The sequence below is a fragment of the Mesorhizobium sp. WSM4983 genome (genome assembly GCF_029625765.1).
Classification (GTDB): Bacteria; Pseudomonadota; Alphaproteobacteria; order Rhizobiales; family Rhizobiaceae; genus Mesorhizobium.
In genome coordinates, this window is the sequence record NZ_JARTVM010000007.1 from 1 (window position 1) to 56,822 (window position 56,822).

The 56,822-nt window shown below is 64.2% G+C and carries 52 protein-coding genes and 1 pseudogene (1 of these 53 running past the window's edge); 23 read left to right on the top strand and 30 right to left on the bottom strand.

Annotated elements, in window-relative coordinates:
* Positions 1–102 precede the first annotated feature (102 nt).
* The gene (locus tag P9254_RS19205; protein WP_095828078.1) at positions 103–1,857 is read right to left on the bottom strand and encodes an ABC transporter ATP-binding protein; all 1,755 of its coding nucleotides are present in this window, start codon (positions 1,855–1,857) and stop codon (positions 103–105) included.
* Between the two features lie 167 nt (positions 1,858–2,024).
* On the opposite strand from P9254_RS19205, the gene P9254_RS19210 reads away from it, so the two are divergent.
* Positions 2,025–3,305, top strand: coding sequence for an amidohydrolase family protein (locus P9254_RS19210; protein ID WP_127323940.1), 1,281 nt, complete (start codon positions 2,025–2,027; stop codon positions 3,303–3,305).
* 83 nt (positions 3,306–3,388) lie between these two features.
* A complete protein-coding gene (locus tag P9254_RS19215) occupies positions 3,389–4,312 on the top strand; it encodes a DMT family transporter (RefSeq protein ID WP_067003583.1) in 924 nt (307 codons plus the stop codon).
* Positions 4,313–4,327: 15 nt separating this feature from the next.
* On the opposite strand, the gene P9254_RS19220 is transcribed toward P9254_RS19215, so the two are convergent.
* Complete coding sequence (locus P9254_RS19220; protein WP_278057299.1) at positions 4,328–5,230, bottom strand: phosphotransferase family protein; 903 nt, start codon at positions 5,228–5,230, stop codon at positions 4,328–4,330.
* A gap of 95 nt (positions 5,231–5,325) precedes the next feature.
* On the opposite strand from P9254_RS19220, the gene P9254_RS19225 reads away from it, so the two are divergent.
* Positions 5,326–5,958 carry a class I SAM-dependent DNA methyltransferase gene (locus P9254_RS19225; RefSeq protein ID WP_278057231.1) on the top strand — a complete coding sequence of 211 codons (633 nt, stop codon included), beginning with the start codon at positions 5,326–5,328 and terminating at the stop codon, positions 5,956–5,958.
* A 13-nt stretch (positions 5,959–5,971) separates the two neighbouring features.
* Here the strand turns inward: P9254_RS19225 and P9254_RS19230 are convergent, their stop codons facing one another.
* The 3 genes from P9254_RS19230 to P9254_RS19240 all read right to left on the bottom strand — a co-directional run bounded on the left by P9254_RS19230 (position 5,972) and on the right by P9254_RS19240 (position 9,714).
* Complete coding sequence (locus tag P9254_RS19230) at positions 5,972–8,425, bottom strand: GcvT family protein (protein WP_278057232.1); 2,454 nt, start codon at positions 8,423–8,425, stop codon at positions 5,972–5,974.
* A complete protein-coding gene (locus P9254_RS19235) occupies positions 8,422–9,318 on the bottom strand; it encodes a phosphotransferase family protein (RefSeq protein ID WP_095824288.1) in 897 nt (298 codons plus the stop codon). Before P9254_RS19235 ends, P9254_RS19230 begins: the two co-directional genes overlap by 4 nt.
* A 207-nt stretch (positions 9,319–9,525) precedes the next feature.
* Entirely contained in the window at positions 9,526–9,714 is a 189-nt protein-coding gene (locus P9254_RS19240) for a hypothetical protein (RefSeq protein ID WP_127214944.1), read from the bottom strand.
* Between the two features lie 4 nt (positions 9,715–9,718).
* On the opposite strand from P9254_RS19240, the gene P9254_RS19245 reads away from it, so the two are divergent.
* From P9254_RS19245 to P9254_RS19275, 7 genes are all read left to right on the top strand, one after another.
* The gene (locus P9254_RS19245) at positions 9,719–10,483 is read left to right on the top strand and encodes a DeoR/GlpR family DNA-binding transcription regulator (RefSeq protein ID WP_095799264.1); all 765 of its coding nucleotides are present in this window, start codon (positions 9,719–9,721) and stop codon (positions 10,481–10,483) included.
* Positions 10,484–10,537: 54 nt separating this feature from the next.
* Entirely contained in the window at positions 10,538–11,449 is a 912-nt protein-coding gene (locus tag P9254_RS19250; RefSeq protein ID WP_067003593.1) for a LysR substrate-binding domain-containing protein, read from the top strand.
* Between the two features lie 281 nt (positions 11,450–11,730).
* Positions 11,731–12,885: an ABC transporter substrate-binding protein gene (locus tag P9254_RS19255; RefSeq protein WP_095777615.1), complete on the top strand. Its 1,155-nt coding sequence runs from the start codon at positions 11,731–11,733 to the stop codon at positions 12,883–12,885.
* Positions 12,886–13,075: 190 nt separating this feature from the next.
* A complete protein-coding gene (locus tag P9254_RS19260; RefSeq protein ID WP_095824287.1) occupies positions 13,076–14,074 on the top strand; it encodes an ABC transporter ATP-binding protein in 999 nt (332 codons plus the stop codon).
* A 223-nt stretch (positions 14,075–14,297) separates the two neighbouring features.
* Complete coding sequence (locus P9254_RS19265) at positions 14,298–15,263, top strand: ABC transporter permease (protein WP_095824285.1); 966 nt, start codon at positions 14,298–14,300, stop codon at positions 15,261–15,263.
* A complete protein-coding gene (locus tag P9254_RS19270; protein WP_067003601.1) occupies positions 15,253–16,068 on the top strand; it encodes an ABC transporter permease in 816 nt (271 codons plus the stop codon). Before P9254_RS19265 ends, P9254_RS19270 begins: the two co-directional genes overlap by 11 nt.
* A gap of 118 nt (positions 16,069–16,186) precedes the next feature.
* On the top strand, positions 16,187–17,614 hold the full coding sequence (locus tag P9254_RS19275) for a gamma-aminobutyraldehyde dehydrogenase (protein ID WP_095824284.1): 1,428 nt from the start codon (positions 16,187–16,189) through the stop codon (positions 17,612–17,614).
* Between the two features lie 45 nt (positions 17,615–17,659).
* Here the strand turns inward: P9254_RS19275 and P9254_RS19280 are convergent, their stop codons facing one another.
* From P9254_RS19280 to P9254_RS19320, 9 genes are all read right to left on the bottom strand, one after another.
* Positions 17,660–17,974 (bottom strand): hypothetical protein, encoded by a 315-nt coding sequence (locus P9254_RS19280; RefSeq protein ID WP_095777575.1) that lies wholly within the window; start codon positions 17,972–17,974, stop codon positions 17,660–17,662.
* Positions 17,975–18,016: 42 nt separating this feature from the next.
* Entirely contained in the window at positions 18,017–18,373 is a 357-nt protein-coding gene (locus P9254_RS19285; RefSeq protein WP_095824411.1) for a nuclear transport factor 2 family protein, read from the bottom strand.
* Between the two features lie 225 nt (positions 18,374–18,598).
* Positions 18,599–20,152 (bottom strand): alpha/beta fold hydrolase, encoded by a 1,554-nt coding sequence (locus P9254_RS19290; protein WP_278057233.1) that lies wholly within the window; start codon positions 20,150–20,152, stop codon positions 18,599–18,601.
* Between the two features lie 122 nt (positions 20,153–20,274).
* Complete coding sequence (locus P9254_RS19295; protein ID WP_095777573.1) at positions 20,275–20,589, bottom strand: formate dehydrogenase subunit delta; 315 nt, start codon at positions 20,587–20,589, stop codon at positions 20,275–20,277.
* Entirely contained in the window at positions 20,579–21,409 is an 831-nt protein-coding gene (gene fdhD, locus P9254_RS19300) for a formate dehydrogenase accessory sulfurtransferase FdhD (protein WP_278057234.1), read from the bottom strand. The genes P9254_RS19295 and fdhD overlap by 11 nt, the downstream gene beginning before the upstream one ends.
* Positions 21,410–21,411: 2 nt before the next feature.
* On the bottom strand, positions 21,412–24,324 hold the full coding sequence (fdhF, locus tag P9254_RS19305; RefSeq protein WP_278057235.1) for a formate dehydrogenase subunit alpha: 2,913 nt from the start codon (positions 24,322–24,324) through the stop codon (positions 21,412–21,414).
* Positions 24,325–24,334: 10 nt separating this feature from the next.
* A complete protein-coding gene (locus P9254_RS19310; RefSeq protein WP_095831261.1) occupies positions 24,335–25,891 on the bottom strand; it encodes a formate dehydrogenase beta subunit in 1,557 nt (518 codons plus the stop codon).
* On the bottom strand, positions 25,888–26,367 hold the full coding sequence (locus tag P9254_RS19315) for a formate dehydrogenase subunit gamma (RefSeq protein WP_067003616.1): 480 nt from the start codon (positions 26,365–26,367) through the stop codon (positions 25,888–25,890). Before P9254_RS19315 ends, P9254_RS19310 begins: the two co-directional genes overlap by 4 nt.
* Before the next feature lie 194 nt (positions 26,368–26,561).
* Positions 26,562–27,461 carry a LysR family transcriptional regulator gene (locus tag P9254_RS19320; RefSeq protein WP_127247581.1) on the bottom strand — a complete coding sequence of 300 codons (900 nt, stop codon included), beginning with the start codon at positions 27,459–27,461 and terminating at the stop codon, positions 26,562–26,564.
* Between the two features lie 156 nt (positions 27,462–27,617).
* Here P9254_RS19320 and P9254_RS19325 point away from each other — a divergent pair, with 156 nt between their 5' ends.
* Positions 27,618–28,259 carry a DUF47 domain-containing protein gene (locus P9254_RS19325; protein WP_067003620.1) on the top strand — a complete coding sequence of 214 codons (642 nt, stop codon included), beginning with the start codon at positions 27,618–27,620 and terminating at the stop codon, positions 28,257–28,259.
* A 3-nt stretch (positions 28,260–28,262) separates the two neighbouring features.
* Positions 28,263–29,267 (top strand): inorganic phosphate transporter, encoded by a 1,005-nt coding sequence (locus tag P9254_RS19330; RefSeq protein ID WP_067324384.1) that lies wholly within the window; start codon positions 28,263–28,265, stop codon positions 29,265–29,267.
* Between the two features lie 20 nt (positions 29,268–29,287).
* On the opposite strand, the gene P9254_RS19335 is transcribed toward P9254_RS19330, so the two are convergent.
* A complete protein-coding gene (locus tag P9254_RS19335; protein WP_067003624.1) occupies positions 29,288–29,665 on the bottom strand; it encodes a VOC family protein in 378 nt (125 codons plus the stop codon).
* A 210-nt stretch (positions 29,666–29,875) separates the two neighbouring features.
* Here P9254_RS19335 and P9254_RS19340 point away from each other — a divergent pair, with 210 nt between their 5' ends.
* The gene (locus P9254_RS19340) at positions 29,876–31,054 is read left to right on the top strand and encodes an Mrp/NBP35 family ATP-binding protein (protein ID WP_278057236.1); all 1,179 of its coding nucleotides are present in this window, start codon (positions 29,876–29,878) and stop codon (positions 31,052–31,054) included.
* 38 nt (positions 31,055–31,092) lie between these two features.
* Here the strand turns inward: P9254_RS19340 and P9254_RS19345 are convergent.
* Positions 31,093–31,164 (bottom strand): annotated as a pseudogene (locus P9254_RS19345) (carbon monoxide dehydrogenase); the annotation flags it as partial.
* A 178-nt stretch (positions 31,165–31,342) separates the two neighbouring features.
* On the opposite strand from P9254_RS19345, the gene P9254_RS19350 reads away from it, so the two are divergent.
* Together P9254_RS19350 and P9254_RS19355 are read left to right on the top strand one after the other, a co-directional pair.
* Positions 31,343–33,148 carry an IlvD/Edd family dehydratase gene (locus tag P9254_RS19350; protein ID WP_278057237.1) on the top strand — a complete coding sequence of 602 codons (1,806 nt, stop codon included), beginning with the start codon at positions 31,343–31,345 and terminating at the stop codon, positions 33,146–33,148.
* A gap of 132 nt (positions 33,149–33,280) precedes the next feature.
* On the top strand, positions 33,281–33,679 hold the full coding sequence (locus tag P9254_RS19355) for a hypothetical protein (RefSeq protein WP_278057238.1): 399 nt from the start codon (positions 33,281–33,283) through the stop codon (positions 33,677–33,679).
* 18 nt (positions 33,680–33,697) lie between these two features.
* On the opposite strand, the gene P9254_RS19360 is transcribed toward P9254_RS19355, so the two are convergent.
* Positions 33,698–35,287, bottom strand: a complete 1,590-nt coding sequence (locus P9254_RS19360) for a trimethylamine methyltransferase family protein (protein ID WP_127247585.1) — start codon at positions 35,285–35,287, stop codon at positions 33,698–33,700.
* Positions 35,288–35,508: 221 nt separating this feature from the next.
* Complete coding sequence (gene pdxR / locus P9254_RS19365) at positions 35,509–37,002, bottom strand: MocR-like pyridoxine biosynthesis transcription factor PdxR (protein WP_278057239.1); 1,494 nt, start codon at positions 37,000–37,002, stop codon at positions 35,509–35,511.
* 304 nt (positions 37,003–37,306) lie between these two features.
* On the opposite strand from pdxR, the gene pgi reads away from it, so the two are divergent.
* On the top strand, positions 37,307–38,950 hold the full coding sequence (pgi, locus tag P9254_RS19370; RefSeq protein ID WP_278057240.1) for a glucose-6-phosphate isomerase: 1,644 nt from the start codon (positions 37,307–37,309) through the stop codon (positions 38,948–38,950).
* 5 nt (positions 38,951–38,955) lie between these two features.
* A complete protein-coding gene (locus tag P9254_RS19375) occupies positions 38,956–39,681 on the top strand; it encodes an HAD family hydrolase (protein ID WP_095799277.1) in 726 nt (241 codons plus the stop codon).
* On the opposite strand, the gene P9254_RS19380 is transcribed toward P9254_RS19375, so the two are convergent.
* Together P9254_RS19380 and P9254_RS19385 are read right to left on the bottom strand one after the other, a co-directional pair.
* Positions 39,682–40,392: a class I SAM-dependent methyltransferase gene (locus tag P9254_RS19380; protein WP_278057241.1), complete on the bottom strand. Its 711-nt coding sequence runs from the start codon at positions 40,390–40,392 to the stop codon at positions 39,682–39,684.
* A complete protein-coding gene (locus P9254_RS19385; RefSeq protein ID WP_442920333.1) occupies positions 40,389–42,065 on the bottom strand; it encodes a long-chain fatty acid--CoA ligase in 1,677 nt (558 codons plus the stop codon). The genes P9254_RS19380 and P9254_RS19385 overlap by 4 nt, the downstream gene beginning before the upstream one ends.
* Positions 42,066–42,081: 16 nt before the next feature.
* On the opposite strand from P9254_RS19385, the gene P9254_RS28985 reads away from it, so the two are divergent.
* The 6 genes from P9254_RS28985 to P9254_RS19410 all read left to right on the top strand — a co-directional run bounded on the left by P9254_RS28985 (position 42,082) and on the right by P9254_RS19410 (position 48,098).
* On the top strand, positions 42,082–42,675 hold the full coding sequence (locus P9254_RS28985) for a hypothetical protein (RefSeq protein WP_336619657.1): 594 nt from the start codon (positions 42,082–42,084) through the stop codon (positions 42,673–42,675).
* Positions 42,676–42,841: 166 nt separating this feature from the next.
* On the top strand, positions 42,842–44,440 hold the full coding sequence (locus P9254_RS19390; RefSeq protein ID WP_067003638.1) for an ABC transporter substrate-binding protein: 1,599 nt from the start codon (positions 42,842–42,844) through the stop codon (positions 44,438–44,440).
* Positions 44,441–44,490: 50 nt separating this feature from the next.
* The gene (locus tag P9254_RS19395; protein ID WP_067003640.1) at positions 44,491–45,498 is read left to right on the top strand and encodes an ABC transporter permease subunit; all 1,008 of its coding nucleotides are present in this window, start codon (positions 44,491–44,493) and stop codon (positions 45,496–45,498) included.
* Complete coding sequence (locus P9254_RS19400; protein WP_095799279.1) at positions 45,498–46,409, top strand: ABC transporter permease subunit; 912 nt, start codon at positions 45,498–45,500, stop codon at positions 46,407–46,409. Before P9254_RS19395 ends, P9254_RS19400 begins: the two co-directional genes overlap by 1 nt.
* On the top strand, positions 46,409–47,260 hold the full coding sequence (locus P9254_RS19405; protein ID WP_278057243.1) for an ABC transporter ATP-binding protein: 852 nt from the start codon (positions 46,409–46,411) through the stop codon (positions 47,258–47,260). The genes P9254_RS19400 and P9254_RS19405 overlap by 1 nt, the downstream gene beginning before the upstream one ends.
* A 13-nt stretch (positions 47,261–47,273) precedes the next feature.
* Entirely contained in the window at positions 47,274–48,098 is an 825-nt protein-coding gene (locus P9254_RS19410) for a dipeptide ABC transporter ATP-binding protein (protein ID WP_095799476.1), read from the top strand.
* Between the two features lie 23 nt (positions 48,099–48,121).
* Here the strand turns inward: P9254_RS19410 and P9254_RS19415 are convergent, their stop codons facing one another.
* The 10 genes from P9254_RS19415 to P9254_RS19460 form a co-directional block, all read right to left on the bottom strand.
* A complete protein-coding gene (locus tag P9254_RS19415) occupies positions 48,122–49,402 on the bottom strand; it encodes a cysteine desulfurase-like protein (RefSeq protein ID WP_278057244.1) in 1,281 nt (426 codons plus the stop codon).
* Between the two features lie 39 nt (positions 49,403–49,441).
* Complete coding sequence (locus P9254_RS19420) at positions 49,442–50,116, bottom strand: amino acid ABC transporter permease (RefSeq protein ID WP_278057245.1); 675 nt, start codon at positions 50,114–50,116, stop codon at positions 49,442–49,444.
* A 108-nt stretch (positions 50,117–50,224) separates the two neighbouring features.
* Complete coding sequence (locus P9254_RS19425; protein ID WP_067003647.1) at positions 50,225–51,010, bottom strand: ABC transporter substrate-binding protein; 786 nt, start codon at positions 51,008–51,010, stop codon at positions 50,225–50,227.
* Between the two features lie 84 nt (positions 51,011–51,094).
* Positions 51,095–52,234 carry an aminotransferase class V-fold PLP-dependent enzyme gene (locus P9254_RS19430; protein ID WP_278057246.1) on the bottom strand — a complete coding sequence of 380 codons (1,140 nt, stop codon included), beginning with the start codon at positions 52,232–52,234 and terminating at the stop codon, positions 51,095–51,097.
* Positions 52,235–52,389: 155 nt separating this feature from the next.
* A complete protein-coding gene (locus P9254_RS19435) occupies positions 52,390–53,118 on the bottom strand; it encodes a GntR family transcriptional regulator (protein ID WP_278057247.1) in 729 nt (242 codons plus the stop codon).
* Between the two features lie 226 nt (positions 53,119–53,344).
* Positions 53,345–53,740 (bottom strand): RidA family protein, encoded by a 396-nt coding sequence (locus P9254_RS19440; RefSeq protein ID WP_067324413.1) that lies wholly within the window; start codon positions 53,738–53,740, stop codon positions 53,345–53,347.
* Between the two features lie 42 nt (positions 53,741–53,782).
* Positions 53,783–54,931 (bottom strand): acyl-CoA dehydrogenase family protein, encoded by a 1,149-nt coding sequence (locus tag P9254_RS19445; RefSeq protein WP_067324415.1) that lies wholly within the window; start codon positions 54,929–54,931, stop codon positions 53,783–53,785.
* A gap of 231 nt (positions 54,932–55,162) precedes the next feature.
* Positions 55,163–55,975: an enoyl-CoA hydratase family protein gene (locus tag P9254_RS19450; protein ID WP_067324417.1), complete on the bottom strand. Its 813-nt coding sequence runs from the start codon at positions 55,973–55,975 to the stop codon at positions 55,163–55,165.
* Positions 55,972–56,436 carry a MarR family winged helix-turn-helix transcriptional regulator gene (locus tag P9254_RS19455; protein WP_067324419.1) on the bottom strand — a complete coding sequence of 155 codons (465 nt, stop codon included), beginning with the start codon at positions 56,434–56,436 and terminating at the stop codon, positions 55,972–55,974. The genes P9254_RS19450 and P9254_RS19455 overlap by 4 nt, the downstream gene beginning before the upstream one ends.
* Positions 56,430–56,822 carry the 3' portion of an SDR family NAD(P)-dependent oxidoreductase gene (locus P9254_RS19460; RefSeq protein ID WP_127247593.1) on the bottom strand. Its footprint extends 366 nt past the window's final position, so only the last 393 of its 759 coding nucleotides appear in the window; the start codon falls outside the window, past its right edge — the gene reads right to left on this strand; it ends in the stop codon at positions 56,430–56,432. The genes P9254_RS19455 and P9254_RS19460 overlap by 7 nt, the downstream gene beginning before the upstream one ends.

The window sequence follows — 56,822 nt, forward strand, 5'->3', positions numbered from 1 at the left end:
GCCAGCAAGATGCGCAGGGCCAACTGGAGCAAAGACTTCTTCTATGAACTCTTTACTCATATGCGATAGCCCTGCCCACAACGGGGAGGGTAAGCGCCGGCGTCACGGCATCAGCTGATATTCATAAAGCTTCTGATAGAGTCCGCCCTGTTTGAGCAGGGACTTGTGCGGGCCGCTTTCCAGCACCTTGCCGTTTTCCAGCACCACGATCGTGTCGGCCTGATGCACCGTTGACAGCCGATGCGCGATGACGATGGTCGTGCGCCCGACTGTGAGTTGCTGCAGCGCGTCGCGGAACAGCGCTTCCGACTCGGCGTCCAGCGCGCTGGTCGCCTCGTCGAGCAGCAGGATCTCGGCATTGCGCAGCATGGCGCGCGCGATCGAGATGCGCTGGCGCTGGCCGCCGGACAGCAACGAGCCGTTCTCGCCCACCTCCGTTTCGTAGCCCTTGGCCATGGCGCTGATGAAGTGATGCGCGTTGGCGGCCTTGGCCGCGGCGATCACCTCCTCGTCGGTCGCGTCCTGTCGCCCGAGACGTATGTTGTGCATGATGGTGCCGGCGAACAGGAACGTGTCCTGGCTGACATAGGCAATCTTCTGCCTGAGTGAATCGAGCGTGGCGAAGGAGATGTCCTGGCCGTCGAACATGACCTTGCCGCTTTGCGGGTCGTACATGCGCATGATCAGGTTGAGGATCGTTGACTTGCCGCCGCCGGAAGGTCCGACCAGCGCCGTCATCTTGCCGGCCGCCAGGGTCAGGTTGAGCTGTTCGAAAACCGGCGGGCTCTCGGGATAAGCGAAGCTGACATTGTCGAAGCGGATTTCGCCCGGGCCCGGCTGCAGCGGCTTGGCGCCGGGCTTTTCGGCCAGCGTCAGCGGCCGGTCGGCAAGCTGGAACATCATGCGCACGCCGACGATGCCGGTCTCCAGCGAGATGCGCACGCGCGCCAGCCGCTTTGCCGGCTCATAAGCGAGCAGCAGCGCCCCGATAAAGGCCATGATGTTGCCCGGCATCTGGCCGCCCTGCAGCACCAGGAAGCCGCTGATGAAGACTGCGCCGGCAATCGCCAGACCGGCAAGCGTTTCCATCACCGGGCTGGTGGCTGCCTCGAGCGTCGCGATGTTGTTGGCGCGGTTCTGGACGTCCGACACGGCCTTGTACATGCGCTTGCGCATCGCGCCTTCGAGATTGAAGGATTTGACGACGCGCACGCCGATTGCCGTTTCCTGCATCACATGCACGATCTGGCCGAGCGAGCGGAATTCCATCTTGGCGATCTGACGCACGCGCTTGAGAATGCTGTTGACGCCGTAGATCGCCACCGGTCCGACGACGAAGCAGATCAGCGACAGCGCCGGCTGCTCCCAGACCATCACTGCGACCAGCACGATCAACGTCACCAGATCGCGCACATAGGACGTGACGACGAGGTCGAGCACGCTGCGCGCGGCTTGGGCGTTGTTGGTCATGCGGGTGATCAGGTCGGACGACGAGGTCGAATGGTAGAATTCGATGCCTTGCGCCAGGATCCGGTCATAGATCTTTCGCTGCCTATCGGCGATGATGGCATTGCCGACCCGGCTCATGAAATAGGCCTGAACGAAGGTCGCCAGGCCCTTGAGGACGAAGATAGCGGCGACCGCGGCCGCGATCAGGTTGACGCGATCCGCTCTCTTGTAGACCACGAATTCGTTGGTGATCTCCTTCAGGATCCATGCGCTTGCCCCCGTCATGGCGGCCACCACCAGCATCGACACAATGGCCGCGCCATAGCCGAATTTATGCTCCCGGAAAGATTCTCGTACCAGCCTTGCGACAAGGCGCTGGTTCTCCGTCGAGCGGAAGAAGCGAAACAAACGGCCGATCCTGTGTCTGGCTTATCAAATTTCGGATTCGCCACGGGGGCGAGAGGCGGCTTATAGAGCGAGTTGGCGCCGGAGGAAACGCCGGCAGGGAAGAAACGGCTGCGGCGGGCCGCCTGTCCGATCACGATAACGCTGATTTGTACCAAAGGGATGACGACATGGATTTCGACCTCATCGTGCGCGGCGGCACGCTGCCGGACGGCAGGATCGCCGATATCGGCATCGCTGGCGAAACCATCGCCGCGATCGAGCCTCAGTTGCAAGGCGCAGCTCGGAGCGAGGTCGATGCGCGCGGCAATCTCGTCTCGCCGCCCTTCGTCGATCCGCATTTCCATATGGACGCCACGCTCTCCTATGGCATTCCGCGCATCAACGCTTCGGGCACGCTGCTCGAAGGCATTGCGCTCTGGGGCGAGTTGAAGCCGCTCCTGACGCATGAGGCGGTGCGCGACCGCGCGCTCGCCTATTGCGACTGGGCGGTGTCGATGGGCCTGCTTGCCATCCGCACCCATGTCGATGTCTGCGACGACCGGCTGCTTGCCGTGGAAGCTCTGCTGGACGTGAAGAAAACGGTCGCGCCCTATCTCGACCTGCAGCTTGTCGCCTTTCCGCAGGACGGGTTTTATCGCTCGCCGACGGCCCGCGAAAACACAATCCGGGCGCTGGATATGGGCGTCGACATCGTCGGCGGCATCCCGCATTTCGAGCGCAGCATGGCCGATGGCACGCGCTCGGTGACGGAGCTCTGCGAGATCGCGGCGAAGCGCGGCCTGATGGTCGACATGCATTGCGACGAGACAGACGACCCGCTTTCGCGCCACATCGAGCAGCTTGCCTATGAAACGCAGCGCCTCGGCTTGCAGGGCAGGGTGGCGGGCTCGCACCTCACCTCGATGCATTCCATGGACAATTACTACGTCTCGAAGCTGTTGCCGCTGATCGCCGAGGCCGGCGTCTCGGCGATCCCCAATCCGCTGATCAACATCATGCTGCAGGGGCGCCACGATACTTTCCCCAAGCGGCGTGGCCTCACCCGGGTGAAGGAGATGCTGGCGCTCGGCATCCGCGTCGGCTGGGGCCAGGACTGCGTGCTCGACCCGTGGTATTCGCTGGGCACGGCGGACATGCTCGACGTGGCCTTCATGGGCCTGCATGTCGCGCAGATGTCGAGCCCGGCCGACATGGCGCGCTGCTTCGACATGGTCACCAACGTCAACGCCGCCATCATGGGGCTTGATCATCTGGGTCTGACCGTCGGCAAGCGGGCGAGCCTTGTCGTGCTCGACGCCGGCAATCCGATCGAGGCCGTCCGCCTGCGCCCTGAGCGCCTCTGTGTCATCGCCAGGGGCAAGGTGGTGGCCGAACGGACCAGGCAGGAGACGCGGCTGTCGATCGCCGGTCGGCCGGAGAACGTCAACCGCAGGCACAAATCCGCGTAGCGCCAGCCGATTTCCGCCGCTGGTCTTACGGATCGTCCGAATTTCCCTCCTCAAAGCGACAGATTGCGAGTAGGGAGCCGGGCATGGCCCAGTTCCTCGCCCGCAATCTTACGATCAAGAATGTCCTGCTCGCCGGCATTCTCTTGATGCTGGCCGGCGACTTCATGTTCGCGCTCAACGACGCGATGGGCAAATGGCTGGTCGCTTCCTTCTCGGTCGGTCAGGTGGTGTTGGTTCGCTCCATCGGCGCCTTCTTGGTGCTTGGGCCGATGATCGCCAACCAGGGCGCAGGCAAGCTTTTTCAGGTGGAAAGGCCGGTGCTGCAGGTCCTGCGCGTCGCGGCGACCACGCTCGATACCGGGCTGTTCTATGCCGCGGTCGTCTATCTGCCGCTCGCCGACGTGATGAGCTTCTACATGGCCGGACCGATCTATGTCGCCGCGCTCTCGCATCTCCTGCTCGGCGAGAAGGTCGGCTGGCGGCGCTGGCTGGCGATCCTGGTCGGCTTCTGCGGTGTGCTGATCATCCTGAAGCCATCGTCGGCCGCGTTTTCGCTGTCATCGGCCTATGCGCTGATCGGCAGCATTGCCTTCGGCTTCGCCATCATTCTCGGCCGGCGTTTGCGCGGAACGAGTGACACGACGCTGGTCACCTGGCAGACCATCGGCACGTTGATTGTCGGCGGCGTTCTGACCATCGGCGCCTGGCGTACGCCGTCGGCGCTCGATTTCGGCGCCATGCTTTTGCTCGGCATCGTCTCCTGCGCCGCCCATCTGATGATCACCCGCGCGCTGAAGCTGGCGCCGGCGTCAACGCTGGCGCCGCTGCATTACAGCCTGCTCCTGTGGGCCATTGTCTTCGGCCTGGTCTTCTTCGGCGATGTGCCGAGCCCGCGGATACTCGCCGGCTCGGCCATCGTTGTGCTCGCCGGCATCTTCATCTTCCATCGCCAGAAGGTGGTGGAAACCGTCGTACCGCCCGAGAACGTGCCGAAAGGCGTCAACTAGGATCCAGGCCTGCGCTCACCCCTCTCGCACAGCAGCGAGGTGGCGTGAAAACTCGGGCGTCTCCATCAGCGCCTTGCAGCGGGCGAAGCGTCCGTCCGCATAGGCGCGGAAATCGTCGACCGGGTTGTTGTTGGCGAGCTGGATCAGCCCCCACAGCGTCCAGAGCAGGTCGCACATGGCCTTGTAAATGACGACGCGGCCGCGCTCGGCCGGCCTTGCTTCGCCGCCGAAATAGGCGCGCATCAGCTCTTCGTCCTGGCCGGCGTCGAACTTGCCTTCGACCGAGAGGTCGCCGAGATCCCACAACGGATCGTTCATGCCGGAGTACTCCCAGTCGACGATCCACATCCGCTCCCCGGTATCGAGAAAGTTTTCGCAGAGCGGATCGCAGTGGCAGGCAGCAAGCTGGATCGGGTGCGTGACCAATGCTTCGCGCACGCTGCCCGCCTCGCGCACCACGTCGTGGTAGCCGGGCGGCAGGACCACATCCTTGGTCGACAGCACTTTCAGATAGTCGTCGATCATCGCAAACAGCTCGAAGCGGAAGGGGAAGACCGCGCCGGACGAATGCAGCTTTCGGAAGGCTGCGCCCGCGCGCGCCGGACTTCCCTGCCTGGCCTTGAACTTTTCCGGCGACATGGTCTCGGCGTCGGCGACGAAGCGCGTTGCCATCAAGCCGGATGCGGGGTCGGCAAAAAGCACCTCCGGGCTGACGCCGGCCTTGGCCGCCTCGCGCGCCGCCACCGCCTCGTTGGCGCGGTTGATATATTCCTCCGTGCCCTTGCCGGGAATGCGCAGGCAGACCTCGCCGGCCTTGTAGACACGGTTGGTAAGGCCGCCCAGCCGCTCCAGCGGACCCTTATACCTGGCAAGCGCCGGAATGGCGGCCAGCGCCGCGCGCGCCTCTTCCATCGTCACCCCCTTAACCATCACGCCATGTTTATGGCGGAACGGTTCCACAGTTTTTGCCGCTTGGCTACCATGGCCGACACGAATCGGCGGCGGGAGCGGCAATGGCGGACGGCAAGCACAACAGCGCGCTAAGCGCGGCCTATGCCGCAACACGGCCGGACGAAGTGGCCGCAATCTACGATAGCTGGGCCGAAACTTACGACGCCGATATGTCGGCGGCCGGCTATCGCCATCCGACCATCTGCCTGGCTCTGCTTGCCCGCCATCTGCCGCGCGGCGCGGAACCCGTGCTCGACGCCGGCGCCGGCACCGGGCTGCTCGGCGAATGGCTCGCCATCACAGGCTATCCACGTGTCGAGGCGCTCGACATCTCGCAAGGCATGCTGGACAAGGCCGGCGCCAAGGGCGTCTACACGGCGCTGCATCGTCTGGCGCTGGGCGGCGCCTTGCCTTTCGCGGACGGCGCCTATGCAGGCATCGTCTCGGCCGGCGTCTTCACCTCCGGCCATGTCGGCGTCGAGGGGCTGGACGAGCTGATCCGCATCTGCCGTCCAGGCGGCTTCATCGTGCTGACGATCAAGAACACGCTCTGGCAGGCCGGCTTTGCCGATCGCATCGCCGCGCTCGAAGCGGAGGGCGTCATAACCCGGCTTGAAGAGACACCGCCTTACGCCTCGATGCCCGGCGAGGCCGATGCGGTGCCAAGCAGGGGTCTCGTGCTGCGCGTCGGCTGACCGCTTTCCTCGCTTAAGCCTTTATCTTTTCTCCGGCCGGATCGTACATCGGCTCGAGATGGATCTTTGCCGGCGTGCGCTCCATCGCCACCACCAGTTCATAGGCGCCGGAGGCGAGGAAGTCGTCGCTGACGCCATCGGCGTTGCGCACATAGCCATAGCCGATGTTCTTCTCCACCGTATAGCCATAGCCGCCGCTGGTGAGATAGCCGACCGGTTGGCCGTTGCGCAGGATCGTCTCGCGTCCGGCCAGGACGACGTCCGGATCGTCGACCGTGAAGCCGGCAAAACGTTTTGCCAGCGGCTGGCCGGCCGCTTTCTCCAGCGCCCGCCGCCCGATGAAGTCGTTGTTCTTCCTGAGCTTCACCGCCCAGCCGAGGCCCGCTTCCTGCGGCGCGTCGTTCGGCGTGATGTCCGCCCCCCAGGCGCGATAGCCCTTTTCCAGCCGCAGCGATTCCAGCGCCCGGTAGCCGACCGGGCGGATGCCATGCTGTTTCCCGGCTGCCATGAGGGCATCAAAAATCTCGCCCGTCGCGGCGATCGGCACATGCAACTCCCAGCCGAGCTCGCCGACATAGGTCACCCGCAGCGCCCGCACGGTGTGGCCGGCGATGTCGATCTCGCGCGCGTGGCCGAAGGGGAAGGCGGCGTTGGAGACATCCGCACCCGTTACCGCCGACAGCACGTCGCGGGCACGTGGCCCCATCAGCGACAGCGTGCCGAAATCCTCGGTTACGTCTTTGAGCGCCGCGTCGAGTCCCTGGCCGAGATGGTCGCCGATCCACGAAAAATCATGCGTGCGGAAACCGGTGCCGGTGACGATGTAGAACCTGTCCTCGCCGAGCCGTGCCACCGTGAGGTCTGCTTCGATGCCGCCGCGCGTGTTGAGAAGCTGCGTATAGGTCAGCCGGCCGACCGGCTTGTTGATGTCGTTGGCGCAGATCCAGTCGAGCGCCCTCAGCGCATCGGCCCCGGTCATCTCATATTTGGCAAAGGAGGATTGGTCGAAGATGCCGACTTTCTCGCGCACATGCCGATGTTCCTCGCCGACCGCCTCGAACCAGTTCTGCCGGCCCATTGAATAGACGTCTTCCGGCTCTACGCCGTCGGGCGCGAACCAGTTCGGCCGCTCCCAGCCGAGCTTCGAGCCGAACACGGCGCGGTGCTCTCTCAGCCGCTCATAGAGCGGCGAGACGATGCGCGGCCGGCCCGAGAGATATTCCTCATGCGGGAAGCCAATGGTGTAGTGCTTGCCATAGGCCTCGAGCGTGCGGTCGCAGACCCATTGCCGGTCGCGGTGCAGGTTGGAAAAACGCCTGATGTCGACCACCCAGAGGTCGAGCGGCGCCTCGCCGTCGACCACCCATTGCGCCAGCACCCAGCCGGCGCCGCCGCCGGACGCGATGCCGAAGGCGTTGAAGCCGGCGCCGACGAACATGTTGGCGCATTCGGGCGCGACACCAAGGATGAAATTGCCGTCCGGGGTAAAGCTCTCCGGCCCGTTGATCATTTGCTTCACGCCGACATTGGCCAGCGCCGGCACCCGCTCGATCGCCTGCGCCATATGCTGCTCGAAGTGGTCGTAATCATCATCGAACAGGCGGAACTCCCAGTCGTTGGGCACGTCGCCCCCGGGGAGCTCAGTCGTCCAGGCCTGCGGGTTCGGCTCATAGCCGCCCATCACCAGCCCGCCGACCTCTTCCTTGAAATAGGTGCGGCGGTCGGGGTCGCGGATTGTCGGCGCGTCGTTGGCCAGCCCTTCGATCTTCTCGGTGATGATGTACTGGTGCTTGACCGGCTGCAGCGGCACGTTGATGCCGGCCATCGCGCCGACCTGCCTTGCCCATTGCCCAGCGCAGTTCACCACTCTGTCGCAGGCAATGTCGCCCTTTTCGGTCTTCACCGCGGTGATGCGTCCGCCCGCCATCTCGAATCCGGTGACGCGCGCGTCCTCGAACAGTTTTGCGCCATGCATGCGCGCGCCCTTGGCGAGCGATTGCGTGATATCGGAGGGGCTGGCCTGACCGTCGGTCGGCAGCCAGGAGGCGCCGACGAGGTCGCCGGTTTCCATCAGCGGCCACATGCGCTTCACCTCGGCGGGCGACAGCAGCTGCATGTCCATGCCGAAGCTTTTTGCCGTCGTCGCCAATCGCTTGAACTCGGTCCAGCGATCGGCGTTGGTGGCGAGCCTGAGGCACCCGGTCATTTTCCAGCCGGTCGCCAGTCCCGTTTCGGCCTCGAGCCCCTTATAGAGCTCGACGGAATATTTGAGCACGCGGGTTATCGAGGCCGACGAGCGCAGCTGCCCGACCAGTCCGGCCGCGTGCCAGGTCGAGCCCGAGGTCAGCTTGCCTTGCTCCAGCAGCACCACGTCGGCCTTGTGGTCGCGCGCCAAATGATAGGCGGTCGAGCAGCCGATGATGCCGCCGCCGATGACCACGATCCCGGCATGGCTGGGCAAAGTCATGATCTTGTCCCGTATCTCGTCCGGTAGTTTTCCAGTGCAGCGTCGAGCCGCACCAGGTTCTCTTCGGTATAGGCGACGTAATCGATGCCGGGCGCGTCGAGATAAATCTCGGAGACCATGCTCCACATTGCCTCGCGCAGCAGCGAGGCGCATTGCATGGCCGCGTGCGAGCGGCGGATCTCGCTGTCCGGTTCCTTCATGAAATAGGCGGTCAGGAAGGCGAAGGATTCCTCGTCGCTCATGCCCGCATTCGAGGCGGCCCCGGCCAGGTCGAACATGGCCGTGTTGAAGCCGGCATATTCGAAATCGATCAGCCACAGCCGCTTGCCGTCGTCGAGGATGTTGGCCGGCAAAAGATCATTGTGGCCGAAGACGATCGGCAAAAGCTTCTGCGCCCGTTCGAGCTCGTCGGCTAAAGCGAGATAGCGCGGCAGCTCGTCCTTCTTGCGGCTGCCACCTTCCTCGAGCGTGCGCGCATAGTCGCGGATGACATGAAAGACCCAGAACATGAAACCGGCGCCGGAGACGTGGTTCGGCATCTCGCGGTGAAAGCGCCGCAGCAGCGCCGCCACGCGGCCGAGATCGGCGCGCACATCCTCGGCAAGGAAGGTCCTGGCGCCGAGAAACTGGGTCACCAGAATTCCGGGCTCGGCGTAGTGCACGGCCGGCGCGAAGCCGGCCGCATGCGCCGCGCGCGCCGTCATCACCTCGCGCTCGCGAAAGACATGGTGGAACGGGAAGTCCTGGCCGAAGCGCACCACGTGCCGGCCGGCGGCGTCGGTAACGACATAGTTGGCGTTGCTGAGGCCGCCCGGCAGCGGCTCGATCTCGATGCCGCCGCTCCAGCAGGGCAGAGCGCGGATGCGGTCTTCGGTGGTTACGGCGGCGCTCACGGGTTCGGTCCTGCTTCGGCCGGCTTACGACAAAGCGCCGGTCTCTCGCAAAGCCATGAGAGAAAAAAGAAAGGCCTCGTCGGTGCGGGATGCCGGGACTGATATCCCTCACCACACCGACGAGCCCCTTGGCCAGGCTTAGGATCCCGGCATCCGCCCCCGCGGATTCGAAAAAAGCTCGCGTCAGGCACGTTCCAGAAAATCTGGTCAGTCGATTGCGGCTCTGCCATCACCCTCCTGTGGCAGTTCCGAGCCTGTCACGACAACAATCTCACGCCAGCGTGATGTTGCTGTCAATAAAAAGCTGTGACCTTTTTTGGGTGTTTTGCCCGAAAATATGAGCAATTCCTTTAAAAGCGTTAGGAATGCCGTAGAATCGGTCAAAATCCCGGACATCCACATGATCCACTCGAAACGGCACGGCGAGATCCTGCGGCTCCTCGGTGAGGAGGGCACGATCACCATCGCCAGCCTGGCCGAGCGCCTGGGCGTGTCGCTGGAGACGGTCAGGCGCGACGTGAAACCGCTGACGGATGACGGAGCATTGCTCAAGATGCATGGCGCCGTCAGCCTGCGCTCTATGACAGGCGAGGCGCCGTTCGAGCGCCGCATGCGCGAGAATGCCGAAGCAAAGCGTCTGATTGCCCGCATGGTCGCGGCCACCATCCGCGACGGCGAGTCGATCATGCTCGACACCGGCACCACCACGTCCTTCCTGGCGCGCGAACTGCTCGGCCATCGCCGCCTGACGGTGGTCACCAATTCGTCCGACATCGCCCGTACGCTGGCGACGGTGAACGGCAACAAGGTCTATATGGCCGGCGGCGAGCTGCGCAGCGATTCAGGCGCGGCCCTCGGAGTCGCGGCGATCGAATTCGTAAGCCGCTTCTCGGTCAGCCACGCGGTGATCTCCATCGGCGCGGTCGACGCCGTCGCCGGCCTGACCGACTACGAGCTGGAGGAGGCGGAATTCGCCCGCATGGTGTTGTCGCGCGGGCAACGCACGCTGGTCGTCACCGACCATACCAAGTTCGGCCGGCAGGGCCTGGTTCAGGTCTGCGGCTTCGACGGTTTCTCCGAGCTCGCCACCGACCAGCCGCCGCCGCGCGACATCGCCGCCGCGCTCAGCCAGGCCGGCGCGCGTCTCAGCATTGCGACGGCCTAGCGCCGGAGCCGCCAACGGCTTTCCTTCCCGGCCGCGCCGGTGTTTAGTCGGGTCATGGCCTTCACCATCCGCCAGCTCCAGTTCTTCGTCGCCGTCGCCGAGCAAGGCACGGTCTCGGGCGCCGCGCAGAACCTCTCCATCTCGCAATCCTCGGTCACCGAGGCGATCAAGGAGCTGGAAAGCGATCTCGGCGTCGAGCTGTTCGACCGCCACCCGCGCGGCCTCAACATCACCCATAAGGGCCACCAGTTCCTGCGCCACGCGACGAAAATCCTGGCCGACGTTTCCGATGCGCGCCGCGCTTTCCTCGGCGATCAACTCACAGCGGGCGGGCGGCTGCAGCTCGGCGTCACCTCGCTCGTCGCCGGCTACGTGCTCTCCGATCTGCTGGCTCGCTACCGCCGCGCCTATCCGAGCGTCGAAGTCTCGGCGATCGAGGACAATGGCGACTATCTCGAGCATCTGCTGGTCGGCGGCAAGCTCGACATCGCCGTCATGGTCACGTCGAATTTGCGCGATCGCACCGCGCTGCAGTCGGAAATCCTCGAAGTCTCGGCCTATCGGCTCTGGCTGCCGCTCAGCCACAAGCTCGCCAGCGCCGACATTATCTCGATCGGCGACATCGCTTCCGAACCGCTGATCATGCTGACCGTCGACGAGATCGAGGAGAACACCGGCAAGCTGCTGTCGGCGCTCGGTGCGAGACCGCATGTCGCCTTCCGCACCCGCTCCGTCGAGGCCGTGCGCAGCCTCGTCGCCACCGGCGCCGGCGTGGCGCTGCTGCCAGATCTCGTCTATCGTCCCTGGTCGCTGGAAGGCGACCGCATCGAATCCCGCGATATCTCCGGCTCGCTTCCGGTCGTCCAGGTCGGCATGGTTTGGCGCCGCGGTTCCAGCCTGCCGCAGGCCGCCCGCGACTTTATCGGACTTGCCCAGTCGCAGCGCATGGTCCGGCAGCGGCTCTGATCAGAGCGATTCCAGCAAAGTGTGAACGGTTGGGCTCGGCGACTTCGCCGCAACCTTCCGTCCGAAATGGCGTCGGAAAGAGTATCGGAAAATCCGATATCGGCTTTCTGATAAATGGATTTGCGAAACCGGAATTTTCACAGCACTTTTCGCTCAGGGAACAAAGCCGCTCGGGAGCGCGGCTGCCGGGGTGATGGGAACTCTGGCGTTCAGGTTTGCGTGTGATCCTTGTTGAAAACCGGATCGGTTTCGGGGTCATGCGCCAAAATGGGAGATCGATGATGAATGCATTCCTGAAGTCATGCACGGCGTTGACGGTTGCGCTGACCTTCTCGGGTCAGGCGATCGCCCAGGTCAAGGAAGTCGGCAAGGGCGAGGGCGAGCTGAATATCGTCGCCTGGCCGGGCTATATCGAGCGGGGCGAGACCGACAAGAACTACGACTGGGTGACCGCCTTCGAGAAGGAGACCGGCTGCAAGGTCAACGTCAAGACCGCCAATACGTCGGACGAGATGGTCTCGCTGATGAACGAGGGCGGCTTCGACCTGGTGACGGCTTCTGGTGATGCTTCCCTGCGTCTCGTCGCCGGCAAGCGCGTGCAGCCGATCAACACCGACCTCATCAAGAGCTGGAAGACGGTCGACGACCGTCTCAAGGACGCGCCCTGGTTCACCGTCGACAAGGTGCATTACGGCGTGCCCTACCAGTGGGGCCCGAACATCCTGATGTACAACACCACCGTCTTCAAGGAAGCGCCCAAGAGCTGGAACGTCGTTTTCGAGGAGATGAAGCTGCCCGACGGCAAGTCGAACAAGGGGCGTGTCCAGGCCTATGACGGCCCGATCCACATTGCCGATGCCGCCAACTACCTGATGTTCCACAAGCCGGAATTGGGCATCAAGGACCCTTACGAGCTCAGCGAAGACCAGTACAAGGCGGCGCTCGATCTGCTGCGCACCCAGCGCACCCTGGTCGGCCGCTACTGGCATGACGCCGCAATCCAGGTCGACGATTTCCAGAACGAAGGCGTCGTCGCCTCCGGCTCGTGGCCGTATCAGGTGAACACGCTGGTCGCCGCCAAGAAGCCGGTCGCCTCGACCGTGCCGGAGGAGGGCGTCACCGGCTGGGCCGACACCACCATGATGGAAGCCGACGCCGCCCATCCGAACTGCGCCTATATGTGGCTCGAGCACTCGCTCTCGCCCAAGGTCCAGGGCGATGTGTCGTCCTGGTTCGGCTCTCTGCCGGTCGTGCCCGCCGCCTGCAAGGGCAATGAACTGCTGGGCGACGAGGGCTGCAAGACCAACGGTTACGACAATTTCGAGAAGATCAAGTTCTGGAAGACGCCGATATCGAAATGCGCCAGCCAGAATGACAAATGCGTGCCCTATTACCGCTGGGTGTCGGACTATATCGGCGTCATCGGCGGGCGGTGAGTTCGCCTAGCCTTTAGAAGTTGGCGCTGCCCCTCACCCTTACCCTCTCCCCGTGAAGAACGGGGAGAGGGGGGCGCCAGCGCTGGAGTTTGTCCCTTCTCCCCGTCTTTCACGCGGAGAAGGTGCCGGCAGGCGGACGAGGGGCAGCACAGACGCCCGAATTTGAGAGCCTGAACCTTCAGGACAGATCATGACCTCCGCCGTTTCCTTTAAACAAGTCTCGCGCCATTTCGGCAGCGTGCGCGCCGTCGATGCGGTCGATCTCGACATCGCGCCGGGCGAGTTCTTCGCCATGCTCGGGCCGTCCGGTTCCGGCAAGACGACCTGCCTCAGACTGATCGCCGGCTTCGAGCAGCCGACGGCCGGCTCGATCTCCATCTTCGGCGAGCGGGCCGAAGGCGTTCCGCCCTATCGCCGCAACGTCAACACCGTTTTCCAGGACTACGCGCTGTTCCCGCATCTGAACGTGCTCGACAACGTCGCTTACGGGCTGATGGTCAAGGGCGTCGGCAGGGTCGAACGGCTGAAGGCGGCGGAAGAGGCGCTCTCGCTGGTGCGCCTGCCGGGCTATGGGGCCCGGCGCCCCGGCCAACTCTCCGGCGGCCAACGCCAGCGCGTCGCGCTTGCCCGGGCGCTCGTCAACCAGCCCAAAGTGCTGCTGCTCGACGAGCCGCTCGGCGCGCTCGACCTCAAGCTGCGCGAGAACATGCAGGAAGAGCTGAAGTCGCTGCAGAAGGTGCTCGGCATCACCTTCGTCTTCGTCACTCACGACCAGGGCGAAGCCCTTTCCATGGCCGACCGTGTTGCCGTCTTCAACGACGGCAGAATCATGCAAGTCGGCACGCCGGAGGACATTTACCAGCGGCCGAGGACGCGTTTCGTCGCCGATTTCGTCGGCTCGTCCAACGTGCTGCCGCCGGATTTCGTGCAGCGCTATTCCGGCCAGCATCGCTGGGGCAGCCTCAGGCCTGAATCCATCCGCGTATCGGGCGCCACGAGCGGCGATGGCGTTGCCGCGCGTCTGGTCGGGACCAACTATCTCGGCGCCACCACAAGGCTGGCGCTGGATGCCGATGGGCTGAGGCTGCATGCCATGGTGCCGGCGGGGACCGCGCTCCCTGCCGAAGGCGAGGCGGTGATGCTCACCTTCAATCGCGAGCACCTGCATCTGATGGACGAGCCGGCATGATTGAGGTTTGTGCAAAGCACCCTCCTCTGTCCTGCCGGACATCTCCCGCGCAAGGGGGGAGATTGGCTGTCGCCACTCGCTTCGCCAATCTTCGGCGTTGCAGAACTGGCGGGGCAGACGAGCTGCTGATCTCCCGCCTTGCGGGGGAGATGGCCGGCAGGCCAGAGGGGGGTGTGAAGGATCTCGGCCTTGCCGCCGTTGATCTGATCGTCGGTGCGGCGCGATGACAATCGCCGCTGTTCAATCCAAGCCCGTGCCCGCCATCCTGCCCGGCAACGGCGGCATGCGCGGGGCGCTCTCCGACCTCTTTTGGCGCCGGCCGATACTTCTCTTGCTGCTCATGCTGCTGCCGCCGCTTCTGTGGCTGGGCATCGTCTATATAGGCTCGCTTTTCGCGCTGCTTTTGCAGAGCTTTTTCTCGATCGACGAGTTCTCCGGCCTGATCAACCGCGAGTTCACGCTGAAGACCTATGGCGACCTGTTCCAGGCCGCCAATCTCGACATCATCCTGCGCACGGTGACGATGGCGGCGCTCGTGACGCTCGCCTCCGCGGTCATCGCGTTCCCCATCGCCTATTACGCGGCGCGCTATGCGCGCGGCCGCTGGAAGGCGCTGTTCTATCTCGGCGTCATGCTGCCGCTCTGGTCGAGCTATCTGGTCAAGATCTACGCCTGGAAACTGATCCTCGCCAAGGAAGGCATTCTCACTTGGCTGTTAGGCAAGCTCGGCCTGCTATGGCTGCTCGAGGCCTGGCTGTCGTTGCCGATCGTTGGCGGCAACTCGCTGTCGGTCTCCTTCACCGGCACCTTCATCGTCTTCGTCTATGTCTGGCTGCCGTTCATGATCCTGCCTGTGCAGGCGGCGCTGGAACGCGTCCCCGGCAACCTCGTCGAGGCCTCGTCCGATCTCGGCGCCTCGCCCGGCCAGACCTTTCGTAACGTGCTCTTCCCGCTGGCGCTGCCGGGCATCGTCGCCGGCTCGATCTTCACCTTCTCGCTGACATTGGGCGACTACATCATCCCGCAGATCATCGGCACCTCGCGCCTGTTCATCGGCCAGGCCGTCTATTCGCAGCAAGGCACCGCCGGCAACATTCCTTTAGCCGCCGCCTTCACCGTGGTGCCCATCGTCTTCATGGGCTTCTATCTGTGGGGCGCCAAGCGCATGGGAGCTTTCGATGCGCTCTGATCGCGGCCAATCCGCTCCGCTCGGGCTGAAGATCGCCGCCGCCTGCGGCCTGCTCTTCCTGCATCTGCCGATCCTTTTGATCTTCGTCTATGCCTTCACCACCGAAGAGAAGAGTTTTGTGTGGCCGCCACCGGGTTTGACCACGCAATGGTTCGCCGTCACCTGGAACAGGCCGGATGTCTGGGAGGCGCTGTCGCTGTCGATCCGCGTCGCTGCCATTTCGACCGCGATCGCGCTGGTTCTTGGCACGCTCTGCGCCGCTGCGGTTTCGCGCACGCGCTTCTTCGGCCGCGAGGCGATTTCATTGCTCGTCATCCTGCCGATCGCGCTGCCCGGCATCATCACCGGCATCGCGCTGCGCTCGGCTTTTGCGCTCGCCGACATCCCGTTCTCGTTCTGGACGATCGTGCTCGGCCACGCCACTTTCTGCGTGGTCGTCGTCTACAACAATGCCGTCGCCCGTTTTCGCCGCACCTCAGGCTCGATGATCGAGGCCTCGATGGATCTCGGCGCCGACGGTTTTCAGACGTTTAGGCATGTCGTGCTGCCCAACATTGCAACCGCGCTGCTTGCCGGCGGCATGTTGGCCTTTGCGCTGTCCTTCGACGAGGTCATCGTCACCACCTTCACCGCCGGCCAGCAGCAGACTGTGCCGATCTGGATGCTGGAGGAGCTGATCAGACCGCGGCAGCGTCCGGTCACCAATGTCGTCGCCATGGTCGTCGTGCTGGTGACGCTGCTGCCGATCCTCTTTGCCTATTACCTGACCCGCGACGGCGACCAGATCGCCGGCTCGGGCAAATGAAAACAGCGAATAGGGATTAGCCAATAGCGAATAGGGAAAATCGATCGCGAACCCTGCCCGCCATTCGCAACTCGCTGCACGCAACTCGCTACTCGCTACTGCGAAGGGAGAAACCCCCATGGACACCCAGATGCTGATCGGCTCGAAATTCGACAAGGGCACCGAAATCGAGGAGCCGATCCTCAATCCGAAGACCGGCGCGACCATCCTCAACCTGCCGGAAGCAAGTCCGGCGCAGATCGAGGCGGCTGTCAGTGCCGCCGAAAAAGCGTTCGTCAATTGGTCGCGCACCACGCCGGCGCAGCGCTCGACCTATCTGCTGAAGATCGCCGATCGCATCGAGGCAGAAGCGAATGAGTTCGCCGCGCTCGAGGCGCTGAATTGCGGCAAGCCGATCAACGCCGTGCTCAATGACGAGATCCCGGCGATCGTCGATTGCTACCGCTTCTTCGCCGGCGCGGTGCGCTCGATGCCAGGCCAGGTCGCGGGCGAGTATCTGCCCGGCCACACCTCGATGGTGCGGCGCGATCCGATCGGCATTGTCGCCTCCATCGCGCCCTGGAACTATCCGCTGATGATGATGGCCTGGAAGCTGGCGCCGGCGATCGGCGGCGGCAACACCGTCGTCTTCAAGCCATCGGAGCAGACGCCGCTGACGGCGCTGAAGCTGGCGAGGATCCTGTCGGAAATCCTGCCCGAGGGCGTCGTCAATGTCGTCCTCGGCCGCGGCGACAGCGTCGGCAACACGCTGATCAATCATCCCAAGGTCAACATGATCTCGATCACCGGCGACGTCGCCACCGGCAAGAAAGTGCTGCAGGCGGCCGCCAAGTCGGTCAAGCGAACCCATCTCGAGCTCGGCGGCAAGGCGCCGGTCGTCGTCTTCGACGACGCCGATCTCGGCGCGGTGGTCAACGGTCTGCGCGCCTTCGGCTACTACAATGCCGGCCAGGACTGCACCGCCGCCTGCCGCATCTATGCCGGCAAGAAGATCTACGACAAGCTCGTCGCCGATCTCTCCTCGGCGGCGTCGACCATCAAATACAATCTGCCCGACGACACCGAGAACGAGATCGGGCCGCTGATCTCGCGCCGCCAGCGCGACCGCGTGTCGAGCTTCGTCGAGCGCGCTTCGGAATTGAAGCACATCGAGATCACCACCGGCGGCAAGCCGGGCGAGGGCTCCGGCTTCTACTACCAGCCGACGGTCGTCGCCGGAGCGTTGCAGGAAGACGAGATCGTGCGCCGCGAGGTGTTCGGCCCGGTCGTCTCGGTCACCCGCTTCTCGGAGGTCGACGAGGCGGTGAAGTGGGCGAATGACAGCGACTACGGCCTGGCATCGTCGGTGTGGACCAGGGACGTCTCGCGCGCCATGACGACCGCGGCCCGGCTGCAATATGGCTGCACCTGGATCAACACCCACTTCATGCTCACCAACGAGATGCCGCATGGCGGCCTGAAGCAGTCCGGTTACGGCAAGGACATGTCGCTCTACGCGCTGGAGGACTACACCGCCGTCCGCCATGTGATGGTGGCGCACGGGTAAGCCCTCTACCTCTCCCACAACGGGCGAGGTCGGCCACGCAGGCCGCTACTCGACGATGCGGTAGATGTTCCACAGGCTGGTGCCCGACACCACATAGGGCTCCAGCTCCTTGCCCCATTTGGCGTGCGCGTCGATCTTGGCGATCTTGGCGAAGAACTCCTCCAACTGGGCCAGGCTCTCGACCTGGTGGTGGGTCTCGATCGTCGCTTCGCGTGCGCCGACTGAACCGGTCATGAGCTGGAATTTCAGGTCGGCGAGCCCAACCTGCGAGCCGATCTCGCGCTCCCATTTCCGCATCAGCTCGAGCGCGGTCTGCTTGTGACCGAACTTGGCATCGATCTGCCATCTGGCGCTGAACATCTTGGTTCTCCTCCCTGTCTTGCAGATGAATCCGTTCTTGAGCTACTCGTCCCAGGCCTGCACGACCGTCTGCCGCGCGATGCGGCCGTTCTTCAATTCGAGCATCGCGGCGCAGAACACCTTGGTGCCGTCCGGATAGGCGCAGGCCTGGGTGAAGGCGAGATTGTCGCCCTCGGCGATCGTGGCGTCGACCTTGTGGGTCATCGCCCGGCTGCAGATGTCGTCCCAGAAGGTGCTGATCGCCGCGCGGCCGCGGATTTCGCGCGGCTTGCTCGGCGGGTTGTTGCGGTCGATCACCCGCATCAGCGCATCGTCATTGTAGAAGCTTGCCAGCATCTTGCCGTCACGGGCCTCGATCGCTTTCTTGATCGCCGCGCCGTCCACTGTCTTGGTCAGCATTTTATCCTCCATGTGCCCATCGTCTTGGGCGGTAGATGTGCGAAGCGCTCCCCGACAATTACTGCCGGGCCGGGAATTTCTCATTGCGAATTGGCCGTGGCGGCCGCGAACAGGTCGTCGGCCTGCTTCTTGAAGGTGACGAGTCCACCCGGCGCTTGGCCTGCATGGGACGAATTCATAGTCCTAGAGACACCCCTTTCGCTTCGCCCGAAAGCGCCATGGCACTCATGGCCCGTCCGGGCCAGTGTGCCTTGCCGAGAAGGCGGCCGCAGCAGCGCGCGACGGCAGGTCCAGCTTGAGCAATATGTTGGCGACGTGCCGCTTGACCGTATGCTCGCTGAGCCTCAGCTCGGCGGCGATCGCCGCATTGCTCATGCCGTCGGCAATCAGGTTCACCACCTCGCTTTCCCGGGCCGTCAGTGTTGCTGGCTGCAGGGCCCTGGGCTTGGGGCGGCAGGCCGGTTCCAGATGTTGTTCAGACGTGGCCTGGACCACCGGCAGCGGCTCGCTCAGCTCGTCGAGACTGACACGTCCGGCGTCGATGAAACGCAGGCCGGAGCCTATCGCCAGTTCGGCGACCAACCGCGAAGCGAGGATGTCGCCGGGTCCGGCATGGGTGGCGAGCTGAATGGTCACCCGCGCCGTGAGGCCGACCGGCTGGCCGCGCATTTCGATCTCGCCGACATGCACGCCTTGCCCACTTGCCACGCCAATCTGCTGCGCCGCATCGCGCAGCGCCGCTGCGCAGCGTATGGCGCGCGCCGGCCCGTCGAAACGAGAGATCATCAATTCGCCATGCGTGCCGGCAATCCGCCCACCATGGCGGCCCACCAGCAGCCGCCATGCTTCCTGGAAGCGCTGGCTGCGCTCGCTCCACATGCGGTCGCCCAGCTTGGCGGTGTCGAAGATGCGCGTCGCCAGCAGCGCGGCAAGCACCCGCTCGGTGTCGGCCACCGCCGGCTGGCCGGTCAGGCACTCCTCGATCAGGTCGGCCACCCGGTCGACGTCCCCGGTCCAGATCGGATGGTCGCGGCCGGATATCTCAACAAGCCGGGCGCCGCGAATCTTCTTGGCAAGGAAGCGGCTGGCCTCCGGATCGACGCGCGCGTCATTGCGGCGATGGATCAGCAGCGTCGGCGCGCTGATCGCGGACAGAATGCCGCGCACGTCGATGTCTGCATTCATGCGGGCAAGGGCTGCCGCGGCCGTCGGGCCGGCCGACTGCCGTTCGAACCGTGCCCACCACCGGGCAAAATGCGTGTCATCCACGCGGCCTGGCGCGAAATTGGGCAAGGTCGCGCCGGTGCCCCAGCAAGTCTCGGCAACCTCGATGAAGGCTTCCAGGCGCTCCGGCGGCATTACCCATTTGTGGAAATGCGCATAACCGCCATAGAGCACGAGTGCTCGCGTCCGCTCCGGATAGGTCGCGGCAAACAGCATCGCCATCGGTGCGCCTTCCGAAGCGCCGAGAATCGCCGCGCGGCCGCTGCCGGTGGCGTCCATCACCGCGCGCACGTCATCCATGCGGGTTTCCAGGCCGGGCAGATGACGGTTGTCCACTCGGTCCGAAAGCCCGGTGCCGCGTTTGTCGAACAGAATCAGCCGTGAGAAAGCCGAAAGCCGCTTCAGCAGGCGGCTGTAACCCTCGTCTTCCCATTGGAGGTCGAGATTGGAGATGAAGCCGGGGACGAAGACGAGATCGAACGAGCCTTGGCCGACCACCTGATAGGCGATCCGCACATCCCCGCTACGGGCATATCTGGTCTCGATCGGCCTCACGCAACTACCCCGCCCGGCCAGACGATCTCCTGTCGTCAACCATAGCAGAGGCAGCCGGCTTGCGGCAGCGAAACTTTAGAGAGCGGAAATATAAGACCTTGCGCCGATGCGGCCCGGAGGCCCTACTTGTGCGGAATGGCGCCCTCAGCCTCCGCAGGCTTGCTGTAACCGAGGCTCTTGTCGGCTTGCTCCGCCGTCAGCGGACGCTTGATCTTGGCGGAGGCGGCGATCACCAACTCGTCGAAATCTTCCGGGTCGCCGTCCAGCAGCTCGAAGAACTGCCGCCGCATCCTGGGCTCCCAGAATTTGTTGATGTGCTCGGCAACGCCGGCAATGCCTTCCTCGTGCGGCTTCGAATGGAAGAAAGTGGCGATCTGATTGGCCATGCGCACCAGCTTTTCCTTGGTGCTGGCGATGTGGTCTTCGTCATGCGACATGCTTGGCAACTCCGCAAGCCACCCGGTCGGGGTGGGTGAAAATATCGAATTCGTCGCCGCGCACCAGCGCCACCAGCGTCATCCCGGCGGACTCGGCGGTGCGGATGGCAAGCGCGGTCGGCGCCGAAACCGCCATGATGATCGGGGCACCGATGGCGGCGGTTTTCTGCACCATCTCCACCGACACGCGCGAGGTGACCACGACGGCGCCGCTCGCGCCGTCGATGCCGGCTTTGGCCAGCGCGCCGGCGAGCTTGTCCAGCGCATTGTGGCGGCCGACATCCTCGCGCGCCATCACGATACCTTTGCCGGGAACGTAGAAGCCGGCAGCATGCACCGCCCCGGTCTCGGTGTGCAGCGGCTGCTGCTTCGACAGCAGCTTGACCGAACGCGTGACGTCTTCGGCGTCGAGCGTAAGCTTCGACGAACCGACCGCGTTGACCGACCGCATCGCTTCCTCGATTGATTCGATGCCGCACAGGCCGCAGCCGACCGGCCCGGCAAGCCGGCGCCGTCGCGCCTGGAAGCGCGTGTTGGCCCGGTCCTTCAGCTTGATCTGGATGTCGATGCCGGCGCCGAGATCCTCGACTTCGATCGCCTCGATCTCTGCCGGGTCGGCAACGATGCCTTCGGTCAGCGAGAAGCCGAGCGCGAAATCCTCGAAATCGGCCGGGCTCGCCATCATCACCGCATGGCTGGTGCCGGCATAAGAGAACGCGACTGGCGTCTCCTCCGGCACCATGCGGTTCGCAGCCGCCGTGCCACCGGCACGACGCGCCAGCCGCGAGATTTGCGTCGTGGCTTTGCGGCGCGCGGCCAAGACTACTCCGCCGCTTCCAGCGGGGCGATGCGGCGGCTCTGCTTGGCCTGCTCGTTGTAGTCCCTCTGCCACTCGGTCGGGCCGTTGGATGGCGCCACCTGCACGGCGGTGACCTTGTATTCCGGACAATTGGTCGCCCAGTCCGAGAAGTCGGTCGTGATCACATTGGCTTGCGTGTCCGGGTGGTGGAAGGTCGTGTAGACGACGCCGGGCGACACGCGGTCGGTGATCAGCGCGCGCAGGGTGGTCTCGCCCGAACGGCTCGCCAGCCGCACCCAGTCGCCCTCGCGGATGCCGCGGTTCTCGGCGTCGTGCGGATGGATCTCCAGCCGATCTTCGGCATGCCAGGCGACGTTTTCGGTACGCCTGGTCTGCGCACCGACATTGTACTGCGACAGGATACGCCCGGTGGTGAGCAGCAGCGGGTAGCGCGGGCCGGTCCGTTCGTCCGTCGCGACATATTCGGTGCGGATGAACTTGCCCTTGCCGCGCACGAAGCCGTCGACATGCATGATCGGCGTGCCGAGCGGTGCCTTCTCGTTGCAGGGCCACTGCACCGATCCGACACGGTCGAGCAGCTCGAAGGAGACGCCGGCGAAGCTCGGCGTCGTCTTGGCGATCTCGTCCATGATCTCAGACGGGTGCGTGTAGTTCCAGTCGAGCCCAATGGCGCGGGCGAGCTCCTGCGTCGCCTCCCAGTCGGCGTAGCGCGCCTTCGGCTCCAGCACCTTGCGCACCATGTTGATGCGGCGCTCGGCATTGGTGAAGGTGCCGTCCTTCTCCAGGAAGGTCGAGCCCGGCAGGAAGACATGCGCGTAGTTTGCCGTCTCATTGAGGAAGAGGTCGTGCACCACCACGCATTCCATCGCGGCCAGCCCTGCGGCGACATGCTTGGTATCGGGGTCGGACTGCAGGATGTCCTCGCCCTGGATGTAGATGCCCTTGAATGAGCCGTCGACGGCGGCATCCAGCATGTTGGGGATGCGCAGGCCGGGCTCCTCGTCCAGCTTCACGCCCCACAGGCTCTCATAGATGTCGCGCACGGCTTCGCCGGAGATATGGCGATAGCCCGGCAGCTCATGCGGGAAGGAACCCATGTCGCAGGAGCCCTGGACATTGTTCTGGCCGCGCAGCGGGTTCACGCCGACGCCCGGACGGCCGATATTGCCGGTGGCCATGGCGAGGTTGGCGATCGCCATCACCGTAGTCGAGCCTTGGCTGTGCTCGGTGACGCCGAGGCCGTAATAGATCGCGCCGTTGCCGCCCTTGGCGTAAAGGCGCGCGGCACCCCGGATCGCTTCAGGATCGACGCCGGACAGCTTGCCGACCGTCTCGGGGCTGTTTTCCGGCAGGGCGACGAAGGACGCCCAGTCCTGGAACTCGGCCCAGTCGCAGCGCTCGCGGATAAAGGCTTCGTCGAACAGGCCCTCGGTGACGATGACGTGGGCCAGCGCCGTCAGCACCGCGACGTTGGTGCCGGGCTTCAGCGGCAGGTGGTAGTCCGCCTCGACATGCGCCGACTTCACCATCTCGGTGCGGCGCGGGTCGAGCACGATCAGCTTGGCGCCCTCACGCAGCCGCTTCTTCAGCCGCGAGGCGAACACCGGATGCGCCGTAGCGGGATTGGCACCGATGATGACGGCAACGTCGGTGTATTCGACCGAGTCGAAGTCCTGCGTGCCGGCCGAGGTGCCGTAGGTCTGGCCGAGGCCGTAGCCGGTCGGCGAATGGCAGACGCGCGCGCAGGTGTCGACATTGTTGTTGCGGAAGCCCTGCCGCACCAGCTTCTGGACGAGATAGGTCTCCTCGTTCGTGCAGCGCGAGGAGGTGATGCCGCCGATCGAGCCGCGTCCGTACTGGTACTGGATGCGGCGGAATTCCTTCGCGGTATGCGCGATCGCCTCTCCCCAGCTCACCTCGCGCCACGGATCGGTGATCTTCTCCCGGATCATCGGCGACAGGATCCGATCCTTGTGGGTGGCATAGCCATAGGCAAAACGGCCTTTGACGCAGGAATGGCCGTGGTTCGCCTTGCCGTCCTTGTAGGGCATCATGCGGATGACTTCGTCACCCTTCACTTCCGCCTTGAACGAGCAGCCGACGCCGCAATAGGCGCAGGTCGTGACGGCCGAGCGCTCCGGCATGCCCTTCTCGAGCACGGTCTTCTCGCGCAATGCGTCGGTCGGGCAGGCCTGCACGCAGGCGCCGCAGGACACGCATTCGGAAGCGATGAAATCCTCATGCATGCCGGCGACCATGCGGGACTCGAAGCCGCGGCCCTCGATGGTCAGCGCGAAGGTGCCCTGCACCTCTTCGCAGGCGCGCACGCAGCGTGAGCAGACGATGCACTGCGCCGGATCATAAGTGAAGTAGGGGTTGGACTCATCGCGGGCGATGTAGTCGACCGCCAGCGAGCCATGGCCGGGCGCCACGCCGCCTTCTTCCTTGACGTGGTTGCGGCCTTCGACGCCGTAGCGGTTCTCGGTCAGACCGACCGACTCCGCAACCGCGTCGAACTCGCTGGCGCCGGTTCCGGCCTTCTCGTTCCAGCCGGTCGGATGGTCGGAGACGTAGAGTTCCATGACGCCACGGCGGATGGCATCGAGCCGCTCGGACTGCGTGCGCACCACCATGCCCTCGCCGACCGGCGTCGTGCAGGATGCGGGCGTGCCGCCGCGGCCGTCGATCTCGACCAGGCAGACGCGGCACGAGCCGAAAGAGTCCAGCATGTCCGTGGCGCAGAGCTTCGGGATCTCGACCCCGCCTTCCATCGCCGCGCGCATGATCGAGGTGCCTTCCGGCACGGTGATGCTTTGCCCGTCAACGGTCAGCGTCACCTGCTTCGCCGCTCTCGACTCCGGCGTTCCGTAGTCGATCTCTTCGATGAGTGTCGGGAAGTCGGCTTTGATGTTCATCTGCCAGCTCCTATTCGGCAGCCACGCGCGTCGGCGCCGGCTTGAAATCCTCGGGGAAATGCGTGATCGAGCTCATCACCGGGTAGGGCGTAAAGCCGCCCAGGGCGCAGAGCGATCCGAACTTCATCGTGTTGCAGAGGTCGGTGACCAGAGCGAGGTTCTTCTCCGCCTCGATGCCCGCGGCGACCTTGTCCAGAACCTCCATGCCGCGCGTCGAGCCGATGCGGCAGGGCGTGCACTTGCCGCAGCTTTCGATGGCGCAGAACTCCATGGCAAAGCGCGCCTGCTTCATCATGTCGGCGCTGTCGTCGAACACGGTTATGCCGGCATGCCCGATCAGCCCGTCCTTGGCAGCAAAAGCCTCGTAATCGAACGGCGTGTCGAAAAGCGCGCGTGGGAAATAGGCGCCGAGCGGGCCGCCGACCTGCACCGCCTTCACCGGCCGCCCCGAAGCCGTGCCGCCGCCGATCTCGTCGACGATTTCGCCCAGCGTCAGGCCGAAGGCCGTCTCGAACAGGCCGCCATGCTTGACGTTGCCGGCGATCTGGATCGGGATCGTGCCGCGCGAACGGCCCATGCCGAAATCCTTGTAGTAGGCGGCGCCCTTGTCCATGATGATCGGCACGGAGGCTAGGCTGATCACGTTGTTGATCACCGTCGGCTTGCCGAACAACCCTTGGATCGCCGGCAGCGGCGGCTTGGCGCGCACCACGCCGCGCTTGCCTTCCAAGCTGTTGAGCAACGAGGTTTCCTCGCCGCAGACATAGGCGCCGGCGCCGACGCGGATTTCCATGTCGAAGGCGTTGGGCGAGCCCAGCACATTGACGCCGAGCACGCCCGCCTTGCGGGCGATCGCGACCGCCTTGTTCATCGTCGCCACCGCATGCGGATATTCCGAGCGGATATAGACGAAGCCCTTGGTCGCGCCGGTGGCGATGCCGGCGATCGCCATGCCCTCGATCAGCACGAAGGGATCGCCCTCCATGATCATGCGGTCGGCGAAGGTGGCGCTGTCGCCCTCGTCGGCGTTGCAGACGATATATTTGCGTTCGGAATTCGTATCGAGAACCGTCTTCCACTTGATGCCGGTCGGGAAGCCGGCGCCGCCGCGGCCGCGCAGGCCGGACTCGGTCACCTGTTTCACGATCTCGGCCGGCGCCATGGCGACCGCGTTCTGCAGGCCTCTCAGACCGCCATGCGACTTATAGCTGTCGAGCGACAGCGGGTCGATGACGCCACAGCGCGCGAAGGTCAGCCGCGTCTGCTTGGCGAGGAAGGGGATCTTGTCTGGCGCACCCAGCCAGCGCTTGTGATGGCCACCCTTGAGGAAACCGCTGTCGAACAGGCTTTTCACGTCAGACGGCTTGACCGGCCCGTAGGCGACGCGGCCCTCGGCGGTCGCAACCTCGACCATCGGCTCCAGGAAATAGGCGCCGCGCGAGCCGTTGCGCACGATCTTGGCCTCGACGCCGCGCTCCTTGAGCTCCTTCTCGATCGCCCTGGCGACCTTTTCGGCGCCGAGCGCCAGAGCACCGGAATCGGCAGGGATGTAGATGCGCGGGATCATGAACGCACCTCCGCGACGATCTCTTCGATCTTCTCGTCGTCGAGCCGGCCGATCACTTCGCCGTCGAGCATCGCCGACGGCGAGCAGGCGCAAAGCCCGAGGCAATAGACCGGCTCCAGTGTAACCGATCCGTCGCGTGCGGTCTCGTGAAAATCGATGCCGAGCAGTTGCTTGACCTTGGTGGCGACGGCTTCCGAACCCATCGACTGGCAGGCTTCCGCCTGGCAGAGCTTCAGCACATGCCGGCCGGCCGGCTTTGCGCGGAAATCGTGATAGAAGGTGACGACGCCATGCACCTCCGCTCGCGAGAGGTTCAGCCCGTCGGCGATGACCGGAAGCGCCGCCTGCGGCACATGGCCGAATTCTTCCTGGATGCCGTGGAGAATCGGCAGCAACGGACCTTCGAGGTCCTTCAACTCCTCGATGATCGCCGCTATGCGCGACGCGATCTCGGTACTTGCAGGCTGCATCGGCATGCAGCGCCCTCCCTGGCCGTGGCGCCAACACATATGTCACCCCAAAATATAGAGCGGTTTTGGGGCAACGACATGCACAGGGCGCGATATCGCTAAGTCCTTATGAAATCAGAGGAAACCTCCGAGATCAATAAAGCAGTCTCGTCGCTTGATAGAAATTTTCTATCAGAAACGCTGAGCCCGCATTGTCTAGCCTAGCGGTGGGAACGGAAATCGTCTGCCAGCGCCATTGCCTCGTCCAGCAGCGCCTGCACCAGCGGCGTGTGCGGCTCGCGCGGCGCCGCCACCAGCCCGACCGTGTGGCTGGCATCCGGATCGACTATCGGAATGGCCCGGATCGGTTCGGAAAAGCCGAATGTTTCCGCAAGGTTGAGCGGCATGATCGATGACCACTTGCCGGTCCGGATATGCGAGAACAGCACGATCATCGAGTTGGATTCCAGTGTCGGCCGCACCTGCACGCCGGCTTCCGCCAGATGCTGGTCGATGATGCGGCGGTTCTGCATGTCCGGCGTCAGCAGGCAGAGCGGCAACTGGCTGATCTCTGCCCACGTCACTTTGTCGCGGTCGGAAAAGGGGTTACCGACCGCCGTGATCAGCTGGTAGCGCTCGTCATAGAGCGGCACGCTGGTTACCCGCCCCAGCGGCTCGTTGTCGAGATAGGTGATGCCGGCATCGACATCGAGATTGCCGAGCAGCGTCAGCACCTCGATCGAGGTCCGTGACAGCACCGAAAAGGTGACGCCGGGATGCTTGTCGCGGAATGGCGTCGTCAGCCGCGCCACCATGGCGAGCGCCGTCGGAACGGCGGCGATGCGGATGCGGCCGGACAGGCCGTGGCGCGCCGCCCGCATCTCCTCGCGCATGGTCCTTGAATCGCCGACGATGCGGCGCGCCCAAACCAGCACCTGCTTGCCTTCCGGCGTCAGACCCTGGAAACGCGAGCCGCGCAGCACCAGCATGACGCCGAGCTGCTCCTCGAGCTGCTTGATGCCGGCCGACAGCGTCGGCTGGGTGACGCCGCACACCTCGGCGGCGCGGCCGAAATGCTCTTCCCTGGCTAAAGCGATGAAGAATTCCAGCTTGTCGATCATGTCATCCGATCCACGGTCTGCCCAAGGTCGGGGAAATCGCTTTGCTTCGCAAGGCGGATGAACGATAGGATCTCATCCACATTTTTGAGCCGGCTTATCTGTTTTCCCGCGCCGCGCATGGCGCTATGTGGGGTAGGCGGAAGCAGGGAGGAGCAGATGCTGGGTTGGTTTCGCAGACTGTTGCCGCGCGAGGATCGCTTCTTCGAACTGTTCGAACGGCATTCGCGCACGGTGGTCGGCGGCGCCGAGGCGCTTGAGCAGCTTCTCCAGGGCCGGGACATCGACCGCTGGTGCCAGACGATCGTCGATCTGGAGGACGAAGCGGACGGGATCACCGCGGAGGTGCTGCTTGCCGTCAGGCGCTCCTTCATCACGCCCTTCGACCGCGGCGACATCAAGGATCTGATCCAGTCGATGGATGATGCCATCGATACGATGCACAAGGCCGTCAAGACGGTGAAATTGTTCGAGATGAGGGAATTCGATCCGCTGATGCGGGAAATGGGCAGCGTCATCGTCGAGGCCGCCCGCCTGGTAGCAGAGGCCATCCCACTGCTCGGCAAGGTTGGCGCCAACGCCGCGCGGCTGAACGCCATCGCCGAAGAAGTCATGCGCGTTGAGGGCCGCGCCGACGACCTGCACGAGCAGGGCCTGAAGGACCTGTTCAAGCGGCACGGCCGCAGCGACCCTATGGCCTACCTGATCGGCTCGGAGATTTACGGCCAGCTGGAAAAGGTGGTCGACCGTTTCGAGGACGTCGCTAACGAGATCAGCGGCATCGCGATCGAGAACGTCTAACAGATGGACGCCGCGATCGCCTTTCCCCTGCTGGTCGGCCTCGTCGCCGTGGCGCTGTTCTTCGATTTCCTCAACGGCCTGCACGATGCCGCCAACTCGATCGCGACTATCGTCTCCACCCGCGTGCTGAGGCCGCACTATGCCGTGTTCTGGGCGGCTTTCTTCAATTTCATCGCCTTCCTGTTCTTCGGTCTGCATGTCGCCGAGACGGTGGGAAAGGGCATCGTCGACGCCGAGATCGTGACTCCGGCAGTTATCTTCGCCGCGCTCATCGGAGCCATCGTCTGGAACATCGTCACTTGGATCGCCGGCATTCCGTCGAGCAGCTCGCATGCGCTGATCGGCGGGTTGGTCGGCGCCGGCGTCGCCAAGGCCGGCCCGGGGGCCATCGTCTGGTCCGGGCTCGGCAAGACGGCCGCGGCGATCGTGCTCTCGCCGGCGACCGGATTCGTGCTGGCGCTTGTCCTTATCCTCATCGTCTCATGGCTGTTCGTTCGGCAGACGCCGTTCGCGGTCGATAACAGCTTTCGCGTCCTGCAGTTCTTCTCTGCCTCGCTCTATTCGCTGGGGCACGGCGGCAATGACGCGCAGAAGACCATGGGCATCATCGCCGTGCTGCTCTATTCGCAAGGCATGCTCGGCCAGAGCTTCCACGTGCCGTTCTGGGTGGTCATCACCTGCCAGTCGGCATTGGCGCTGGGCACGCTCTTCGGCGGCTGGCGCATCGTGCACACGATGGGATCGAAGATCACTCGGCTGAACCCGATGCAGGGTTTTTGCGCCGAGACCGGCGGGGCGATAACGTTGTTCGCCGCCACCTGGCTCGGTGTCCCGGTCTCGACCACGCATACAATCACCGGCGCCATCATCGGCGTGGGTGCTGCCCGCCGCGTCTCGGCGGTGCGCTGGGGCATTGCCGGCAACATTGTCGTGGCGTGGGTGATCACCCTGCCGGCGACGGCGGCGATTTCGGCGTTGACCTATTTTGTCACGCGCCTGGCGGTCTGAGGCAAAGCTGGTGCTGAAATCTACTCGCCCGCAAGACACAGTATGTTGCCGTCCGGGTCCTTGAACCAGGCGACCTTCATGCCGTAGCCGACATGGACATCGCCCTCGAGCGTCAGCCCGGGCATCTCATAGCGCTCGAAGGTGACGCCCTTCGACTTCAGCGCCTGGACAATGGCGCCGATCTGGTCGCCGACCGTCCAGGTCAACGCCGTCGCCTTGTTGGTACCGGCGAATTCTGAACGATAGACGTTGATGACCGTGTCTCCGCTTTTGTAGACGATCAGTTCTCCGGCCATGTCGTCGACAGGCTTGAGGCCCAGCGTTCCTTCGTAAAAGCCCTGCGCTCTCGAAAGGTCTTTCACCGCCACATTGGCCGCTGCGTTGCTGTTTGCGAGCATGACAGTCTCCTTTTCCGGTTGCCGTCGCTCATGGCAACCGAGATAGGGCCCCTGGATCGATTGGCCATGGCAATCGGCGGATCGGGACGCGCTCGGGCAAATCCGACACCACCGGTCGTTTTCCGGAGCACGCCGGACGAGCCATTGCGCCACGGCTTGGTTCTGCCGGGAAACTGCACTATCTGGAACGCCAAACTCCGAGGAAAGACCATGGCTGTAACCAAGGAAACCGTCATCGAGCGCCTGAGGACGGTCAATGGACCGGACTTCACCGGCAACATCGTCGACCTCGACCTGGTATCTGAGATTTTCATCGCCGATTCCAAGGTGTTTTTCTCGATTACCGTTCCCGCCGCCCGCGCCCAGGAGATGGAGCCGCTGCGCGCCGCCGCCGAGCGTGTCGTCAAGGCGATCCCCGGCGTCGCCAACGCCGTCGTCGCGCTGACGGCGGAGAAGAAGGGCGGTGGCATGGAGGCGCCGGTTCGGCCGGCTTCGCAAGCAGCGTCGCCACGACCTGCTCCCCAGGCAGCGCCGCAGCGTCCTGGCCCGCAGGCGCCGGCTTCTCACAGTCACGGCAAACGCGGCGTGCCCGGCATCGATGCGATCATCGCGGTCGCGTCCGGCAAGGGCGGCGTCGGCAAATCGACCACCGCCGTCAACCTGGCGCTCGGCCTTGCCGCCAATGGGCTAAGCGTCGGCGTGCTCGATGCCGATATCTACGGGCCGTCAATACCGAGGCTGCTCAACATTCACGGCCGGCCGCAGACGGTCGACGGCAAGATCCTGAAGCCGATGCAGAATTACGGCCTCAAGGTGATGTCGATGGGCTTCCTGGTCGACGAGGAGACGCCGATGATCTGGCGCGGCCCGATGGTCATGTCGGCGCTCACCCAGATGCTGCGCGAGGTCGAATGGGGACCGCTCGACGTGCTGGTCGTCGATATGCCGCCCGGCACCGGCGATGCCCAGCTCACCATGGCCCAGCAGGTGCCGCTGGCCGGTGCCGTCATCGTCTCGACGCCGCAGGACCTGGCGCTCATCGATGCGCGCAAGGGCCTCAACATGTTCAAGAAGGTCGACGTGCCGCTGCTCGGCATCGTCGAGAACATGAGCTATTTCCTCGCGCCCGACACCGGCAGGCGCTACGACATCTTCGGCCATGGCGGCGCGCGCCGCGAGGCCGAACGGCTCGGCGTCACCTTCCTTGGCGAGGTGCCGCTGGAGATGGGCATCCGCGAAAGCTCGGACGCCGGCGCCCCGGTGGTCGCATCCAAGCCGGACGGCGCCGAGGCGAAGATCTATCGCGATATCGCCGCGAGGGTATGGGACAGGGTCCAAGAGGAACGCGGCGCCGCCGAGGCGGCAGTGCCCAGCATCGTGTTCGAGTAATTCGCCGGGCCGCAGCTAGGTGTCCGATTTCCTTTCCAGCCGGGAATCGCCTCCTTCAGGATTTCCGGGTCGTTGAGGGCGTCCCACACTTTCTCGACGGGTGCGGCGATCCGCTCCTCGCCTTATCACCAAGGCCATCAAGACCTCCCGGATTGCTGGCCTCGATTGGTCCTAGGCCGCGGCCCTTTCTATGTCTATCGCACCAAAGTGCGGGTCTGCGGCGTGTCTGCCTCTTGCCTGCATGAGCGCGTTGTCATATCGATTTGTCATACAAATACGGAGACCACGATGGCAGGCGCCCCCACCAAGAAGAAGAAATTTCGCTCGCAGGAGTGGTTCGACAATCCCGACAACCCGGGCATGACGGCGCTCTATCTCGAGCGCTATCTCAATTACGGGCTGACCCGCGCCGAGCTGATGTCGGGCAAGCCGCTGATCGGCATCGCGCAGACGGGTTCCGATCTCTCGCCCTGCAACCGGCACCATCTCGAGCTCGCCAAGCGCGTGCGCGAAGGCATTGTCTCGATGGGCGGCATCCCCTTCGAGTTCCCGTGCCACCCGATCCAGGAGACCGGCAAGCGGCCGACGGCGGCGCTCGACCGCAACCTCGCCTATCTCAGCCTCGTCGAGGTGCTCTACGGCTATCCGCTCGACGGCGTCGTGCTGACCATCGGCTGCGACAAGACTACGCCCGCGCTCTTGATGGCGGCGGCGACCGTCAACATTCCGGCGATCGCGCTTTCGGTCGGCCCGATGCTCAATGGCTGGCATAAGGGCAAGCGCACCGGCTCCGGCACCATCGTCTGGGAATCGCGCCAGCGGCTGTCGGCCGGCGAGATCAATTATGACGAGTTCATGGACATCGTCGCCTCCTCGGCGCCGTCGACCGGCTATTGCAACACCATGGGCACCGCCACCACTATGAACTCGCTGGCCGAAGCGCTCGGCATGCAGCTGCCGGGCTCGGCCGCGATCCCCGCGCCCTATCGCGAGCGCGGCCAGATTGCCTACGAGACCGGCAAGCGCATCGTCGATATGGTGCATGAGGACCTGAAGCCGTCGGACATCATGACCCGCCAGGCGTTCGAGAATGCCATCGTCGTCAATTCGGCCATCGGCGGCTCGACCAACGCGCCGATCCACCTCAATGCCATCGCCCGCCATCTCGGCGTGCCGCTCGACAATGACGACTGGCAGAACATCGGCCTTAACGTGCCGCTGATCGTCAACCTGCAGCCGACGGGCGAGTATCTCGGCGAGGACTATCACCATGCTGGCGGCGTGCCGGCCGTCGTGGCGGAGCTGCTGAAGGGCGGACTATTGCCGCACCCCGACGCGATCACCGCCAACGGCAAGTCGATCGGCGACAATTGCCGCGGCGCGGTCAACGAAAATCACGATGTCATCCGCGGCGTCGACAAGCCGCTCAAGAGCAATGCCGGCTTCATCAACCTCAAGGGCAATCTGTTCGATTCCGCCATCATGAAGACCAGCGGCATCTCGCCCGAATTCCGCGAACGCTATCTCTCGAACCCGAACGATCCGGAGGCTTTCGAAGGCAACGCCATGGTCTTCGACGGCCCGGAGGATTACCACGCCCGCATCGACGATCCGGCGCAGGGCATCGACGAGTACACGATCCTGTTCATGCGCGGCGCCGGCCCGGTCGGCTATCCGGGCGGCGCCGAGGTGGTCAACATGCAGCCGCCGGCCCATCTCATCAAGAAGGGCATCCATTCGCTGGCCTGCATCGGCGACGGTCGCCAGTCCGGCACGTCGGGTTCGCCATCGATCCTCAACGCCTCGCCGGAGGCAGCGGTCGGCGGCGGGCTGGCGCTGCTCAAGACCGGCGACCGCGTCCGCATCGACCTGAGGAAGGGCACCGCCAATATCCTTGTCGGCGACGAGGAGATCGCCAGGCGGCGGGCAGCGCTGCAGGGCAATGGCGGCTATGACTATCCCGAGCACCAGACGCCCTGGCAGGAGATCCAGCGCGGCATGGTCGACCAGTTCTCCGCCGGCATGGTGCTGAAGCCGGCGGTGAAATATCAGGATGTCGCGCACACCAGGGGCGTCCCGCGCGACAACCACTGAATTCAGAGCACGGCGAAAAATCGAAGGGCGGTCCGCTTTCCGGCGGACCGCCCTTTCTCATGGCCCTTGTTTCGGCCGCGGGGCATCTACAGATTAGCCCGATCTCGGCGGTCCCACGAAGGGAGGCTCTATATGGCGAAACGGCGCTCTTCCCTCGGCTTCTTCGGCATGTTCGGCCGTTCGGGCGACTTGCGCCAGCTCGACGACGCCTTGCGCAAGGCCGACTTGCATCCGGCACTGGTGCCTGAGGGCGTCAAGCTCACCATCGTCAACCTGATGAAGGATCATTGGCCCGAGGAGCCGCCGCCCCAGGCTTATCAATCGGTGGCGCAACTCTGCGGCTATTGCGTCGCCGGACCGGAAACCTTCGAGCGGGCCAATGGCAGGGAGCACACTTTGGAAGCCGAGCGCCGCATCGAGGCCGTGCTCGATGCCGGCGACAGCCTCGATGCGCAGATCGTGCTGTTGACGCTGCATGCGAAGCTGATCAACGCCGAAGTCGTCGAGCGCTATCGGCTGCGTGCGGAGTGATCTGCGAGAGCGGAAAGATCAGCCGCCCATCTTGTTGCGCGGCAGCTTGATCATCTCGCCGAAGCGCGCGCGCAGCTTGTCGTCGACGAGCCGCGACACATGGCGCGGAAAGCGCTCGGCCAGCACGCGCTTTTTCTCGGCGATCGCCCGCTGCAAAATGTCGGGCCGGCCCTTCTCATTCCATTCCTTGGGCGAGAAGCGATCGCCGACTGCGGGATAAAAATATTCGGTCTGCATCAGCTTCAAAGTCTGCTCGTTGCCGAGATAATGGCCCGGGCCCTTGAGGCAGACATCGGCGATCGTGTCGATCGACAGCGCCTCATCCGTCACCTCGATGCCGCGCACGCATCGCAGGCAGTGGCCGAGCATGTCGTTGTCGATGATCAGGCTTTCGAGACAGAAGCCGAGCAGCGAGGCATGCATGCCGGCCGATTCATAGATGAGGTTGAGGCCGGCAAGACCGGCCATCACATCGGTGATGCCTTTTTCATAGCCGGATTGGATGTCGGGCAGCTTCGAATCCGTCATGCCCGCGGCCGAGCCGCCCGGCAGGTCGTAATATTGCGCCATCTGCGCGCAGGCCGCGGTCAACACGGCCTGCTCGGCCGAACCGCCGGACATGGCGCCGGTCCGGAGGTCGGAGACGAACGGCCAGGTGCCGAAAATCGCCGGATGGCCGGGCTTGATCGCGTTGACATAGACCAGGCCCATCAGCACTTCGGCCACCGCCTGCACGACGGCGCCGGCAATCGCAGCGGGAGCTGTGGCGCCGGCTTGGCCGGCCGACAAGAGCAGGATCGGAATGCCGCCCTCGACGCAGGCTTCGAGCACGCCGCAGGCGTCCTCGGCGAATTTCATCGGCGGCACCACGAAGCAGTTCGAGTTCGACACGAAAGGCCGCGCCCGGAAATTCTCCTCGCCGCCGGCGATCGCATAGAGCATTTCCAGCGCCGGCTTGACGTTCTCTCGCACGGTGAACGAGGTGCCGACATGCTTGGATGTCCCCAGTACGCAGGCATAGAGCGTGTTGAAGTCCATCTCGAGCGGATCGGGAATATCGCGCGGCACCATGGTGCGCTGGAAGAAATGGATGTTGTCGAGCCCGTCGACGAGACGGGCGGCGTCATAGATGTCCTGCAGCTGCGATTCGCGATATTCGCGCTTCTCGACATCGACCAGATGCACCGCCGCGCCCGCCGTGCCGTAGTGCACGCGTTTGCCCTGGATCACCATGTCGTGCTTGGGATCCTGGCCGTGGAGCGTGAAATGGCGCGCCGCCTTCTTGATCGTGTCGAGGACCAGCGCGCGCGGCAGGCGGATGCGGCCGTCGTCGCCGTAGCTCGCCCCGACCCGGGTCAGCGCCTCGATGCAGGAGGGGATGGCGTTGGCGAAGCCCACCGTCTCCAGAAGCGTCAACACCGCTTCATGGATGCGTTCCTTGTCGTTCTGGCTCAATGGTCCGTAGCTGCCGCCTTCGAGGCCGGGTCGCACCGGACGGATATCGTCTGCGAGCGGTGCTGCCCGCATCGCGCGGCGCGCTTCGCGCCCGCCGGACCGCCGCGAACGCTGGTCCGACGTCGTTTCCTGCTTCTCAAGAGCCACTGACATGGAAAGCACTCCACCTTTGCTTTTTCAGGGGCAGGATGCGCGGCGGTTGGTCCACCATCGGCCTGCCTCGTCCCCTTTGTGCCTCGACTATGCCGTCGGCATTGGCACAGCCTATGAGCCAGTCAATCCCGTCGAATATGCCAGGATGCTAAAGCGTTGAGGCGCGCCAAAATAAAAGAGCCGGCAAAAACGCCGGCTCTTGATGTGGCAGTCCGTGGTGATCAGGCGGCAGCGGGCCTGCGGCCGGCGGCTGTGGCGAGCTCCCGAATCCCGGGCTCGATGTGCTGCAGCGAGATCGAGGAGATGCCCAAACGCATGAAACGCGAGGGCTTTTCGCTGCGGTCGAAGAACCGGTCGCCGGGTTCGATGATGACGCTGCGGGAAGCGGCCGCTTCGGCGAGCCCTCGTGAATCGGTACCGCGCGGGCCCTCCAGCCACAACGATGTGCCTCCCGCCGAGTCGGTCGAGCGCCATTCTGGCAGGAAAGCGGAAATCGCATGGACCAGACGCTTGCGCCGCTCGTCGAAGGCGGCGGAGAGCCTGCGCACCAGCGCCTCGTGATGGCCGAGCGACAAAAACAGCGCAACGGCGCGCTGGTTGTTTGCCGGCGGATGCCTGAGCATGAAGCGACGCAACGCGCGAAGCTCGGCAATCAGTCCTGCCGAAGCGACGATGTAGCCGAGCCTCAGACCCGGAGCCAGCGTCTTCGACATCGAGCCGACATAGATGACGCGGCCCGAGCGATCGAGGCTCTTCAGCGCCTGCTGCGGCGCCTCGTCGAGAAGCTGGCTGTCATAGCCGTCCTCGATGATGATCTGGTTGTTGCGGTTGGCGCACGCCAGCAAATCCTGCCGCCGCTCGGCGGACAACGGCACCATCGTCGGGCAATGATGGCTGGGCGTGACGAAGACAAAGCCGGAATCGCTGGGAATCGCCGAGGTCACGATGCCCGACTGGTCGACCGGGACCGGCTGGATATCTGCGCCGGCGAGCCGGAAGATCGAGCGGGCATCCGGATAGCCGGGGTCTTCCATTGCCACCTTCGAGCCCTTGGTCATCAACAGCGAGGCGAGCATATAGAGCGCGTTCTGCGCGCCCAGGGTCACGATGATCTCGTCCGGATTGGCGAAGATGCCGCGGCGCGGCAAAAGCCGGGCCTGGATCTGCTCGATGAGCAGCGGATCGTCCCGGTCGACCATGTCGGATGCCCAGTTGCGGATCTCCAGCACCGCGAGCGCCATGCGGTTGCACTCGCGCCATTCCGCGGTCGGAAACAGCGCCGGATCGAACTGGCCGTAGACGAACGGGTAGGAGGACTTGATCCAGTTGTCGTGCTTGGCCGGCGGCGGCATGTCGCTGGCGGCGATCTGCCGACGCGCCTTCCAGTCGATCTCATTCTGCTGGTCGGGCGCCTTCTGGTGCGGCTTGGCGGGGGTGGCCAGCACTTCAGGGTTGACGAAGTGGCCGCGCCGCTCGCGCGCCACAAGAAAACCTTGGTCGACCAGCTGCTGGAAGGCAAGCACCACCGTGCCGCGGGCAACGCCCAGTTTTTCCGCCAGAATCCGACAGGATGGCAGCGGCATCGAAGCGGCGATCTGCCGGTCGAGGATGGCTGCGACGATCGCCTGGCGGATCTGTGCCTGGAGAGTTTGTCCGGATTCGGCCGAAATCCGGAACAGGCCGGACCATATGGCCGTGTCATTGCGCTGTGGCATGGGAGATCATCCTCGGATGGCCAGCTGTTTTCACTTGGCTGGACCAGTCGAGTGTAGGGGTGGCACAAGGGGTTGCGCCAATCAATTTTTCTGATCGCTGGGATTTATGCCAGTGATCCATTGGTCACGAAAGGGGCGCGTCCGCCAGGGAAGCGGATGTTGCGGGGCATCATAAAAGCGTGATGCAGTGCGTCACTGCCGCGCTTGAACGAAACGGAAATCCGGCTCAATACATTGTCGCGACGACACGCGCCGGAAACATCGGGCCTGTTAAAATGGTCTGAAAACCCGCCAGGAGCCACCATTGGATCAGTCAGCCTTCGACAAGCAGGTCACCGCCCTGCGTGAGCAGCGCGCGGCAGCCAAGGGCACGATGAGCGAAGCCTTCGCCGCCGATCCCAAGCGCTTCGAGAAATTCTCCGCGACCGATGGCGATCTTCTGCTCGACTGGTCGAAATGCGCGGTCGACGCCGACACGATGGCAATGCTGGAGAAGCTCGCCGGCGCCGCCGACATCGAAGGCCGACGCGCCGCGATGTTCGAAGGCAAGAAGATCAACATCACCGAAAACCGCGCCGTGCTGCACACGGCGCTGCGCAATCTGACCGGCAAGAGCGTCGTGGTCGATGGCCAGGACACCAAGGCCGATGTGATCGCCGTGCTCGACGCAATGGGCGCCTTCGCTGATGCGATCCGCTCCGGCGAGGCGGCCGGCGCCACCGGCAAGAAGATCACCGACATCGTCAATATCGGCATTGGCGGCTCGGATCTTGGCCCGGCGATGGCGACGTTGGCGCTCGCTCCCTACCATGACGGCCCGCGTGCGCATTATGTCTCCAATGTCGACGGCGCCCATATCCACGACACGCTGAAGGGCCTGTCTCCCGAGACGACTTTGTTCATCATCGCCTCCAAGACTTTCACCACTGTCGAGACGATGACCAATGCCGAGACGGCGCGCAGATGGGTGGAAAAGGCGCTGGGCAATCAAGCGATCGGCAAGCATTTCGCCGCCGTCTCGACCTCGCTCGACCTAGTGGCCAAGTTCGGCATCGCCTCCGACCGCGTCTTCGGTTTCTGGGACTGGGTCGGCGGCCGCTACTCGGTCTGGAGCGCCATCGGCCTGCCGGTGATGATCGCCATCGGCCCGCGCAATTTCCGCGCCTTCCTCGACGGCGCGCATGAGATGGACGAGCATTTCCGCTCGGCCCCCCTGCAGAAGAACCTGCCTGTTTTGCTGGGGCTGATCGGCTGGTGGCACCGCGTCGTCTGCAAATACCCGGCCCGCGCCGTCATTCCATACGATCAGCGCCTGTCGCGCCTGCCGGCCTATCTGCAGCAGCTCGATATGGAATCGAACGGCAAGAGCGTGACACTGGACGGCGGCCCGGTGACGACGCCGACCGGCCCGCTGGTCTGGGGCGAGCCCGGTACCAACGGCCAGCACGCCTTTTTCCAGCTTTTGCACCAGGGCACCGATTTCATCCCGGTCGAGTTTCTTGCCGCAGCCGTCAGCCACGAGCCCGAGCTGAAGACCCACCACGATCTCTTGCTTGCCAATTGCCTGGCGCAGTCGGAAGCCTTCATGAAGGGCCGCACGCTGGAAGAGGCGCGCGCGCAGATGCTGGCCAAGGGCATGAAGCCCGCCGATGTCGATCGCATCGCGCCGCATCGCGTCTTTTCGGGCAACCGTCCGTCGCTCACCATCCTCTACCGGAAGCTTGATCCGCGCACGTTCGGTCGCCTGATCGCGCTCTATGAGCATCGCGTCTTCGTCGAAGGCACGCTGTTCAACATCAACTCGTTCGACCAGTGGGGTGTCGAACTCGGCAAGGAACTGGCGACAGGCCTGCTGCCTGTCGTGGAAGGCAAGGAGACTGCCGCAAAACGCGACGCCTCGACTGCCGGATTGGTGGCTCATATCCACCAATTGCGCGGCGCGGAGTAAAAGGATTGGCGGATATCAAGGGAATTCTGTTCGACAAGGACGGCACGCTTGTCGACTTCAACGCTACCTGGCTCGGCATTGCCGATTTCATGGCCATGGACGCCGCCGAAGGCGATCGCTGGAAAGCCGACAGGTTGCTCGCCGCCGCCGGCTTCGATTTCGTCAACAAGCGCTTCAAGCCCGATTCGATCTTTGCCTCGGGCTCGAACATGGACGTCGTCGAGCTCTGGTTCCCGCGCCTGTCGGAGGAGGACCAGATGCTGGCCGTCGCCCGCTTCAACGAGATCACTTCGGTTCAGGGCTCGTCGATGGCTGTCGCGCTGCCCGGTATCGTCGAATCGCTGCGGGCGCTGCACAAGCGATCCTTCCGGCTGGGCGTCGCCACCAACGATTCCACCAGCGGCGCCGAGAAGACGCTCGCCACGCTCGGTGTCGCGCAGCTCTTCGACGCCGCCTTCGGCTATGATGCGGTCGCGAATCCGAAGCCCGCGCCAGACACGGTCATCGCGTTCTGCGATCTGACGGGACTGAAGCCCGGCGAGATCGCCATGGTCGGCGACAATCGCCACGATCTCGAAATGGCGCGTGCCGGCGGCTGCGGCCTGGCGATCGGCGTGCTTTCCGGCACGGGCACGCGTGACTCGCTGTCGCCGATGGCCGACGTCATCCTGGATTCGGTCGCCGACTTGCCGGATTTTCTCGCCGCGCGGATGAGTGTGCCGGCGGGCTGATCAGGGCTCGCTGGGAAGGAACGCAAATATCCCGCTCGGTTTCGGCGCGCTACCGCCGTTTCCGCCGACATCAGGCACCTGATACTCGCCAAGCAGGCGAAGCCGCCGCCTGGGTAGCCAGGCGCGGCCCGGGTCGCCGACCAGCACCTCGATGCCCGCGGCAAGGCAGCGGTCGAGGAAGGGGACGATCCGCCGCGCGACCGCTTGCCCGTAGAAAACGTCGCCGGCGAGCACAATGTCGACCGACGGCGGCGGACCGGCGCTGATGTCCTCGCCGATTATGATGATGACGACGCCGTTGGCCTCCGCGTTGAGGCGGAGCGCGACGATGCCGTTGCGGTCGATCTCCGCCGCGGTCACTTCCCTAGCCCCGGCTCGCGCCGCGGCGATACCGACAAGGCCGGAACCCGCGCCGAGGTCGAGCACGCGCCGGCCCGCAACGGTTGATGGCCGGTCGAGAACATAGCGCGCCAGCACTGCGCCGCCCGCCCAGGCATAGGCCCAGTAGGGCGGCTGCGGCTCGGCCGCGTGCTCATGCGAGCCGTCCTCCGGCTCCAGCAGCCGCCTCAGCCCGCTGCCGGGATGGGCCGTATAGAGCCGGATTTCAGGCAGCGACGGCACCGGCTGAAGCCGCATGTTCGCCTTGATGAATTCGGCGGGGTCGAGGTCGGCGCGATGTATTGGCGTCAGGCCGGCAACATTTTCGTTCAAATCTGCTCCCGCAACGCGCGCCGCAGGATCTTGCCGACCGGCGTCTTCGGCAGTTCGGCGCGGAATTCGATGTATCTCGGCCGCTTGTAGCCGGTCAGGTTCTCGCGGCAATAGACAGTCAGCGTCTCGATGGTGAGCGCTGGATCCTTCCTGACCACAAACAGCTTCGGCACCTCGCCGGAGTGCTCGTCCGGCACGCCGATCGCCGCCACTTCGAGCACGCCCGGGTGCTGCGCCACGACTTCTTCCAGCTCGTTCGGATAGACGTTGAAACCGGAGACCAGGATCATGTCCTTCTTGCGGTCGACGATCTTGGTGTAGCCGCGCTCATCCATGAAGCCCATGTCGCCCGACTTGAAGAACCCGTCCTTGGTCATCACCTTGGCGGTCTCGTCCGGCCGGTTCCAGTAGCCGGCCATAACCTGCGGACCCCGGATGCAGATCTCTCCGACTTGGCCGAGCGGCACGTTGTTGCCGTCGTCGTCGCGGATGGCGATCTCGGTCGAAGGCAGCGGCAGGCCGATCGTGCCGGTAAAGTCGCTGGAGCTGAACTTGTTGGCGGTCGCCACCGGCGAGGTTTCGGAAAGCCCGTAGCCTTCGCTCACCGGACAGCCCGTCAGCGCCTTCCAGCGCTCGGCCACGCCTTTCTGCACCGCCATGCCGCCGCCGAGAGTGAGGATCAGCGGCTTGAAGTCGAGCTTGCGGAAATCCTCATTGTTGAGCAGCGCGTTGAACAGCGTATTGAGGCCGGGAAAGATGTGGACCGGGTATTTCTGCAGTTCTTTCACGAAGCCCGGAATGTCGCGCGGGTTCGGAATGAGCACGTTCTGCGCGCCTTGCTGCATGCCCATCAGCGCGTTCACCGTCAGCGCGAAGATGTGGTAGAGCGGCAGCGCGCAGACGAAGTTGAGATGCCCCGGCTTCGGCTTGACCGTATAGGCGTCCTCCACCCAGAGCGAATTCTGCGCCACGTTGGACAAGACGTTGCGGTGCAGCAGCGTCGCGCCTTTCGACACGCCGGTCGTGCCGCCGGTATATTGCAGGAAGGCGATATCGTCGCCCGACACCGCCGCCGGCTTGAAGGCGCTTGCCGAGCCCGCCTTGAGCGCGGCGTTGAATTTGACGTGGCCGGGCAGCGACCAGGCGGGAACCATCTTCTTCACCCGCCGCACGACGAGATTGACGATCGCGCCTTTCAGCCCGCCCAACATGTCGCCCATCGCCGCGACCACGACATGCTTGACCGGCGTCCTGGCGATCACCGCCTGCAGCGTGTTGGCGAAGTTCTCCAGAATGACGATGGCCTGCGCGCCGGAATCTTTGAGCTGATGCTCCAGCTCGCGCGGCGTGTAGAGCGGGTTGACGTTCACCACCGTGAAGCCGGCGCGAAGCACGGCCATCATCGCTACCGGGTATTGCAAAACGTTCGGCATCATCAGCGCCACGCGCGCGCCCTTCTCCAGTCCCTTCGACTGCAGATAGGCGCCGAAGGCCGCCGAAAGCCGCTCGAGCTCGGCATAGGAGATCGACTTGCCCATGCACACGAACGCCGGCCGGCTGGCGAACTGCTTGCAGGCGCCGACGAGGAAGTCGCCGATGGAATCGTAAGGCAGCGGACCGATCTCCGCCGGCATGTTCTTCGGGTAGTTTTTCAGCCAAGGCTTTTCCGGCAACCCTGCCGCGAGTTCCGTGATCGCCTTGGGCAGCCGCCTGGCCGATCCCGAGGCCGTCTTTGCGGCCGCAGGCCTGGCGGTCTTTGCGGTTGCAGCCTTGGCGGCGGATTTGGGGTTCGTCTTCTTTGCAGCGGCAGCCGGTTTCACAGTGGTCTTCGGCTTGGAGCGGGCCTTCGCAGGTGACGGCGTTTTGGCTGGCGAAGCGGTCTTGGAAGATGAAGCCTTGGCCGCGCCCGCATCGACGGGCGCGGCCTTGGCTGTTGCCTTCGCCGGGGGCGTTGTCTTTGCTGCTTTTGCCACCAAATCCCTCCCTGGTGTCCTGGTCTTGCTGCTGCGCCGCATCTCTTTCCGATTTCGGAAGCGTTCCTCCGCTGCGGCCGATTGCGGATTCCAAGAAATCCGGCCTGGCGTCTATGTATTGCCTCTATCGGCGGCCGTGCAAGTCTTGCCCCAGCGGCAGCGGCGGAAAGATTTGCCGCCGAAATCCTGTCCCTCGACGCCTCCCGCAGGCGTGTCCCGACGAGGACTTGGGATCGCAGGCAGGAGCTTCTTGTTCCATTTCGGCAGAGGCTCAATCAATAAAAAAATGCGGTTGTTAACATTAGCGTGAGCGAAAAATTCTGCTCATTTTTTCTGCTATTTGAGGAAAATGCGGATTCTTTTCCTGCTTACCGTGGGGTACGCAAACGGGGTGTTCCAAAGCCCCAAAAACGGTGCTTATATGCGCGCTTCGCGAGCCTGATAGAGGGGCTTGGAAGAACATCAGGGAGTGCTCAATGAAAAAGACAATGACTTTTGCAGCCGCGTTGCTGGCTGCAAGCGTCCTCGGCGGGATGGCCAATGCAAAGACGCTTGTTTATTGCTCGGAAGCGTCGCCGGCCAATTTCGATCCGGGTACGACGACGGGCGGCAACGACTTCGACGCTTCGTCGCGCACGGTCTATTCGCGCCTGGTCGAGTTCAAGCATGGCGGCACCGAGATCGAGCCCGGCCTCGCCGACAAATGGGAAATCTCCGACGACGGCCTGGTCTATACTTTCCACCTGCACCCTGGCGTGAAGTTCCAGACCACCGACTATTTCAAGCCGACCCGCGACCTCAACGCCGATGACGTCGTCTTCTCGTTCGACCGTCAGTTCAACAAGCAGAATCCGTGGAACGGCGAGAAGTATCTGCCGAACCTGACCTGGGATTACTACACCGGCATGGACATGCCGAAATACGTCGCCAAGTGGGAAAAGGTCGACGACCTCACCGTCAAGCTGACGCTGACCGAGCCGAACGCGCCGATGCTGGCCAATCTCGGCATGGACTTCGCCTCGATCGTGTCGAAGGAATATGCCGACCAGCTCGAGAAGGAAGGCAAGATGGCCGACTTCTCGACCAAGCCGATCGGCACCGGGCCGTTCCAGTTCGTCGACTATCAGCTCGATTCGGTCATCCGCTATGCGGCGAACCCCGACTACTTCAAGGGCAAGGAAAAGATCGACGATCTGGTCTTCGCCATCACGCCTGACGCGACCGCCCGCATCCAGAAGGTGCTGGCCGGCGAATGCGATGTCGCTCCCTATCCGAACCCGGCCGACATCGCCACCATCAAGGCCAACAAGGACGTGACCCTGATGGATCAGGCCGGCCTCAACATCGGCTACATGAGCTACAACACCACGATCCCGCCGCTCGACAAGCCGGAGGTTCGTCACGCGCTCAACCAGGCGATCGACCGGGAAGCGCTGATCAAGTCGCTGTTCCAGGACGCTGGCGCGACGCCGGCGCAGAACCTGATCCCGCCGACCATGTGGTCGTGGAACAAGGATGTGAAGTTCGATTCCTATGATCCGGAAGCGGCCAAGAAGGTGCTGGCCGACGCCGGGCTGAAGGAAATCCAGCTCTGGGCTTCCGATCGCGTTCGTCCTTACAACCCGAACTTCCAGCGCGCGGCTGAGCTGATCCAGGCCGACTGGGCCAAGGTCGGCGTCAAGGCCGAGATCGTCAACTACGAGTGGACCAAGTATCGCGAGGAAGGCAAAAAGAAGGAGCGTCCCGGCGCCTTCCAGATCGGCTGGACCGGCGACAATGGCGATCCGGACAATTTCTTCGCCACCCTCTTCGCGTGCTCGGCCATCGGCGTCTCGAACTATTCCAGCTGGTGCGACAAGGACTTCGAGGACCTGATCCAGAAGGCCAAGAAGACCAGCGACCAGGGCGAGCGCACCAAGCTCTATGAGCAGGCGCAGGAAATCTTCGCCAAGCAGGCGCCGGCCTTCCTGCTGGCTCACAGCCAGGTCTATGCCGTTGTTCGCAACAACGTCAGCGGCTTCAAGATGGACCCGCTCGGCATTCATCGCTTCGACGGCGTTGACAAGGCCGAGTAATATTTGCGAACGGGGCGGCGCGAATTGTCGCCGCCCCATTCCATTTCACGATGCTCAGATATCTCCTCAACAAAATCGCACTTCTGATCCCGACGCTCGTCGGCATCACCATCTGCGCCTTCGCCTTTGTCCGGCTGCTGCCCGGCGATCCGATCCTGGCCATGGCCGGCGAGCATGGCGTCACCCCCGCCCGCTACGAAGAGCTCAAGGAACAGTTCGGCTACAATCTGCCGGTCTGGGAGCAGTATGCGCGCTATGTCGGCGAGGTCGCGACCGGCGATTTCGGCGTCTCGATTTCCTCCAAGCGCCCGGTGCTCCAGGAGTTCAAGACGCTCTTTCCGGCGACGCTGGAATTGTCCTTCTTCGCCATGATCTTCGCCATGGCGATCGGCATCCCGGCCGGCATATTCGCGGCCGTCAAACGCGGCTCATGGTTCGATCAGTCGTTGATGGGCACCGCGCTGGTCGGCTATTCCATGCCGATCTTCTGGTGGGGCCTGCTGCTCATCATCTTCTTTTCCGGCTATCTCGGCTGGACGCCGGTGTCGGGCCGCATGGGCCTGCAGTTCTTCCTGAAGCCGATCACCGGTTTCATGACCATCGACAGCATCCTCTACGGCAAATGGGACGCGCTGCGCTCGGCGCTCAGCCATCTCATCCTCCCGGCGATCGTGCTCGGCACGATTCCGCTGGCGGTGATCGCGCGCCAGACCCGTTCGGCCATGCTCGAGGTGCTCGGTGAAGACTATGTCCGCACCGCCCGCGCCAAAGGCCTTTCCGCCGCCCGCGTCATCGGTGCGCACGCACTTCGCAACGCCCTGATCCCGGTCGTCACCACGATCGGCCTGCAGGTCGGCACGCTGCTTGCCGGCGCTATCCTCACCGAAACCATCTTCGCCTGGCCGGGCATCGGCAAGTGGATGGTCGATTCCATCTTCAAGCGCGACTATGTCGTCGTGCAGTCAGGTCTGCTTTTGATCGCACTCATCGTCATGGCCGTTAACCTCATCGTCGACGTGCTTTATGCCGTCATCAACCCGCGCATCAGGGCGGCGTGATGAGCCAGTCGACCGAAATCGCCCCGATGGCCGCCGGCAGCCCGGACCGGCTGACCGGCTTCAAGACCTTCTGGCACTATTTCTCGGTGAACCGCGGCGCCGTCATCGGCCTGGTCGTCTTCATCCTGCTGGTGCTGGCGGCGCTCTTTGCGCCGTTGCTCGCGCCCTATGCACCTGACGTGCAGGACAAGACCGCCTTCCTCAGGCCGCCGGCCTGGCAGGCGGGCGGCAGCTCGCAATATATCCTCGGCACCGATCCGGTCGGCCGCGACATCCTCTCGCGCCTGCTCTATGGCGCGCGTTTCTCGCTGCTCATCGGCGCCGTCGTCGTCACGCTGGCCCTCGTCGGCGGCATCACGCTCGGCTTGCTGGCAGGCTATTTCCGCGGCTGGGTCGACGTCGCGATCATGCGCGTCATGGACCTGATCCTGGCCTTCCCGTCGCTACTTCTGGCGCTGGTGCTGGTCACCATTCTCGGGCCCGGCCTGTTCAATGCGATGCTGGCGATCTCGCTCGTCCTGCAGCCGCATTTCGCCCGCCTGGTGCGCGCTGCCGTGATGGCCGAGAAGAGCCGCGAATATGTCGTGGCTGCCAAGGTCGCCGGCGCCGGGCACCTGAGGCTGATGCTCAAGACCATCCTGCCGAACTGCCTGGCGCCGCTGATCGTCCAGGGCACGCTGTCCTTCTCGAACGCCATCCTGGAAGCCGCAGCGCTTGGCTTCCTTGGCCTCGGCGCTCAGCCGCCGACACCGGAATGGGGCACCATGCTGGCCTCGGCGCGCGAATTCATCCTGCGCGCCTGGTGGGTGGTGACTTTCCCCGGCCTTGCCATACTTATCACGGTGCTCGCCATCAACCTGATCGGCGACGGCCTGCGCGACGCGCTCGATCCGAAGCTCAGGAGGTCGTGATGGCATTGCTCGACATCCAGAACCTCGTCGTCGAGTTCCAGACCGCCTCCGGCCCGTTCCGCGCCGTCGACGGCGTCTCGCTCCGTGTCGACGAGCGCGAGGTGCTCGCCATCGTCGGCGAATCCGGCTCCGGCAAGTCGGTGTCGATGCTGGCGGTTATGGGCTTGCTGCCCTGGACCGCCACTGTCATCGCCGACCGCATGACGTTCGGCGGCCGCGATCTCCTCAAGATGGGTCCGGCCGAGCGCCGCAAGATCATCGGCAAGGACATTGCCATGATCTTCCAGGAGCCGATCGCCAGTCTCAACCCTTGCTTCACCGTCGGCTTTCAGATCGAGGAAGTGCTGCGCTTCCATCTCGGCATGGATCGCGCACAGCGCCGGGCGCGCGCCATCGAGTTGTTGAAGCAGGTCGGCATTCCGGAGCCGGCCGAGCGGCTCAACTCCTTCCCGCACCAGATGTCGGGCGGCCAATGCCAGCGCGTCATGATCGCCATGGCCATTGCCTGCAATCCGAAGCTGCTGATCGCCGACGAGCCGACCACCGCGCTCGACGTCACCATCCAGAAGCAGATTCTCGATCTGCTTGTGTCGCTGCAGGCCAAATACGGCATGGGGCTGATCATGATCACCCACAATATGGGCGTGGTCGCCGAGACCGCCGATCGCGTCATCGTCCAATACAAGGGCCGCAAGATGGAAGAGGCCGACGTGCTGTCGCTGTTCGAGAACCCCAAGAGCAACTATACGCGCGCGCTGCTGTCTGCGCTGCCGGAGAACGCCGTCGGCGACCGGCTGCCGACCGTCTCAGACATGCTGTTCGAGCCGGCGCCCCCAGAAGCCAGTGCATGACCGGAGCCGGCGCATGACCAAGGTTGTCGAAGGCAAGAACATCAAACGCGACTACCATGTCGGCGGCGGCCTGTTCCGCCCCGCGCGCACGGTGCATGCGGTGAAGGGCGTCTCCTTCAGCGTCGATAAGGGCAAGACGCTCGCCATCGTCGGCGAAAGCGGCTGCGGCAAGTCCACGCTCGCCCGCATCATCACGCTGATCGATCCCGCGACCGCCGGCGATTTGTTCATCGACGGCAACAAGGTCGACATCGCCAAGGACGGATTGACCAAGGAAATGCGCCGCAAGGTGCAGATCGTCTTTCAGAATCCCTACGGGTCGCTCAACCCGCGTCAAAAGATCGGCGACGTGCTCGGCGAGCCGCTGCTGATCAATACCGACAAGCCGGCCGAGGAACGCCGCGACCTGGCGATGAACATGCTGAAGAAGGTCGGCCTCGGCCCCGAGCACTACAACCGCTATCCGCATATGTTCTCCGGCGGTCAGCGCCAGCGCATCGCCATTGCCCGCGCACTGATGCTGAACCCGAGCCTGCTGGTGCTGGACGAGCCGGTCTCGGCGCTCGATCTTTCGGTGCAGGCGCAGGTGCTCAACCTGCTCGCCGACCTGCAGGACGAGTTCAAGCTGACCTATGTCTTCATCAGCCACGATCTGTCGGTGGTGCGCTACATCGCCGACGACGTCATGGTGATGTATTTCGGCGAGGCGGTCGAATACGGCTCGCGCGACGAGGTCTTCTCGGACCCCAAGCACAGCTACACCAAGACGCTCTTCGCCGCGACGCCGCGCGCCGACGTGGCAAGCATCAAGGCAAGGCTGGCGAAGAAGGCGGCGTAAGGCTCGAACCAGACGTCCGGGCGTCACGCCAGTTTCGCAATGATTGCCCGCAGCGCTTCGCCGAAACGGTGCACTTCCTCGACCGTGTTGTAGTGCACCAGCGAGGCGCGGATCGCGCCGCTGTCCATCGACAGGTTCAGCCGCTTCATCAGCCGCGGCGCGTACATATGGCCGTCGCGGATGCCGATCTGCAAGGCCGCCATCTCCTCGACGATCCTTTGCGGCGACAGTGTGCCGATGTTGAAGCAGAAGGTCGGCACGCGCTCATGGATACACGCCTCGTCGGCGACGCCGTAAATTGTCGCGCCGCAGGCCTTCAGCACCTTCATCATCTCGCGCGCCAGCGTCAGCTCGTAGTCGCGAATGGCGTTCATGCCGGCGGCGATGTTGTCGCGGCGCGAGCGGTTGTTCTCGGCCAAGAAATTGCGGCCGATCGACTCCAGGTAGCGCACCGCTGCGTCCATGCCGGAGACATTCTCGTAGATGAAGGTGCCGGCCTCGACCTTGTAGGGCGGCTCATCCGGGATGAAGTCCTCGCGGAAGGTCGGCAGCCGCTTCAACGTTTCGAAGCGGCCCCAGAGAAAACCCATATGCGGCGAGAAATTCTTGTAGCCTGAGCAGACGAGATAGTCGCAGTCCCAGGCCTGCACGTCGATCAGCCCGTGCGGCCCGTAGTGCACGCAGTCGAGGAACACTTCCGCGCCTGCCGCATGCGCGATCTTGGCGACCGAAGCGACATCGACAATCGAGCCGATCGAGTGCGCGGTTACCGTGCAGGCGACGAGCCGGGTGCGGTCCGACATCAGCGGCTTGAGGTCGTCGACATGCAGATTGCCGTCCTCGCGCATGCGCCACCATTTGAACCTGGCGCCGGCCTGCTCCAGCGCCAACCACGTGGCGATGTTGGCGTCATGGTCCATGTCGGTGACGACGATCTCGTCGCGTTCCGAAAGCATCTGGCCGATGCCGAGGCTGACAAGGCGGATGAACGAGGTGGCGTTCATGCCGAAGCAGATTTCGGACGGGCTGTAGGCGTTGATCAGGAGCGCCACACTCTCACGCGCTTCGGCGACGGACTGGTCGACGGTGACGCTGCGGCCGTAGCGGCCGCCGCGCTGCACGTTGTGCGCCACCAGATGGCTGGTCACCGCGTCGAGCACGCTTTGCGGGATCTGCGCACCGGCGGCGTTGTCCATGAAGATGAAGTCGCCGGCCTGCCGGAGCGCCGGGAACATGGCGCGGATCTTCTCGACCGGGAACGAAGCGGCGCTCTCCTGCGCCTTCGAAACATGGTGCTGGTTCACGGGAGTCTCCTTCAGCTAATCGAGGTCATTCTAAGGGGATCAGTGCGCGGACCGAGCTTTGCCGCGCTCTTCGAGGTAGCCGACCAGCCGCACCAGCGGCCACAGGAAGGCGAGATAGATGATCGCCGCGCCGATCAGCGGCGTCGGATTGGCCATCAGCGCCTGCGCGTCGGTCGCCTGCTTCAAGAGGTCCGGCATCGCCACCACCGAGGCGAGCGCGGTGTCCTTGAACACCGAGACGCAGTTGCTGGTGAGCGGCGGAATGACGACGCGGATCGCTTGCGGCAGGATCACCTTGCGCATGGCGACCCAAAAGGGCAGGCCGAGCGCCGACGCCGCCTCGAACTGGCCCTTCGGAATGTTCTCGATGCCGGCGCGGCAGACTTCCGCCGTGAAGGCCGCCAACACCAGTGACAGCGCAAGTGCTGCCGAGACGAAGGACGACAGGCGGATGCCGATGAAGGGCAGGGCGTAGTAGATCAGGATCAGCACCACCAGGATCGGAAGCGCGCGGAACATGTCGATATAGAGCGTCGCCAGCCGCCTGAGCGGCTTCGGCGCGTAGAGCCGCACCAGGCAGATCGCCAGCCCGCCCATCGTGCCGAAGATGATCGCCGCGCAGCCGAGCAGAATGGTGTTGCCAAGACCGCGGATCAGGATCGGAAACGATCGGACCAGGATGCCCCAGTTGAAGAAGGTGTCGATCAGTTCCATCGGCGCTCACCGTGAGACAAGGTTCGCCGTGTTGGGCGAGACCCAAATGGTCGAAGCGAGAGCGCCAACTCTTGCTGCCGCTCTCGTCGGAATTTCTGATTAGCCGGCTTATTGCGGGATCGGGCCAGGCGTCACCGTGCTGGTGCCGGCTTCCGGATCGACGCCGAACCACTTCTTGTGGATCGCGGCCATGGTGCCATCCTTCTTCATTTCGCTGATGGCGTCGTTGACTTTTTCAAGCAGCGGATGGCCCTTCTTGGTCATCATGGCGAAGCGCTCGCCGGTCGGGATGCGCACCAGGATCTTTAGCGCTGGCATCTGCTTGATGGCGAACAGGAAGCCGGCGAGCTCGCCCGCGCCGCCGTCGATGCGGCCGTTCTGCACGTCGAGCAGAAGGTCCTGCTGGGCGTTGTAGCTCTTCGTCTCTGCAACGCCGAGCTTGGCGGCGTTCTCCTTCATGTAGGCTTCGCCTGTCGAGCCGGCGATGACCCCGATGGTCTTGCCCTTCAGATCGTCGAGCGATTTGATGGCGGAATCCGCCTTGCCGACGATGGTACCGTCGCTGTCGTAATAGGCTTGCGTGAAGCCCTGGTTCTGCAGCCGCTCCTTGGTGACCGAGATCGAGGACACGGCAAAGTCGATGCGGCCCGAAGCGGTCGCTGCGAACAGCGCCTGGAAGCCGAGGTCCTGGAACTCGACCTCTGCGCCGATGCGCTTGGCGACATCATTGGCGACGTCGATCTCAAACCCCTCGAAGGCACCGGAATCGGTCTTGTATTCCCATGGCGGGTTGGCCGGATAGGCGCCCACCATGATCTTGTCGGCGAAGGCGGGCGCCGCAAAGGCGAGGCCGGCAGCGACGGCCATCCCAATCAGTCCTAGACGTTTCAACATCTTGCTTCCCTCTGGTTCGGTTCCTGATCCGCCCCTTTCCGGCGCCAAACTCCCGGGCGCCGCAGGCGAGGCGGTACCTGAATTTCACGACGCGCGGCGTCGCCGCGAACCGATATGCTTCGTGAGTTGCGCGATCAGCGCGTCGACCGCCGTCTCTGTGGTGACCATGCCGGGAGACAGCCGCAGCGTCGTGCCGCGCGCATCGCAGTAAAGCCGCTCGTCGCGAAGCGCAGCTATGATCTTCGCCGGCTCGGTACCTTGCGGCAGGCCGAGCATCACGCTGCCGCCACGTTCACTGGCATCGAGCGGCGAGCGGATCTCCCAGCCATTCTCCAGCGCGGCGCCGATGATACGCTCGACGAGCCCGGCATTCTGCGCGCGGATGATGTCGATGCCGGTCTGTTCCACCCACTCCAGCCCGGGCAGCGAGGCGACGCTTGCCAGGATCGCCGGCGTGCCATGATCGAAGCGGCGCGCATCGTCGGCGTAAGTGAAAGCGTCGAGGTCCCAGGAGAACGGGTTCGGCTGACTGAACCAGCCCCGCAACTCCGGCCGGCAGGACGCCAGAAGGTCAGGCGCGACCTGCAAAATGCCGGCGCCGGAGGATCCACACAGCCATTTGAGCGAAGTCGAGACGACGAAATCGACCGGCGTCGCGGCAACCGAAAACGGCGCCACGCCGATGCCTTGTGTGACATCAACGCCGACTATGCTGCCCACGGCGCGGCCATGCGCGGCGAGGCGGCCGACATCGCAGCGGTGCGAGGCCGTCGAGGTGACGAAGGTAATGAGCGCGAGCCCGACATCCGCCTGCCAGCGGTCGATGAAATCCTGGTCGCGAACCCAGGTCTCGCCAGGCCGCAATGGGACGGTGTCGAGGGTGAAGCCGAAACGCTCTCCCAAGCCCGCCAGCAGGAAATGCAGGCTAGGAAAACAGTCGGCGGCGACCAGCAGCCGCTTTCCCGCCAGCCGCTCCGTCGGCAAGCCACCGATCAGGCTATAGAGCGCGGCGGTGACATTCTCGGCCGTGGTCAGCGTGCCTTGCGGCGCCTCGATCAGCCGCCTCCAGGCATCGATGAAGCGTTGCCGCGCCGCAAGCGCGGCAGGCCACTGACCGTCGTCTTCCGCCGACCAGATGTTGGAGAAATCCGTCAGCGAGGCGGCCATTCGCTCGGCCTTGCCGGGGAAGGTGCCGATCGAATGATAGAGAAAATAGCCGGACATTCGCTGCCTCCCTGTGATCATGTGATCACAAATACGGACAGGGATCAATGCGCCGCGGCTGAAGAAATGCGGGTCAGCGCCTCACAATCCGGCTGTTCTCTTGGTCCAGGAGCTTGGCCCAGGCGGCTTCAAAGCCACTCTGCGGCGGCCGCCTATCAAGGCGCCCTTCCGAAAGCTGCAAAATCGACCGGTCTGGGCTCCGGCACGTCAGGACAGATCGCCCGCAATGTCGCTTGCGTCGCCGTGATATCGGCCACCACCTCGTCGCGCGCGCGGGTGAAATCCTTGTCCTTGATGGCCGCTATGATCGCGACGTGCCGGCCCGAAGGCTCCATGGTGCCGGCGCGCATCAGCGGCGCGACATGGTTGGACAACAGCCGCATGTACGGACCGAAGCGCAGCCACAGCGTCTCGATCAGCTGAAACAGCACATCGGAGCCGCAGGCGCGGTATATGGTGAAGTGGAACTGCTGGTTCTTGGCGATCAGCTCGTAGATGCTGCCGTCGCGGCCGATCGCCCGCTGGTCGTCAGTAACCCTTTGCAGCAAGCCGATCTCGGCTGCGGTCAGGCGCGGCGCGCCAAGCTCGGCGGCCAGCCCCTCGACGGCGAGGCGGGCCCGGCAGAGGTCGTCGAGCCGCGCCCGCGTCACCACCGGCACGCAGGCTGAGCCGTTCTGCGAGATTTCCAGCGCGTTCTCCGCCGCCAGCCGCCGCAACGCCTCGCGCACCGGCATGTTTGAGGTGCCGAAAGCCTCCGCCAGCGAGGCGATGGTCAGCACCTGCCCGGGATCGAAGCTGCCGACCATCAGGGCATGGCGAAGTTGCTGGTAGACGCCGTCCTGGACAGTAATGCGTCCCGATACTGGTTCGAAGCCCAGAGCCACGCTTTTGCTTTCCTTGGTGCCGGCAAAGTTTATGTGCGAATATCCGCCCGACGCGGGTATGATCATCTGATCACAGATTGTGGCGGCAGCCAAGCGGCCCTTGCCGTACTGTCACGGCAATGCTGACGCACGGAAGGCAGACACGATCCCTCGAGCGCGCCGAGTTGGAGTAGCCGCCTTCGCCGCTTCAGGCCATTGCGAAATAGAAGCCAGTAGCGCCTCCGACTCACTCCGGAATAATTGCGATTGCCTGTATCTCCACCTTCGCCCGGTCCTCGACCAGCGCCACCACCTGCATGGCGGCCATCGCCGGAAAATGCCGGCCGATGACGGCGCGGTAGACTTCGCCGATCCCTTTGAGGTTGGCGAGGTACTCGGCCTTGTCGGTAAAATACCAGGTCATCGAGGTGATGTGCTGCGGCTCCCCGCCGGCCTCGGCGAGAACGGCGACGACATTGGTGAGGGTCTGGCGCACCTGATCGACGAAATCGTCGGTCTCGAACCGGCACTCGGCATTCCAGCCGACCTGGCCGCCGATGAAGACCAGCCGGCCACGCGCGGCAACGCCGTTGGCATAGCCGATCGGTTTGGCCCAGCCTTCCGGCTGCAGGATCGTGTGCATGTCTAGCCTCCCTTAAGTGAAATGCGGTCCGCAAGCATGATCTCACGCCGCTCCCATCACTTGCCTGGCGATCACCACTTTCTGCACGTCGGAAGCGCCCTCATAGATGCGCAGCGCGCGTATCTCGCGATAGAGGCTCTCGACGATGTGGCCCTTGCGCACGCCGTCGCCGCCATGCAGTTGCACCGCCTTGTCGATCACTTCCTGCGCCTTGTCCGTGGAGAACAGCTTGGCCATTGCCGCCTCGCGAGTGACGCGGGCGGCGCCCATATCCTTGGTCCAGGCGGCGCGATAGACGAGCAGGGCGGCGGCGTCGACATCCAGCGCCATGTCGGCGATGTGGCCCTGCACCATCTGCAGTTCGGCCATCGGCGCGCCGAACAGTTTTCGCTCGGACACCCTTTTGATGCTTTCGTCCAACGCTCTTCGAGCAAAGCCGAGCGCCGCGGCACCCACCGTCGAGCGGAAGACGTCGAGCACCGACATGGCGATCCGAAAACCGTCGCCGGGTTTGCCGATCAGGGCGGAAGCCGGAACGCGCACATTGTCGAAGGAGAGCCGCGCGAGTGGATGCGGGGCGATAACTTCCAATCGTTCGGCGATGCCAACGCTTTTGGTGTCCGCAGGCACGATCAAAGCGGAAATTCCCTTGGCGCCGGGCGCCTCGCCGGTGCGGGCGAAAACAATGTATACGTCGGCAATGCCGCCATTGGAGATCCAGGTCTTCTCGCCCGAAAGCACATAGAAGTCGCCGTCGCGGACAGCCGCCATCTCCATGTTGGCGACATCCGATCCCGACCGCGGCTCCGACAGCGCAAAGGCTGCGATCGCCTGGCCCGCCCGCGTCTTTTCCAGCCAGCGCTGCTGCTCCGGTGTGCCGAACAGCGAGATCGCGCCGGTGCCAAGGCCCTGCATGGCGAAGGCGAAGTCGGCGAGCCCGTCATGGCGCGCCAGCGTCTCGCGGGTGATGCAGAGCGTGCGCACGTCGAGCGGCTCCGGCTTGTCGGGATCGAGCGCCGTCGGCTTCAGCCAGCCGTCGCGGCCGAGCATGGAGACGAGATTGCGGCAGGCCGCGTCGACATCGTGGTGATCGACGGGCAGGTTCTTGGCGCACCAGGCGTCGAGATTTTCGGCAAGTTCGCGATGGCGGCTTTCAAAGAAGGGCCAGTTAAGGAAGGAACGGTCAGGCATCGGTGCCTCCGCTACTCTTCAAGGCCTCTGCTCTATGGCGCCCCCCTCTGTCCTGCCGGACATCTCCCCCACAAAGGGGGAGATTGGCAGTTTTGGCGCCCCGCTCATTCTTGCGACCTTGGCGATTGGCGAAGGCAGAGACGACAGCTGATCTCCCCCCTTGTGGGGGAGATGTCCGGCAGGACAGAGGGGGGCGCTGTCCCGCAAACGTCTCCGTTAAAAGAGCCATCCTCATTTCCCCTCGAACACCGGCTTTTCCTTGGCCACGAACGCCTTGTAGGCGCGCTCGAAATCGCCGGTCTGCATGCAGATCGCCTGTGCCTGCGCTTCCGCCTCGATCGCCTGGTCGAGACCCATCGACCATTCCTGGTTCAACTGCGTCTTGGTGATGCAATGCGCGAAGGTCGGGCCGGAGACGATCCGCGCTGCCATCTCGAGCGCGTCGGCCTCGAGCGCCGCTGCATCGACCAGCCGATTGTAGAAGCCCCAACGCTCGCCTTCGGCCGCGCTCATGGTGCGGCCGGTATAAAGCAGCTCGGCGGCGCGGCCCTGGCCGATGATGCGGGGCAAGATCGCGCAGGCGCCCATGTCGCACCCGGCGAGGCCGACGCGGGTAAACAGGAAGGCGGTCTTTGCTTCCGGCGTCGCGATGCGGATGTCGGAGGCCATGGCGATGATCGCGCCGGCGCCGACGGCGACGCCATCCACCGCCGCGATGATCGGCTTGCCGCAATTCAGCATGGCCTTGACGAAGTCGCCGGTCATGCGCGTGAAGGAGAGCAGCGCCTTCATGTCCATCTTGACCAGGGGTCCGATGATGTCGTGGACATCGCCGCCCGAGCAGAAATTGCCGCCGTTGGGCAGGAACGCCACGGCATCGACATCATCGGCGTAAGCGAGATCGCGAAAAGTGTCGCGCAGCTCCGCATAACTGTCGAAGGTCAGCGGGTTCTTGCGCTCCGGCCGGTCGAGCCGGACCTTCGCGACCCTGCCTTCCACCTCCCAGAGGAAGTGCTTCGGCTTGAGCTTGGCCATGGCGCTCATTCGCGTCCCTCCCAATTGCTGCGGAACGATTTCAGCATGCCGGTCAGCCGGCGCGCTTCGTCCTCGCTGACAGTGCCGAGGAGCTCGCCGACCCAGTTCTCATGCGCCGCGGCGATTGCCGCGAAAGACTTCGAACCTTCTTCGGTCAGCCGCACCATCGAGGTGCGGCGGTCGCCGTTGCGGCGCGCGCGCGTCACCAGCCCTTCGGAGACCAGCCGGTCGACGATGCCGGTGATATTGCCGTTCGACACCAGCAGGAATCGCGACAGGTCGCTCATCAGCATGCCCTCCGGCGAGCGGTAGAGCGCCGCCATGACGTCGAAGCGCGGCAGCGTGGTGTCGAACTCCTTCTTCAGCCGCTCGCGCAGCTCGGCCTCGATCGTGCGCGAAGCACGCAGCAGGCGGATCCACAGCCGCAGCCTGTCCTTGCCCGGCCCGATAGACGTCGGTCCCGCTACCATGTCTCGCCTCCCGAGACCGAGATCGCCTGTCCTGTGATCGACCGCGCCGCATCGCCGCAGAGCCAGAGCACCGCCGCGGCGACCTCTTCCGGCTGGATGAAACGCGCCTGCGGGTTCGCAGCCGAAAGGCTCGCGCGTGCCTCATCGGCGGAACGGCCGGTCTTCTCGACGATGCGCTGGATGGATTCCTCCAGCATGTCGGTTTCGACGAAGCCCGGGCAGATGGCGTTGACGGTGATGCCGGACTTGGCGGTCTCGGCTGCGAGCGCCCGCATCAGCCCGACGACGCCATGCTTGGCCGCTACGTAGGGCGCGACATACGCGTAGCCCTTCAGTCCGGCGGTCGAGGCAATGAAAACGATACGGCCTGTCTTCCGCGCCAGCAT

Bases quoted from the DNA above. Each gene is read 5' to 3' on its own strand.
- P9254_RS19450 (WP_067324417.1), bottom strand. From the start codon at position 55,975: ATGAGCGCCATGGCCAAGCTCAAGCCGAAGCACTTCCTCTGGGAGGTG.
- P9254_RS19285 (WP_095824411.1), bottom strand. From the start codon at position 18,373: ATGCTGACCAAGACAGTGGACGGCGCGGCGATCAAGAAAGCGATCGAG.
- P9254_RS19275 (WP_095824284.1), top strand. From the start codon at position 16,187: ATGGACACCCAGATGCTGATCGGCTCGAAATTCGACAAGGGCACCGAA.
- P9254_RS19270 (WP_067003601.1), top strand. From the start codon at position 15,253: ATGCGCTCTGATCGCGGCCAATCCGCTCCGCTCGGGCTGAAGATCGCC.
- P9254_RS19430 (WP_278057246.1), bottom strand. From the start codon at position 52,234: ATGTCCGGCTATTTTCTCTATCATTCGATCGGCACCTTCCCCGGCAAG.
- P9254_RS19240 (WP_127214944.1), bottom strand. From the start codon at position 9,714: ATGTCCGGGATTTTGACCGATTCTACGGCATTCCTAACGCTTTTAAAG.
- P9254_RS19255 (WP_095777615.1), top strand. From the start codon at position 11,731: ATGAATGCATTCCTGAAGTCATGCACGGCGTTGACGGTTGCGCTGACC.
- P9254_RS19390 (WP_067003638.1), top strand. From the start codon at position 42,842: ATGAAAAAGACAATGACTTTTGCAGCCGCGTTGCTGGCTGCAAGCGTC.
- P9254_RS19420 (WP_278057245.1), bottom strand. From the start codon at position 50,116: ATGGAACTGATCGACACCTTCTTCAACTGGGGCATCCTGGTCCGATCG.
- P9254_RS19340 (WP_278057236.1), top strand. From the start codon at position 29,876: ATGGCTGTAACCAAGGAAACCGTCATCGAGCGCCTGAGGACGGTCAAT.
- P9254_RS19355 (WP_278057238.1), top strand. From the start codon at position 33,281: ATGGCGAAACGGCGCTCTTCCCTCGGCTTCTTCGGCATGTTCGGCCGT.
- P9254_RS19230 (WP_278057232.1), bottom strand. From the start codon at position 8,425: ATGACTTTGCCCAGCCATGCCGGGATCGTGGTCATCGGCGGCGGCATC.
- P9254_RS19320 (WP_127247581.1), bottom strand. From the start codon at position 27,461: ATGATCGACAAGCTGGAATTCTTCATCGCTTTAGCCAGGGAAGAGCAT.
- P9254_RS19260 (WP_095824287.1), top strand. From the start codon at position 13,076: ATGACCTCCGCCGTTTCCTTTAAACAAGTCTCGCGCCATTTCGGCAGC.
- P9254_RS19315 (WP_067003616.1), bottom strand. From the start codon at position 26,367: ATGCCGATGCAGCCTGCAAGTACCGAGATCGCGTCGCGCATAGCGGCG.
- P9254_RS19210 (WP_127323940.1), top strand. From the start codon at position 2,025: ATGGATTTCGACCTCATCGTGCGCGGCGGCACGCTGCCGGACGGCAGG.
- P9254_RS19400 (WP_095799279.1), top strand. From the start codon at position 45,498: ATGAGCCAGTCGACCGAAATCGCCCCGATGGCCGCCGGCAGCCCGGAC.
- P9254_RS19250 (WP_067003593.1), top strand. From the start codon at position 10,538: ATGGCCTTCACCATCCGCCAGCTCCAGTTCTTCGTCGCCGTCGCCGAG.
- P9254_RS19395 (WP_067003640.1), top strand. From the start codon at position 44,491: ATGCTCAGATATCTCCTCAACAAAATCGCACTTCTGATCCCGACGCTC.
- P9254_RS19265 (WP_095824285.1), top strand. From the start codon at position 14,298: ATGACAATCGCCGCTGTTCAATCCAAGCCCGTGCCCGCCATCCTGCCC.
- P9254_RS19360 (WP_127247585.1), bottom strand. From the start codon at position 35,287: ATGTCAGTGGCTCTTGAGAAGCAGGAAACGACGTCGGACCAGCGTTCG.
- pdxR (WP_278057239.1), bottom strand. From the start codon at position 37,002: ATGCCACAGCGCAATGACACGGCCATATGGTCCGGCCTGTTCCGGATT.
- P9254_RS19325 (WP_067003620.1), top strand. From the start codon at position 27,618: ATGCTGGGTTGGTTTCGCAGACTGTTGCCGCGCGAGGATCGCTTCTTC.
- P9254_RS19295 (WP_095777573.1), bottom strand. From the start codon at position 20,589: ATGTCGCATGACGAAGACCACATCGCCAGCACCAAGGAAAAGCTGGTG.
- P9254_RS19330 (WP_067324384.1), top strand. From the start codon at position 28,263: ATGGACGCCGCGATCGCCTTTCCCCTGCTGGTCGGCCTCGTCGCCGTG.
- P9254_RS19410 (WP_095799476.1), top strand. From the start codon at position 47,274: ATGACCAAGGTTGTCGAAGGCAAGAACATCAAACGCGACTACCATGTC.
- P9254_RS19445 (WP_067324415.1), bottom strand. From the start codon at position 54,931: ATGCCTGACCGTTCCTTCCTTAACTGGCCCTTCTTTGAAAGCCGCCAT.
- P9254_RS19310 (WP_095831261.1), bottom strand. From the start codon at position 25,891: ATGATCCCGCGCATCTACATCCCTGCCGATTCCGGTGCTCTGGCGCTC.
- P9254_RS19405 (WP_278057243.1), top strand. From the start codon at position 46,409: ATGGCATTGCTCGACATCCAGAACCTCGTCGTCGAGTTCCAGACCGCC.
- P9254_RS19455 (WP_067324419.1), bottom strand. From the start codon at position 56,436: ATGGTAGCGGGACCGACGTCTATCGGGCCGGGCAAGGACAGGCTGCGG.
- fdhF (WP_278057235.1), bottom strand. From the start codon at position 24,324: ATGAACATCAAAGCCGACTTCCCGACACTCATCGAAGAGATCGACTAC.
- P9254_RS19425 (WP_067003647.1), bottom strand. From the start codon at position 51,010: ATGTTGAAACGTCTAGGACTGATTGGGATGGCCGTCGCTGCCGGCCTC.
- P9254_RS19225 (WP_278057231.1), top strand. From the start codon at position 5,326: ATGGCGGACGGCAAGCACAACAGCGCGCTAAGCGCGGCCTATGCCGCA.
- P9254_RS19440 (WP_067324413.1), bottom strand. From the start codon at position 53,740: ATGCACACGATCCTGCAGCCGGAAGGCTGGGCCAAACCGATCGGCTAT.
- P9254_RS19215 (WP_067003583.1), top strand. From the start codon at position 3,389: ATGGCCCAGTTCCTCGCCCGCAATCTTACGATCAAGAATGTCCTGCTC.
- P9254_RS19350 (WP_278057237.1), top strand. From the start codon at position 31,343: ATGGCAGGCGCCCCCACCAAGAAGAAGAAATTTCGCTCGCAGGAGTGG.
- P9254_RS19280 (WP_095777575.1), bottom strand. From the start codon at position 17,974: ATGTTCAGCGCCAGATGGCAGATCGATGCCAAGTTCGGTCACAAGCAG.
- P9254_RS19335 (WP_067003624.1), bottom strand. From the start codon at position 29,665: ATGCTCGCAAACAGCAACGCAGCGGCCAATGTGGCGGTGAAAGACCTT.
- P9254_RS19245 (WP_095799264.1), top strand. From the start codon at position 9,719: ATGATCCACTCGAAACGGCACGGCGAGATCCTGCGGCTCCTCGGTGAG.